At 46.5% G+C, this 57,671-nt stretch carries 60 protein-coding genes and 1 riboswitch (1 of these 61 only partly in view); of the genes, 53 read left to right on the top strand and 7 right to left on the bottom strand.

Annotation, left to right across the window (positions count from 1 at the left end):
• From spoIVB to AC4PM4_RS20670, 3 genes are all read left to right on the top strand, one after another.
• Positions 1-215 carry the 3' end of a SpoIVB peptidase gene (spoIVB, locus tag AC4PM4_RS20680; protein ID WP_063565710.1) on the top strand. Its footprint begins 1,117 nt before the window's first position, so 215 of the gene's 1,332 nt are visible here — the last part of the coding sequence; its start codon lies off the left edge, out of view; its stop codon occupies positions 213-215.
• Between the two features lie 192 nt (positions 216-407).
• Positions 408-1,223: a sporulation transcription factor Spo0A gene (gene spo0A, locus AC4PM4_RS20675; RefSeq protein WP_063565711.1), complete on the top strand. Its 816-nt coding sequence runs from the start codon at positions 408-410 to the stop codon at positions 1,221-1,223.
• A gap of 214 nt (positions 1,224-1,437) precedes the next feature.
• Positions 1,438-1,938 (top strand): hypothetical protein, encoded by a 501-nt coding sequence (locus AC4PM4_RS20670; RefSeq protein WP_079694109.1) that lies wholly within the window; start codon positions 1,438-1,440, stop codon positions 1,936-1,938.
• 36 nt (positions 1,939-1,974) lie between these two features.
• Here the strand turns inward: AC4PM4_RS20670 and AC4PM4_RS20665 are convergent, their stop codons facing one another.
• Positions 1,975-2,781 carry a FlxA-like family protein gene (locus AC4PM4_RS20665; RefSeq protein ID WP_491614464.1) on the bottom strand — a complete coding sequence of 269 codons (807 nt, stop codon included), beginning with the start codon at positions 2,779-2,781 and terminating at the stop codon, positions 1,975-1,977.
• Between the two features lie 195 nt (positions 2,782-2,976).
• Between AC4PM4_RS20665 and AC4PM4_RS20660 the strand changes: the two genes are divergently transcribed.
• The 6 genes from AC4PM4_RS20660 to AC4PM4_RS20635 all read left to right on the top strand — a co-directional run bounded on the left by AC4PM4_RS20660 (position 2,977) and on the right by AC4PM4_RS20635 (position 10,148).
• Entirely contained in the window at positions 2,977-4,935 is a 1,959-nt protein-coding gene (locus tag AC4PM4_RS20660) for an ABC transporter substrate-binding protein (protein WP_491614463.1), read from the top strand.
• A gap of 54 nt (positions 4,936-4,989) precedes the next feature.
• Positions 4,990-5,118: a hypothetical protein gene (locus AC4PM4_RS20655; RefSeq protein ID WP_256336354.1), complete on the top strand. Its 129-nt coding sequence runs from the start codon at positions 4,990-4,992 to the stop codon at positions 5,116-5,118.
• 3 nt (positions 5,119-5,121) lie between these two features.
• Positions 5,122-7,101 (top strand): helix-turn-helix domain-containing protein, encoded by a 1,980-nt coding sequence (locus tag AC4PM4_RS20650; protein WP_491614462.1) that lies wholly within the window; start codon positions 5,122-5,124, stop codon positions 7,099-7,101.
• Positions 7,102-7,258: 157 nt separating this feature from the next.
• On the top strand, positions 7,259-8,296 hold the full coding sequence (locus tag AC4PM4_RS20645; protein ID WP_079694105.1) for an NAD(P)/FAD-dependent oxidoreductase: 1,038 nt from the start codon (positions 7,259-7,261) through the stop codon (positions 8,294-8,296).
• 192 nt (positions 8,297-8,488) lie between these two features.
• Positions 8,489-9,133, top strand: a complete 645-nt coding sequence (locus AC4PM4_RS20640; protein WP_400345894.1) for a hypothetical protein — start codon at positions 8,489-8,491, stop codon at positions 9,131-9,133.
• A gap of 538 nt (positions 9,134-9,671) precedes the next feature.
• Positions 9,672-10,148, top strand: coding sequence for a hypothetical protein (locus AC4PM4_RS20635; protein ID WP_024630975.1), 477 nt, complete (start codon positions 9,672-9,674; stop codon positions 10,146-10,148).
• 223 nt (positions 10,149-10,371) lie between these two features.
• On the opposite strand, the gene AC4PM4_RS20630 is transcribed toward AC4PM4_RS20635, so the two are convergent.
• Positions 10,372-10,965 (bottom strand): thymidine kinase, encoded by a 594-nt coding sequence (locus AC4PM4_RS20630; RefSeq protein WP_024630974.1) that lies wholly within the window; start codon positions 10,963-10,965, stop codon positions 10,372-10,374.
• Positions 10,966-11,148: 183 nt separating this feature from the next.
• On the opposite strand from AC4PM4_RS20630, the gene AC4PM4_RS20625 reads away from it, so the two are divergent.
• Positions 11,149-11,361, top strand: a complete 213-nt coding sequence (locus AC4PM4_RS20625) for a hypothetical protein (RefSeq protein WP_063565718.1) — start codon at positions 11,149-11,151, stop codon at positions 11,359-11,361.
• A gap of 8 nt (positions 11,362-11,369) precedes the next feature.
• Here AC4PM4_RS20625 and AC4PM4_RS20620 read toward each other — a convergent pair whose 3' ends face one another.
• Both AC4PM4_RS20620 and AC4PM4_RS20615 read right to left on the bottom strand, forming a co-directional pair.
• Positions 11,370-11,717 (bottom strand): potassium channel family protein, encoded by a 348-nt coding sequence (locus AC4PM4_RS20620; protein ID WP_400345893.1) that lies wholly within the window; start codon positions 11,715-11,717, stop codon positions 11,370-11,372.
• A gap of 186 nt (positions 11,718-11,903) precedes the next feature.
• Positions 11,904-12,227, bottom strand: coding sequence for a DUF2627 domain-containing protein (locus tag AC4PM4_RS20615; RefSeq protein WP_063565720.1), 324 nt, complete (start codon positions 12,225-12,227; stop codon positions 11,904-11,906).
• Positions 12,228-12,471: 244 nt separating this feature from the next.
• On the opposite strand from AC4PM4_RS20615, the gene lpdA reads away from it, so the two are divergent.
• The 5 genes from lpdA (at position 12,472) to lipB (ending at position 18,430) form a co-directional block, all read left to right on the top strand.
• Positions 12,472-13,896, top strand: coding sequence for a dihydrolipoyl dehydrogenase (gene lpdA, locus AC4PM4_RS20610; protein ID WP_063565721.1), 1,425 nt, complete (start codon positions 12,472-12,474; stop codon positions 13,894-13,896).
• Between the two features lie 139 nt (positions 13,897-14,035).
• On the top strand, positions 14,036-15,064 hold the full coding sequence (locus AC4PM4_RS20605; RefSeq protein WP_063565722.1) for a thiamine pyrophosphate-dependent dehydrogenase E1 component subunit alpha: 1,029 nt from the start codon (positions 14,036-14,038) through the stop codon (positions 15,062-15,064).
• Positions 15,065-15,066: 2 nt separating this feature from the next.
• Positions 15,067-16,053 carry an alpha-ketoacid dehydrogenase subunit beta gene (locus AC4PM4_RS20600; RefSeq protein ID WP_024630968.1) on the top strand — a complete coding sequence of 329 codons (987 nt, stop codon included), beginning with the start codon at positions 15,067-15,069 and terminating at the stop codon, positions 16,051-16,053.
• Between the two features lie 48 nt (positions 16,054-16,101).
• Positions 16,102-17,556, top strand: coding sequence for a dihydrolipoamide acetyltransferase family protein (locus AC4PM4_RS20595; RefSeq protein ID WP_491614461.1), 1,455 nt, complete (start codon positions 16,102-16,104; stop codon positions 17,554-17,556).
• A 166-nt stretch (positions 17,557-17,722) separates the two neighbouring features.
• Positions 17,723-18,430 carry a lipoyl(octanoyl) transferase LipB gene (gene lipB, locus AC4PM4_RS20590; protein WP_491614460.1) on the top strand — a complete coding sequence of 236 codons (708 nt, stop codon included), beginning with the start codon at positions 17,723-17,725 and terminating at the stop codon, positions 18,428-18,430.
• Between the two features lie 27 nt (positions 18,431-18,457).
• Here the strand turns inward: lipB and prli42 are convergent, their stop codons facing one another.
• The gene (prli42, locus tag AC4PM4_RS20585; RefSeq protein WP_090810668.1) at positions 18,458-18,559 is read right to left on the bottom strand and encodes a stressosome-associated protein Prli42; all 102 of its coding nucleotides are present in this window, start codon (positions 18,557-18,559) and stop codon (positions 18,458-18,460) included.
• Positions 18,560-18,642: 83 nt separating this feature from the next.
• On the opposite strand from prli42, the gene AC4PM4_RS20580 reads away from it, so the two are divergent.
• The gene (locus AC4PM4_RS20580; RefSeq protein ID WP_491614459.1) at positions 18,643-19,776 is read left to right on the top strand and encodes a tripeptidase T; all 1,134 of its coding nucleotides are present in this window, start codon (positions 18,643-18,645) and stop codon (positions 19,774-19,776) included.
• 126 nt (positions 19,777-19,902) lie between these two features.
• Here the strand turns inward: AC4PM4_RS20580 and AC4PM4_RS20575 are convergent, their stop codons facing one another.
• Positions 19,903-20,037, bottom strand: a complete 135-nt coding sequence (locus AC4PM4_RS20575; RefSeq protein ID WP_090810664.1) for a Z-ring formation inhibitor MciZ — start codon at positions 20,035-20,037, stop codon at positions 19,903-19,905.
• Between the two features lie 121 nt (positions 20,038-20,158).
• Between AC4PM4_RS20575 and AC4PM4_RS20570 the strand changes: the two genes are divergently transcribed.
• From AC4PM4_RS20570 to sigF, 11 genes are all read left to right on the top strand, one after another.
• Complete coding sequence (locus AC4PM4_RS20570; protein ID WP_491614458.1) at positions 20,159-20,734, top strand: NUDIX domain-containing protein; 576 nt, start codon at positions 20,159-20,161, stop codon at positions 20,732-20,734.
• Positions 20,734-21,954, top strand: coding sequence for an endonuclease Q family protein (locus tag AC4PM4_RS20565; protein ID WP_491614457.1), 1,221 nt, complete (start codon positions 20,734-20,736; stop codon positions 21,952-21,954). Before AC4PM4_RS20570 ends, AC4PM4_RS20565 begins: the two co-directional genes overlap by 1 nt.
• 187 nt (positions 21,955-22,141) lie before the next feature.
• Complete coding sequence (spoIIM, locus tag AC4PM4_RS20560) at positions 22,142-22,771, top strand: stage II sporulation protein M (protein ID WP_063565728.1); 630 nt, start codon at positions 22,142-22,144, stop codon at positions 22,769-22,771.
• 108 nt (positions 22,772-22,879) lie between these two features.
• A complete protein-coding gene (gene fur, locus AC4PM4_RS20555; RefSeq protein WP_063565729.1) occupies positions 22,880-23,347 on the top strand; it encodes a ferric iron uptake transcriptional regulator in 468 nt (155 codons plus the stop codon).
• 157 nt (positions 23,348-23,504) lie between these two features.
• Positions 23,505-23,747 (top strand): DUF4227 family protein, encoded by a 243-nt coding sequence (locus AC4PM4_RS20550; RefSeq protein ID WP_024630960.1) that lies wholly within the window; start codon positions 23,505-23,507, stop codon positions 23,745-23,747.
• A 73-nt stretch (positions 23,748-23,820) separates the two neighbouring features.
• The gene (locus AC4PM4_RS20545) at positions 23,821-24,711 is read left to right on the top strand and encodes a tyrosine recombinase (RefSeq protein ID WP_064636791.1); all 891 of its coding nucleotides are present in this window, start codon (positions 23,821-23,823) and stop codon (positions 24,709-24,711) included.
• A 180-nt stretch (positions 24,712-24,891) separates the two neighbouring features.
• Positions 24,892-25,716: a purine-nucleoside phosphorylase gene (locus AC4PM4_RS20540; RefSeq protein WP_063565732.1), complete on the top strand. Its 825-nt coding sequence runs from the start codon at positions 24,892-24,894 to the stop codon at positions 25,714-25,716.
• A 302-nt stretch (positions 25,717-26,018) separates the two neighbouring features.
• On the top strand, positions 26,019-27,140 hold the full coding sequence (locus tag AC4PM4_RS20535) for a D-alanyl-D-alanine carboxypeptidase family protein (protein WP_231952730.1): 1,122 nt from the start codon (positions 26,019-26,021) through the stop codon (positions 27,138-27,140).
• Positions 27,141-27,283: 143 nt separating this feature from the next.
• Positions 27,284-27,637, top strand: a complete 354-nt coding sequence (spoIIAA, locus tag AC4PM4_RS20530; protein WP_036663380.1) for an anti-sigma F factor antagonist — start codon at positions 27,284-27,286, stop codon at positions 27,635-27,637.
• Positions 27,634-28,089, top strand: coding sequence for an anti-sigma F factor (gene spoIIAB / locus AC4PM4_RS20525; protein WP_053784445.1), 456 nt, complete (start codon positions 27,634-27,636; stop codon positions 28,087-28,089). Before spoIIAA ends, spoIIAB begins: the two co-directional genes overlap by 4 nt.
• Positions 28,090-28,103: 14 nt before the next feature.
• Positions 28,104-28,859, top strand: coding sequence for an RNA polymerase sporulation sigma factor SigF (sigF, locus tag AC4PM4_RS20520; protein WP_024630954.1), 756 nt, complete (start codon positions 28,104-28,106; stop codon positions 28,857-28,859).
• Positions 28,860-28,947: 88 nt separating this feature from the next.
• Here sigF and AC4PM4_RS20515 read toward each other — a convergent pair whose 3' ends face one another.
• The gene (locus AC4PM4_RS20515; RefSeq protein WP_491614456.1) at positions 28,948-29,880 is read right to left on the bottom strand and encodes a DMT family transporter; all 933 of its coding nucleotides are present in this window, start codon (positions 29,878-29,880) and stop codon (positions 28,948-28,950) included.
• Between the two features lie 109 nt (positions 29,881-29,989).
• Here AC4PM4_RS20515 and AC4PM4_RS20510 point away from each other — a divergent pair, with 109 nt between their 5' ends.
• The 26 genes from AC4PM4_RS20510 to AC4PM4_RS20385 all read left to right on the top strand — a co-directional run.
• Positions 29,990-30,901 carry an AraC family transcriptional regulator gene (locus AC4PM4_RS20510; RefSeq protein WP_491614455.1) on the top strand — a complete coding sequence of 304 codons (912 nt, stop codon included), beginning with the start codon at positions 29,990-29,992 and terminating at the stop codon, positions 30,899-30,901.
• Positions 30,898-31,119 carry a hypothetical protein gene (locus AC4PM4_RS20505; RefSeq protein WP_491614454.1) on the top strand — a complete coding sequence of 74 codons (222 nt, stop codon included), beginning with the start codon at positions 30,898-30,900 and terminating at the stop codon, positions 31,117-31,119. Before AC4PM4_RS20510 ends, AC4PM4_RS20505 begins: the two co-directional genes overlap by 4 nt.
• A gap of 543 nt (positions 31,120-31,662) precedes the next feature.
• The gene (locus AC4PM4_RS20500; RefSeq protein WP_090810656.1) at positions 31,663-32,319 is read left to right on the top strand and encodes a stage V sporulation protein AA; all 657 of its coding nucleotides are present in this window, start codon (positions 31,663-31,665) and stop codon (positions 32,317-32,319) included.
• Positions 32,306-32,728: a stage V sporulation protein AB gene (locus tag AC4PM4_RS20495; RefSeq protein WP_063565738.1), complete on the top strand. Its 423-nt coding sequence runs from the start codon at positions 32,306-32,308 to the stop codon at positions 32,726-32,728. The genes AC4PM4_RS20500 and AC4PM4_RS20495 overlap by 14 nt, the downstream gene beginning before the upstream one ends.
• Before the next feature lie 86 nt (positions 32,729-32,814).
• The gene (locus AC4PM4_RS20490) at positions 32,815-34,422 is read left to right on the top strand and encodes a spore germination protein (RefSeq protein WP_063565767.1); all 1,608 of its coding nucleotides are present in this window, start codon (positions 32,815-32,817) and stop codon (positions 34,420-34,422) included.
• A 104-nt stretch (positions 34,423-34,526) separates the two neighbouring features.
• Positions 34,527-35,858, top strand: coding sequence for a diaminopimelate decarboxylase (gene lysA / locus AC4PM4_RS20485; protein ID WP_491614453.1), 1,332 nt, complete (start codon positions 34,527-34,529; stop codon positions 35,856-35,858).
• Positions 35,859-36,080: 222 nt separating this feature from the next.
• Positions 36,081-36,512 carry a peptidylprolyl isomerase gene (locus AC4PM4_RS20480; RefSeq protein ID WP_024630947.1) on the top strand — a complete coding sequence of 144 codons (432 nt, stop codon included), beginning with the start codon at positions 36,081-36,083 and terminating at the stop codon, positions 36,510-36,512.
• Positions 36,513-36,658: 146 nt separating this feature from the next.
• A riboswitch (FMN riboswitch) is annotated at positions 36,659-36,822 on the top strand.
• A 359-nt stretch (positions 36,823-37,181) separates the two neighbouring features.
• Positions 37,182-38,285 carry a bifunctional diaminohydroxyphosphoribosylaminopyrimidine deaminase/5-amino-6-(5-phosphoribosylamino)uracil reductase RibD gene (gene ribD / locus AC4PM4_RS20475; protein ID WP_491614452.1) on the top strand — a complete coding sequence of 368 codons (1,104 nt, stop codon included), beginning with the start codon at positions 37,182-37,184 and terminating at the stop codon, positions 38,283-38,285.
• A gap of 40 nt (positions 38,286-38,325) precedes the next feature.
• The gene (gene ribE, locus AC4PM4_RS20470) at positions 38,326-38,994 is read left to right on the top strand and encodes a riboflavin synthase (RefSeq protein WP_064636805.1); all 669 of its coding nucleotides are present in this window, start codon (positions 38,326-38,328) and stop codon (positions 38,992-38,994) included.
• Between the two features lie 57 nt (positions 38,995-39,051).
• Entirely contained in the window at positions 39,052-40,290 is a 1,239-nt protein-coding gene (locus tag AC4PM4_RS20465; RefSeq protein ID WP_072735283.1) for a bifunctional 3,4-dihydroxy-2-butanone-4-phosphate synthase/GTP cyclohydrolase II, read from the top strand.
• An 86-nt stretch (positions 40,291-40,376) separates the two neighbouring features.
• On the top strand, positions 40,377-40,844 hold the full coding sequence (gene ribH, locus AC4PM4_RS20460; protein WP_063565743.1) for a 6,7-dimethyl-8-ribityllumazine synthase: 468 nt from the start codon (positions 40,377-40,379) through the stop codon (positions 40,842-40,844).
• Positions 40,845-40,946: 102 nt separating this feature from the next.
• A complete protein-coding gene (locus AC4PM4_RS20455) occupies positions 40,947-41,747 on the top strand; it encodes a segregation and condensation protein A (RefSeq protein ID WP_063565744.1) in 801 nt (266 codons plus the stop codon).
• A complete protein-coding gene (gene scpB, locus AC4PM4_RS20450; RefSeq protein WP_064636808.1) occupies positions 41,716-42,378 on the top strand; it encodes an SMC-Scp complex subunit ScpB in 663 nt (220 codons plus the stop codon). Before AC4PM4_RS20455 ends, scpB begins: the two co-directional genes overlap by 32 nt.
• Positions 42,379-42,568: 190 nt before the next feature.
• Complete coding sequence (locus AC4PM4_RS20445) at positions 42,569-43,300, top strand: DUF2953 domain-containing protein (RefSeq protein WP_063565746.1); 732 nt, start codon at positions 42,569-42,571, stop codon at positions 43,298-43,300.
• A gap of 283 nt (positions 43,301-43,583) precedes the next feature.
• The gene (ytfJ, locus tag AC4PM4_RS20440; protein ID WP_063565747.1) at positions 43,584-44,078 is read left to right on the top strand and encodes a GerW family sporulation protein; all 495 of its coding nucleotides are present in this window, start codon (positions 43,584-43,586) and stop codon (positions 44,076-44,078) included.
• A 143-nt stretch (positions 44,079-44,221) separates the two neighbouring features.
• Positions 44,222-45,397 carry a serine hydrolase gene (locus AC4PM4_RS20435; protein ID WP_491614451.1) on the top strand — a complete coding sequence of 392 codons (1,176 nt, stop codon included), beginning with the start codon at positions 44,222-44,224 and terminating at the stop codon, positions 45,395-45,397.
• An 18-nt stretch (positions 45,398-45,415) separates the two neighbouring features.
• A complete protein-coding gene (locus tag AC4PM4_RS20430; RefSeq protein ID WP_063568316.1) occupies positions 45,416-46,042 on the top strand; it encodes a nucleoside recognition domain-containing protein in 627 nt (208 codons plus the stop codon).
• A 6-nt stretch (positions 46,043-46,048) separates the two neighbouring features.
• Positions 46,049-46,582 (top strand): spore maturation protein, encoded by a 534-nt coding sequence (locus AC4PM4_RS20425; RefSeq protein WP_063568317.1) that lies wholly within the window; start codon positions 46,049-46,051, stop codon positions 46,580-46,582.
• A 64-nt stretch (positions 46,583-46,646) separates the two neighbouring features.
• Entirely contained in the window at positions 46,647-47,465 is an 819-nt protein-coding gene (locus tag AC4PM4_RS20420; RefSeq protein ID WP_063568318.1) for a S1 family peptidase, read from the top strand.
• A 222-nt stretch (positions 47,466-47,687) separates the two neighbouring features.
• Positions 47,688-48,437, top strand: coding sequence for a pseudouridine synthase (locus AC4PM4_RS20415; RefSeq protein WP_063568319.1), 750 nt, complete (start codon positions 47,688-47,690; stop codon positions 48,435-48,437).
• A 253-nt stretch (positions 48,438-48,690) separates the two neighbouring features.
• Positions 48,691-49,218, top strand: coding sequence for a redoxin domain-containing protein (locus AC4PM4_RS20410; protein WP_063568320.1), 528 nt, complete (start codon positions 48,691-48,693; stop codon positions 49,216-49,218).
• A gap of 14 nt (positions 49,219-49,232) precedes the next feature.
• Positions 49,233-50,906, top strand: coding sequence for a cytochrome c biogenesis protein ResB (resB, locus tag AC4PM4_RS20405; protein ID WP_491614449.1), 1,674 nt, complete (start codon positions 49,233-49,235; stop codon positions 50,904-50,906).
• Positions 50,903-52,165 (top strand): cytochrome c biogenesis protein CcsA, encoded by a 1,263-nt coding sequence (gene ccsA / locus AC4PM4_RS20400; protein WP_491614448.1) that lies wholly within the window; start codon positions 50,903-50,905, stop codon positions 52,163-52,165. The genes resB and ccsA overlap by 4 nt, the downstream gene beginning before the upstream one ends.
• A gap of 143 nt (positions 52,166-52,308) precedes the next feature.
• Positions 52,309-53,025 (top strand): response regulator transcription factor, encoded by a 717-nt coding sequence (locus tag AC4PM4_RS20395; RefSeq protein ID WP_017687664.1) that lies wholly within the window; start codon positions 52,309-52,311, stop codon positions 53,023-53,025.
• A gap of 55 nt (positions 53,026-53,080) precedes the next feature.
• Positions 53,081-54,478 carry an ATP-binding protein gene (locus tag AC4PM4_RS20390; RefSeq protein WP_256336347.1) on the top strand — a complete coding sequence of 466 codons (1,398 nt, stop codon included), beginning with the start codon at positions 53,081-53,083 and terminating at the stop codon, positions 54,476-54,478.
• A 195-nt stretch (positions 54,479-54,673) separates the two neighbouring features.
• A partial coding sequence (locus AC4PM4_RS20385; RefSeq protein ID WP_491614447.1) for a collagen-like repeat preface domain-containing protein occupies positions 54,674-57,671 on the top strand: 2,998 nt, incomplete at its 3' end.

Genomic DNA, 57,671 nt, shown 5'->3' with positions numbered 1-57,671 from the left:
GAATCACAGATCCGAAGCTGCTAGATAAGACCGGAGGCATTGTACAAGGCATGAGTGGTAGCCCCATTGTGCAAAACGGAAAACTGATTGGTGCCGTGACCCATGTGTTTGTTAATGATCCGAAATCAGGTTATGGCTGCTTCATTGAGTGGATGTTACAAGATGCAGGAGTCATGATGAAAAAGGATAATGCAAAAAACCTTAAGGCGGGTTAACCTCCTTAAGGTTTTTTTGTCGAATGGAAACATATAATATCGGATAATGAAATAAATTATTTATTATATAGCAATGAGAAAAAAAAATAAAGAAAAATAATTTTCGACAGAAGGAATTTCCTCCTCTGTGTCGAAAATTTAACCTGTAAGGAAATGTACGAAACGATGTTTAAATTAAAGGAGGATACCGTTTTGCAAAAAATTGAGGTATTGCTGGCCGATGATAATCGTGAATTTACGAATTTGCTTGCCGAATATATATCCGAACAGGAAGATATGGAAGTAACCGGAATTGCTTACAATGGAGAAGAAGTGCTGCAGTTGCTGGAGCAGACTCGCGATGTACCGGATGTACTTATTCTGGATATTATTATGCCTCACCTGGATGGACTGGGTGTACTGGAGCGTCTGCGTAACCTGAATCTGTCTCCACAGCCCAAAGTCATTATGCTTACGGCTTTCGGACAAGAGAATATCACGCAGCGTGCCGTGCAACTCGGAGCTTCTTATTACATCCTGAAACCATTTGACATGGAAGTACTCGCGAATCGTGTACGTCAACTGGTTGGCACGCAAACCACGATCTCCACAGGCGGTGGTGGCGGTTCATCGATGTTTATGAACAAGTCCAACGTGGTGCCGATGGGTAAACACAAAAATTTGGATGCAAGCATTACGTCCATCATACATGAAATCGGCGTTCCTGCGCATATTAAAGGATATCAGTATTTACGCGAAGCCATCACTATGGTGTATAACAATATCGAAATTTTGGGTGCTATCACGAAAACCTTGTACCCAGCGATTGCCGAAAAGTTCAAAACAACGCCGTCTCGCGTCGAACGAGCCATTCGTCATGCTATCGAAGTGGCTTGGACACGTGGTAACATCGACAGCATCAGCCACCTGTTTGGTTATACCATCAATATCAGCAAGTCGAAACCGACGAACTCCGAGTTCATCGCGATGGTCGCTGACAAGCTTAGAATTGAGAATAAGGTGTCCTGAAAGGATCAGGAATGATATATAATAATTCTTGATTACTTATGTATGAGCAGATTGAAATTTATGATTTAACATAAATAATGAAACCTAAAAAACCGTTACAATCGGGCTTAAATAGCCTTTTTGTAACGGTTTTTTATACATGTAGGAGGCGTTTACCCCTCTACTCTTGTTATAATGAAATAAATTTTAATGCTTTAAAAGAAGTGCAAAGGAGATGAATCTACTGAATAAAACTGAAATTTCACAACTAATCTTTTCTAAGTATCTCGAAGCAGGTAATTTGATGAGTTATTTTGGTCAAGAAATAGTTCATATTGATAATTTAAAAAAATATTCAGATGAGCAATGGTTAAGTAAGAGTGAAGAAGTACTAACTTTTGATTTTGATGGCTGGTCAGCCAATGTCACTTTTACTAAAAACGGTTCTTATCATAGTGACAGCTTAGATTTCTTCTTTTCTACAAATGATGCTAATAAGTATACTATTGGACTTTATGAAGATCTGCAGCGCTTCATTCTTAGCAGTGGAATAAATGTGAACCAGTTTGTTTCCGACAATGAGCTCGTATTTTTGTTCAAGAACGCAGCCAGTGCTCATTATTTGTTGCAGAATGATCGTTATGTGCTTCGAAAGCTGTCGGGAGCTTTTTTAGATTATGCTCAGACATATGCCTACTATAAAAAAATATATGGTGAATCAACATCCATTTTTTAATATGGTCTGAAACTACATATCACCTCTGTCACCTCTTCAAACCCGAATGTCGAGCGATGTAAAGGAAGGGGCAGGGGATTCATTTGATTGAGTCTCTTGAATTTTTCCTGGGTCTTTATCATTCTGCGTACCATTGGAATTCTTCGATTTGCTTTCAGCCTTATTTCCCTCAACGACTTCCTGATTTTCCTTTTCCACAGAGGATGAAGGTGTAGGAGACGAAACGGATTCTTTTGGTTCAGGCTGACGTATCTCTTTCATCAAATCTCCAATCTTCTGACCTACTTTGCTCATTTGGGAGCTGATGTCCTGCACGATTTCTCTTTTTTTCTGGAATACCGTACGTTCAGCATTTTCAAGCATCATCGATTTGCCAGCATCATTGCCAGCATTAATCTCCAGAACCAGTCGGTCAAACTTGGTTTCACCTTCAATGGTTTGTATGGAGCTGTTCATGCGATCTCGCAAACCGACCAGTTTACCTAACTGATCGTAAGTCTGACTGTGCTTAATTAGATGGTCCATGGATGGGAGGTGAGCTTCGTCATTGCGCTGAGGCTGTTGTTCTTTGGTCTTCTCAGGCTGTTTTAATTTGTTCTTTTCCTCCATTTCCTCTGCTTTGATCTGGGCGATCTGCGTGTCGATTTGCGTAATGGAACTCGTTAATGATTTGATTCGTGCTGCTTTGGTTTTAGTGTCCAGTTCATCATTGGATTTTACAGCTTGTACTTCTTCATTAAGCCTAACCTTCTGCTGCATAAGTCCCTGAATTTCCTTATCTCTGCTGGAGACTTGGCTCCCGGGGGTGAAGCTGCTTTTGGAGGCAGGTGAAATTGAATTCATGGTCTTTTCCCCTTCTTCGTTATATCGTAGATCTACTTACATATATCGGATGTTACGAGAAGTAAATGAAGATACGCTGGCTAATAAGTTCACTTTCATTTGTGTGTTGCTTACTTGCTAATAATGATTGATAATGGTTATCAATGAGTGAAGGACTGTTTAGTCAATCTTTTTAGACGGAGTTGGGTTAATGAAATGTGGAATAATTATTACATACTCTGGAACTATGCTGCAGTAAGTATTGCGGATATACGTTATATGGAGTTAGGGCCAACCGAGGAGCTAACATATAAATTTCCTGCGAGCACGTTTGTATTCACCATCCAGGGTAAAGCCTATGTGACCATAAACGACCAGAAGCATGAAGTGAGTCGTTTTTATGTTCTTCATGGTGGAAAAGGGAGCGTGCTGCATATTGAAGCTGGACAATCTGGATTAAACCTGTTTTACCTTATGTACAAATCAAGCTTGCCAAGTGGAGGAAGAACCGATTTGGGAAATATGATGGAGCACATGAATCCATTTCAGCTAACCTATGGTTTTGCCCCCAATTCACCTGTTGTGCTGTATGAGCAAGTAAAACAGATACACACTTTATGGAATCAAAAGAACCCCATACATCATTTTCAGGCAAAAAGTCTTTTTTATCCTTTTGTAGAGCAAGTATCAGCACAAATTCCTCATGCTGCAACTCGCTATTCCATTACGAATCAAGTCAGCGACGTTATCGAAATTGTGGAATCCTCTTATGCTGAGCCCCTAACGTTGCATGTTTTGGCGGAGAAGGTCGGCAGCAGTCCCAGAAGTCTGTCCCGCAAGTTCAAACAGGCCACGGGTTATAGTCCAATCGACTATTTGATTCAGTTCCGTTTGTTCAAGGCCAAGGAGATGTTGCTGCATACCGACGCTACATTAGATGAGATTGCAGCAGGCATCGGTTATCCGGACGGATATTATCTGGGACGTATGTTCAAAAAACATACAGGTGTTTCTCCGCTTCAGTTCAAGGAGAAAACATCTGTACCCCTAAAATGGCCTGATCTGACATCGGCCCTGGCGCGAAATGACATTTCCAGTGGAAGAGCTGGAAGGTATGTTTATAACGATGATGATAATCATTATCAATATAAACACGGAGGGTCATTGTACATGAATAGACAGACAAGAACGGGAATGCTGCTTAGTATTTTATTAAGTCTCACTTTACTGCTGAGTGCCTGCTCGACAGGGGCAACTAGTAATTCTGGGGGAGAAACAGCCGGAAGCAAAGGGACTTCGAGTGTTACCAGCACAGTAACGGCTGATAGCCAATCGAACAATTCCGAGCCTCGGATCATCTCGACGGTTAAGGGAGATATCACGGTCCCGGCTGAACCCAAGCGAATTGTGGTGGATTTATATTTAGGAAGCCTGATTGCTTTGGGAATCAAGCCAGTCGGTACACCGGAAATGAACTTGAAAAACCCCTATTTTATCAAATCACTTGAGGGAGTAGAGAATATTGGTGAATACGAAACCATTTCTCTTGAAAAGGTGTTGGAACTTCAACCAGATCTGATTGTCACAGGTGATCCTGATTTGTTTGATTCTTTTAGCAAAATTGCGCCTACGCTTGTTGTTCCTTATGGAGAGTTGAAAAATACCCATGAAGAGATCGCTTATTTCGGTAAAGCGTTGAACAAAGAAAAAGAGGCTGAGTCATGGTTGGCCGATTACGACGGACGAATTGCGGATGCCAAGAAGCGTGTAAGTGAAGCAATCGATGCAGATGCAGAAGTATCCGTTATGCAATTTTACGATAAAGGACCGTTAGCCTTTGGTGATAATTTTGGGCGTGGAGGTCAAGCTGTGTACAGTGCTCTCGGATTGAATCCTCCGGCAGACAAAAAAGAGATATTAATGAAAGATCAGCTTGTTGAAGTCTCGTCCGAATCCATACCCGAATTTGCTGGTGATTACATTATTCTTACGGCAGACAACCTGACTGTAGAGGAATTGAAATCCAAGCCAGTATGGAGTTCGCTTGATGCCGTTAAGAATGATCGTGTGTTTATCTGGAGTCCGGATCGTTCATGGTACTTTGACCCTATTGCAACGTTGGATCAGACCGAGGAATTGGCAGCTTGGTTCACGAAGACAGCTGTTCAAAAGTAAATCTTTCGGATCATTGATTGGTGAAATTGAATCCTGGTCAAAATTCAGTTGATAATGAAAATTATTATCATCTATAATGAAGGAATAATAGTGAACCACTATAACGCTTCGGTTAAGGATGGTTTGCAGAATAATGACCTGTACAAGGTCTTTGTTCCTGGTGAGACTGGGATTGGAGAGTAATCGATGCAATTAAACGAACAGATGCAAAGCTGGAATCACGCGGCTGTTAAAATTCTGGATATACGCCGGATCGTCATGGAGGCAGGGGAGATACAGGAGTCCTATTTGCTTCCGGCAAACGCTTTTATATACAGCATTCGGGGTGCAGCTCAACTTAAATTGGATGGGAAAACACACGAAGCACAGCGATTCTGTATTCTGCATGGTGGTAAAGGATCATCACTGGATATTCGGGTGAGCGAAAAGTTTGAATATTACTTGCTGTTCTACAGGGCATTCCTTGCGTTCCCAACTCATCGTAAAACATGGCGGTTGTCACAACCTCCTCAGATTGCTCCGTTCTCTTTGCAATATGGATTTACGCCGAGCAATCCTCTTGCTATATTGCGCTATTTTGGAGAACTGGAGAAAGCGTGGGATCAGGCGAGCAGACTGGACTTGCTACAAGTAAAAAGTTTGTTCTACCAATTTATTCATGAGCTGTTGTTTCAATTGGCAGAGCAGGAAGTCAGAACAGTGCTTCCAGATCCTATTGAGCAAACACTTCGCTACATCCAGGAGCATTATAGGGAACAGGTGACTCTGGATTTTCTGGCTGAACAATTCAACTACAGCTCCCGTCATTTATCTATGCAATTTAAAAGGAAGACAGGACACAGTCCGATTGATTATCTCATTCAAACGAGACTGACCAAGGCCCGGAATCTGCTTGTGCAATCCGATGCCACCCTTCGCGAAATCGCGGCAGAAGTGGGATACACGGATGTGTATTATTTCAGCCGTATTTTCAAAAAACATGTGGGCCTGTCCCCCACACTCTATCAGCGTAAAATAAGGAACCAGACCCTGGCAGAGGATCGTCCATTACAATTCTCCGAATCGTCCATTGGCTGGAGATGGAAGCGAGGATATATTGATTATGAGAATCATTATCAATATATAGACGGAGGGTCTACATCAATGAAAAGAAGAAAAACAAGCTCCAGCATGATTTTGGTTGCACTTTTAAGCATCACAATGCTTTTATCGGCATGCTCCGCTGGCTCTACAACAACAACAGTTACGGGGGAAGGCACGAATACGAACTCATCTACGAGCACAGCCGCATCTTCATCATCAGATTCAGGTAGTCAAACGAACAATGAAAATGGAACACGCACGGTCTCCACGGTTAAAGGTGATGTTGTTGTCCCGGCAAATCCTAAACGGGTGGTTGTACTTTATCTTCAAGGAGATGTTGTAGCGCTTGGAATTAAGCCTATTGCGACGTCTGACGTATTTGATGGGGCTGCATATAAGAATGAGCTTGAAGGGGTAAATTCACTAGGCACCTGGTTCGAACCAAACCCTGAGGCTGTCATTGATCTGGACCCGGATTTGATCATTGTTCCTTCAGAAGAGACTTACACGCTATTAAAAGATATTGCACCAACTGTGTATGTCCCATATGAGAAATTGACAACGGAAGAAAGACTTCATAGTATCGCTAGCATTTTCGGCAAAGAACAGGAAGCAGACGTTTTAATCGACAATCTTAACAGTAAAGTTGAAGAGAGCAAGAAAAAACTTGCTGATGCAGGCATACTGGACAAAACGGCCTCCATCGTCGAGGGTGGGCTGAAAGAGATGGTCATTGTAGAAAGTAAGCAATACGGCCGAGGATCTCAGGCTATATACGAGTACTTGGAAATGAAAGCACCTGAAGCGGTCCAGAAAAAAATTGACGTCGTTTCCGACGCGGCAGGTTCGACCTTGTCCATGGAAGTTCTTCCTGAGTATATGGGAGACTACGTGTTTCGTTCGGTATATGAAGGGGCAGATAACCTTAACGATAATCCAATTTGGAATAGCATACCCGCTATCAAAGAAGGCCGTTTAATCGAGATTGATTTTGATTTCTTCTATTACTCGGATATCTATTCCATCAACAAGCAAATCGATTTCGTTGTCGAGCATCTACTCGCAGCTCCCAAAGTTAAGTAATCAACAAATAAATAACCGACGGTAGTTTTGTATAAGAAATGTTTGAATTTTAGCCATTGTAATTTGATAAGTTTCCCATTAGACTAGGAAAAGAGTGATAATGAGAATCGATATCAAATAGTCGAGCGCTTTGGATCGAACTGATGGAGGTAACTACATGGATCAGCATTTGGAATTATATGATGTAACAATTATCGGCGGGGGACCTGCCGGCATGTATTCTGCATTTTACAGCGGGATGCGTGATATGAAGACCAAGTTGATTGAGGCGCGGGATAAACTGGGTGGTCGCATGCTCTTTTATCCAGAAAAAATGATCTGGGACGTTGGCGGCGTCACCCCGATTCTGTGTGAAAATTTGATTAAACAGCTGGAAGAACAGGCTAGAACATTTGAGCCAACGATTGTGTTTGAACAGCAAATTGAAGGATTTGAGCGTCAGCCTGATGGCACGATTCTGCTGACATCGAATACAGGAGAACAACACTGGACACGTACCGTCATATTGGCGATCGGGTATGGTATATATAAAATGGCCAAGCTGGAGCTTGAAGGTGCTGACCGTTATGAGGTTACGAACCTTCACTACACAGTACAGGAGCTGGAACCTTTCCGTGGTAAACGGGTACTGATCTCTGGTGGGGGTGACTCCGCGGTGGATTGGGCCAATGAGCTTGAAGCACTGGCAGAGCAAGTGACGGTTGTGCATCGTCGTGACCGCTTTGGCGGATTGGAGCGCAATGTACTGCGGATGAGAGAATCATCAGTGGATATTCGTACACCATACGCCGTTGATACCCTACATAGTCAAAGTGGGGAGATCATCGAACAAGTGACGATATCCCATGTTGAGACAGGTGAGAGTGAAGTCCTTGATGTGGATGCGATTATCGTCAACCACGGCATGAAGAGTGATTTTGGCCCGCTCCGGGATTGGGGACTTGATCTTGGTGAATGGCATGTCAAAACAACAGAGAAGCTGCAAACGAATATTCCAGGGGTCTTCGCTGCAGGAGACTTTGTAGATTACGGAAGTAAACTGTATCTGATTGCCGGTACATTTACGGATGCGGCCCTCGCGGTAAACAGTGCAAAACTGTATATGGACCCTGAAGCAGAGAAAGTTGCTTATGTATCTTCCCATAACAGCCGTTTTAAGGAGAAAAATAAAGAACTTGGTGTTGTGGAAGAATAGAATCAAACGAAGTAGTTCTGGTTAATGCCAGAACTGCTTTTTTTAGTTTTCATTTCGGTATGAACCTCCTCGAATTGCACAACATAGAACAGGCACCGGAATTGAACATGCATCATCAACTGTCTATAATGAGCCTTAGAAGTGAGGAAAAACAGCAAGAAACGTCAAACAGATTAGAGTGGAGTGCAGAATATGAAAAAAGAAATTCAACGTATATCCACATTTATTCATCGGTGGTTCAAAGGCCCTGAGAAAAAACGCATCAAATGGTCGGAAGTCTATCTCGCTGTTGCTGGGAAAATGCATCGACTACTGGTGGAAGGCCGGCGCGCACGTTCAGCGTCCAGAAGGCTGCATCAGGATTTGCCTATTACCGCTTTGGGCCAAATGAAGCTGGAGCCAGGAGATATTTTATATACGCCAAGTTCGGAATCGACTTATTACGCCGGGCATATGGGGATTATTGGACTCGACGGTAAAGTGTATCACGTACACCCTTATGGGCCCGTGTTTGCCGATTCCTTGGATTGGTACATCACTCGCTTTTATGAGGGGGATCGTTTCATTGTATTTCGTTCCCGTCTGAATCAGGCTGGTGTGAAGGCAGCGCAGTGGGTACAGGATCATTACAAGCAGGTAAAATTCTATCGATTGCAGACGAATCTGCGCAGCATTGAACGGAACTATTGTTCCAAATTTATATATCAGGCGTACCAATTTACAACTGGACTTGATCTGTGGAGTCGCAAGTTTGTGAAGCTGAATCAGGGATACATCTATCCGTTTCGAATTGAGCGCTCACCTGCGCTTGAGGTTCTTGGAACGTTTTATAAATAAGGCAAGTTAACCGACGGAAGTTCCTTTCTCATACAAGAGGATGGGGCAGGTTCTGTCGGTTTTTTTTGTATGCGTAGAGATCAAAAACAGGAAAAAGGCTCAAAACGTCGAATAGATTATGAGATAGGCATGCACAACTTGGAATCGTATACATAACCAATGCAGGATCAATTTTTGCCCAAGCATAAGCAATTCACCCCTTAGAAGGCAAACAAGGAAGAGAGAGAAAGAGATGAAATGGCTGAACTTTGTGCGCAGGTTCAAATCAAACTCAAACGTAGTAAACCTATCCGATTACACTCCCAGGAAGGAAAGGAGGCAATATTGTTCCATCTGTAGTAAAAAAGTGAAGTCCATCGTGTATTATGCGACTTCCCAGGGAAATGTTGCAGGTGTATGCAGTTCTTGTAAATCGGTGGCGGAACATCGAGGAATGTTACCCATTTAATAAGGAAGAGATACGCTCAGGAAATAACATTGCTTTGATTTATGAGCGTTTTTGTAGTACATTAGCAAATGTATTCGAAGGAGGATTCTAATGTACTCAGGTAGACAAGACGATACTTTATACATCATGACCTACACCTTAAACAGCGGTATCAAGGGTACGGTTCCACTGTCAAATAAGCAGATTATTGAGTGGCTGGATTGCTACAGAAATGAGAAGCGCTTCGTGACCGAAATCGGCAAGGAGTTTTTTGGATTGAATGCAGGATTGGTAGCAGATTTTAAAGTTCAGAATCATTTATCGGATTATCAGCAGACAATTATGCCTACACAGCAGCAGGATAACATGGAACGTTTGTCCAGCGCATATAAATCAACCGAGTTATTAATGAAGATTGATTGTAAATGTGGCACGGCATATGTTACGGAGTCTCCATATAAGCGCACCAAATGGTATTGCACCAAGTGCAAAGAGATTGTATTTTTGGATGCCAAAAAAGGAATGGTAGAAACGTCGCGTGGCGACGCTTACTACATGACCAACAAATATTTTGTTTCCCGGGACTAGCGGGAGATGACGAATGGGAAGCATCGCTGTGAGGCGGTGCTTTTTTGTGTGCAAAGAAAGAGCAAATGACCGAGTTAAGCAGAGGTATATTAAGGGTATGCTGGTAAAAAGGAGTTATAATAAAAAAAGCCCTCGGGGGCTTTTTTTGAAATCTCAGGAAACCTGTAGCAGTAGATACCGCCGATCAGAACCTATAGATTAATCATGGAAAAGCTGATTCAGCTCAGCATTCAACTTTGTGAGGAGGAATGAAGCAGCAGCGACAGCGCGGCTCGTAAGCTTCTGAATCGCCAATCATGACGACAGGACCAAGCGTTACAGGCTCTCCATTAACGATACGCTGGGTGAAAGCCGCATCCGGGCTTCCGCATACGGCACAGAATGCCGACAGTTTCTCAATATCATCCGCCATAGCGAGCAAACCGCCTACATATCCAAATTCCTTGCCACGGTAATCCATATTCAGTCCATCCACAATGACGTGTTTGCCACAGTAGGCTAGCTCGGAGACCAGTTCCATGATGGCACTGCTGAAGAATTGTACTTCATCAAATGCAACAACATCAGCATCTTTGGTCTGCGTAAGGATCATCTCTACGGATTCCGGGGTCAATTGCCGGGGAATGGAATGGGCAGGCAGACGATAGCCGATACGGCTAACGATCTCGTCTTGAGCAAACCGATCATCTTCGGCAGGTTTGTAAGCAACGACCTTTTTACGGCCAAATTGAATTAATTTCTGACAACGGCGAATGAGTTCACCGGATTTTTCACTAAACATAGGTCCTGTAATTACGGTAATTCGTCCTGTTTGCACAGTTCTGCTACTCCTCTCACATACGGGATTCAACAAAAAAAGCGACCATTACAGAGTACCACAAAATCTTTAGTAAGAGCCAGAACTAATCTGAGCAGCTTTGTGTTACTATATGGATTGTTAAGCTGTTGGTTACGGCAGTGTAATGCATAAGCCAGGAGCGATTGAAAAGAGGTGTTAACGATGAGTGAAGCATTATCCGAATTACAAGAGCGATATGAACATTTGAAAGGACAGTCAGTCCTTGACGAAGCTGCGCAGGCGTTGTTTGCAGACTTGTTCGCTGAAGCGGAGCGGCTGCAAGCCAGTAATCTGACGTTGCGCAGAACGATTCTGAAGTCCTCTTCCAAAGAGTCGCGTATGTCTACCAAGCTGCGTGATGCATTATACGAATAACCCGGAGTCTACTCCGGGTTCTCTTCTGTCTGCAATTTGCGGGGAAATAGAATACCTGCTGTAATTCTGGCAATCATGGCGAAGGTGAGGCCGATACCTGCGAACATATAGATGACTGTAAAAGCCTTGCCGAAACCGGTCGATGGTACAAAATCCGGATGTCCCACCGTCGTTAGAGTTACTGCGCAGAAATAGAGGGCATCAATCCAGTGCAGACCTTCAACGCGAGTATAGAATAACGTGCCCGAGAGAAGTGTCGCCGCAGTTAATACAAACAAAGCTAGGAACTTCTGGTCCTTGAAGGCATGAAAAATGCCTTTAAGCAATCTTTTTAGCGTAACGATAAACGAGACCATGTTGAACCATCCTGTCTATGGAAGAGTGGGCATTGTGCATATTCAAGATGCTAGCTCTGAATTTATGCAAAATACGTGTTTGAATAAATAAGCATTATACCTGATCGAGTACCGTATATAAAGGCAGATGTAAAGTTCGGATGTTGAAATGTTGCGGAGCCAGAAAAAATGACAAAAAGCCCGGACTCAGGAAGTCGTACCGGGCGTCTCTGCTTTGTCGGCTGAGGGTGCGCTTTTTGAACGAAAACGGGGTCCTACATAATTACGCTTGCGGTCACGGAACAGAATCCAACCTCCCAGAAAACTCATGCCTGCGGCGAACAGGACAAGTCCTCCACCAAAGGAGAGCCATTGAAATCCTGGTGAGATCTGCTCGTTCCCATGCTCGGCATAATACAGGAAAAGGGCGTCCTTCATCATTAGAAAACCCTTCATTGCCATTAACCCGGGAATGACCAGAACAATAATCGCCACAAATCGTGCAAAGACCAGTCTAGTATTCATCACCATTAAACTCCTTCTGCCTGAGGTTGACGTAAAATAAAGGTTGCGCTTACAGGTCATACCTGATTCCATCATAGCTTGGTTTTCAGAAGCTGTCCATGCGTTTCAGGGTCAAATTTTGAGTTGACTGCTCAAGGGGAGTACAATGGAATATAGATAACGTCTATGAAAAAGAGAATCATTCGAATCATCATCTTACAAATATATTGAAATTGTATTGAAATTATATGGATAGAGGAGAACATTTAAGATGCCAATTACATGTGATGTTGCCATTCTTGGAGGAGGAACGGGAGGGTACGTTGCTGCCATCCGTGCCGCACAGTTAGGAAAACAGGTTGTTATTATCGAGAAGGATAAGCTGGGGGGCACTTGTCTGCATCGTGGCTGTATTCCGAGCAAGGCATTGCTGCGAAGTGCGGAAGTGTACGCAGAGATACAAGAGAGCGAAATGTATGGGATTGAAACAGCTGGAGCAACACTTGTATTTCCGAAGGTTCAGGCGCGCAAGGATGCAATTGTGGAGCAGCTTCATCAAGGTGTGCAGTATTTAATGAAAAAAAATAAAATTCAGGTCGTACACGCCAAAGGGCGCGTGATCGGACCTTCCATTTTCTCCCCTCAGAGCGGTGCAGTGGCTGTCGAGTTTGAAGATGGCGAGATGGATACAGTTGTGCCAACCAACCTCATTATTGCTACCGGATCTCGCCCACGGGTGCTGCCAGGTCTTGAGCCAGATGGCCGGTACATCATGAGCAGTGATGAGGCTTTGCGAATGGACGAATTACCAGCATCCCTGATCATTGTTGGTGGTGGGGTGATTGGCCTCGAATGGGCCTCGATGCTGAATGATTTTGGCGTTGAAATTACAGTTGTTGAAGCCGCTGCTCATGTATTGCCAGCAGAGGATGAAGATGTAGCCAAGGAAATGCAGAGATTGCTTGGGAAACGTGGTGTTCGCTTCCTAACAGGCGCTAGCGTTCTGACAGAGACATATAGCATACAGGAAGACGGTATTCAGATTGATGTCAAGCTGGGGGATGAGAAGCAAGAGACTCTGAAAGCGGACAAGATGCTGGTGTCGGTTGGTCGTCAGGCCAATGTCGAAAATATCGGACTCGAAAATACGGATATCAAACTCGAACGCGGATTTATTGCTGTGAATCAACATCTGCAAACGGGTGAGGGACATATTTATGCAATCGGCGATGTCATCGGCGGATTGCAGCTGGCGCATGCAGCGAGTCATGAAGGCATTTTGGCAGTGAATCATCTGGCGGGTGAAACGGTACATGCCGTCGAATCACATCGAATCCCGCGCTGTGTCTATACTCGTCCGGAAGCAGCGAGTATCGGATTTACGGAGCGCGAGGCCAAAGAGCGTGGTTATGAAGTGAAGACAGGCAAGTTTCCGTTCCAGGCGATTGGAAAATCTTTGGTTCATGGAAGTCGGGATGGATTCGTGAAGGTAATCGCGGATGCCAAGACGAATGATATATTGGGAGTACATATGATCGGTACCCATGTGACGGAACTGATCGCAGAGGCCTCTTTGGCTCAGATGCTGGATGCGACACCTTGGGAAGTGGGACAGACGATCCATCCTCACCCAACATTATCGGAAATCATGGGTGAAGCCATGTTGGCAGTAGACGGAAAATCGATTGGAATGTAAGCCGGACAGGCTTATGAGAAAGGTCCTTTCCTTTTTTGGGCAAATGGGATTATAATAAGGTTAAGTCAAGTCTTAGTACCAGGTTATAAGATCGGGTAGTAAGACGGGCAAAGGCTCTGATTAAAAGGAGGTACCTCATATGAGTTCAAAAGGTACTGCAGACGCGGTCCATCGGCATGAACAGCTGGGACTTAGCGATGGTGAAGTATTGGATATGTACAAATACATGCTGCTCGCACGCAAGTTTGACGAGCGTTGCTTGCTCTTACAGCGGGCCGGCAAAATTAACTTTCACGTATCCGGTGTAGGACAGGAAGCTGCGCAAGTAGGCGCTGCATTCGGTCTGGACCGGGATCACGATTATTATTTACCGTATTACCGCGATTATGGTTTTGTACTGGCAGTTGGCATGACTCCACGTGAGCTGATGCTGTCTGCTTTTGCGAAGGCGGAAGATCCGAATAGTGGCGGACGGCAAATGCCGGGTCACTTCGGTCACAAAAAGCTGCGCATTGTAACGGGCTCCAGTCCGGTTACCACACAGGTTCCGCACGCTGTAGGGTTTGCACTGGCTGCCAAAATGAAGAAGCAAGAATTCGTTTCTTTTGTAACTTTTGGTGAAGGGTCAAGCAACCAGGGAGATTTCCACGAAGGTGCCAATTTCGCAGGTGTTCATAAACTTCCTGTGATCATTATGTGTGAGAACAATCAGTATGCCATCTCGGTGCCAATTCACAAGCAGCTGAGTGGTAAAATATCGGATCGTGCACTTGGGTACGGGTTCCCTGGACTACGTGTAGATGGAAACGATGCGCTGGAAGTATACGGTGCAGTCAAAGAAGCTCGTCGCCGCGCAATCGCTGGTGAAGGACCAACACTTATTGAAGCAATGATGTATCGTTTATCTCCACACTCCACTTCGGACAATGATCTGGCATACCGGACCAAGGAAGAGGTTGAAGAGAACTGGAAGAAGGACGGCGTGCTTCGCATGAAGAACTATCTGATCGATTGCGGCATCTGGGATGAAGCCCGGGATGCGGATCTGGCTTCCCAGCTTGCGCTGGAAATGAAAGAAGCGACTGAATACGCAGACAACGCGCCATATCCGAAACCTGAGGACACTCTGACGCACGTTTATGCGGACAGCGAAGAAGGGGGACGGTAAGTATGGCGGTTATGGAATATATTGATGCAATCCGTCTCGCGATGAAAGAAGAGATGGAGCGGGATGAAAATGTCTTTATCCTTGGTGAAGATGTCGGGGTTAAAGGCGGTGTGTTCACTACAACCAAAGGGTTGCAGGATCAGTTCGGCGAAATGCGTGTCATGGACACACCTTTGTCCGAATCAGCGATTGCAGGTGTAGCTATTGGCGCTGCGATGTACGGTATGAAACCTATTGCCGAGATGCAATATTCGGATTTTATGTTGCCTGCAACAAATCAGATTATTAGTGAAGCGGCCAAAATTCGCTATCGCTCCAACAATGACTGGAGTTGCCCGATTGTTATTCGTGCGCCGATTGGCGGCGGTATTTTTGGTGGGCTGTATCACTCCCAATGTCCGGAATCGATCTTTTTTGGCACACCAGGGCTGAAAATTATAGCTCCTTACTCGGCATACGATGCGAAGGGACTGCTCAAAGCAGCCATTCGCGACCCGGACCCGGTTCTCTTTTTTGAAAATAAAAAATGCTACAAGCTGATCAAGGAAGATGTGCCGGAAGATGATTACATCGTTCCAATTGGTAAAGCCAACGTGCTTCGCGAAGGAGCAGATATTACAGTTATCGGGTATAGCCAGCCACTTCATTTTGTCATGCAGGCTGCCGAAGAGCTGGAGCGTGAGGAAGGCATTACTGCCCATGTACTGGATCTGCGCACATTGCAGCCACTTGATCGCGAAGCCATCATTGCATCCGCTCGTCTGACAGGCAAAGTGCTGATTGTGCATGAAGATAATAAAACCGGTGGTGTAGGAGCCGAAGTGGCGGCTATCATCAGTGAAGAATGCCTGTTCGAACTGGATGCGCCGATTCAGCGTCTCTGCGGACCGGATGTACCGGCAATGCCGATTAGCCCAACATTGGAGAAATTCTATATGCTGAGCAAGGATAAAGCCAAGGAAGCGATGCGTACGCTCGCCGAGTATTAATTCGTGTAGTGAGATAGTTTAAAAGCAAAGTTTGGAGTGATATAACCAATGAGTATGAAATGGATCGAGGTCATTATGCCGCAGCTGGCGGAATCGCTGGTCTCGGCTACCATTGCCAAATGGTTGAAAAAACCGGGTGACCGGATTGAACAATACGAACCGATCTGTGAAGTGATTACGGATAAAGTCAACGCAGAGATTCCATCAACCGTTGATGGAATTATGGGTGATCTGTTGGTCGAAGAAGGTACGACCATTGCGGTTGGCGAAGCCATCTGCCGCATGCAGGTAGCTTCTTCTGATGAAGAAGCAGCAGAGCAAGTAACGCATGCTTCGCAGCAACAGAATGGTGATCATGTTCATGCACAACAAAGTGCGAACTACGTACCTGCTGCTGGTGCAGCGAGTACAACAGGGCACGATCCCAATCAGCCGATGCGTAACCGCTATTCTCCTGCGGTTCAATCCCTTGCAGCTGAACATGGTCTCAACTTGCAGAGCATTCAGGGCACAGGAGCAGGTGGTCGGATTACACGTAAGGATGTACTGGCAGTGATTGCACAGGGTGGAAACGCGGGCGCAGCGTCTGCACAGTCTTCTACTGTAGCAGGACAGCAGGTCTCTTCGGGAGTACCTTCAGGTTCTCCTTTCAGCGGATTGAATCGGGGGAATGCAGACTTGGGCGCATCTGCGGGAGAAACCGTTCCAGCAGCCGACGCAGGCGTTCCTGTAAGACATTCCGGCATACATCTGACCGAAAGTCCGAAAATTCCCCAAATCGAAGTAGAGGGTGGCGGACAGGGAAGATCCGAATACTTTATCGACGTTACTCCAGTTCGTAATGCCATTGCTCGTAATATGCGTCAAAGCGTATCGGAAATCCCTCACGCGTGGACGATGATTGAAGTGGACGTGACGAATCTGGTGATGCTGCGCAACAAACTCAAGGATGAGTTCAAGCGCAAAGAAGGCATCAACCTGACGTACTTGTCCTTCATGATGAAGGGGGTCGTTAATGCGATTAAAGACTACCCGATCATGAACTCGGTATGGGCTGTTGACAAAATTATTGTCAAACGGGATATCAACCTGTCGATGGCAGTGGGTACAGAAGACTCTGTACTGACACCGGTAATTAAACATGCGGATCAGCGCAACATCGCTGGCCTGGCTCGTGAAATTGATGAGCTAGCACGTAAAACACGTGAAGGCACTCTAAAGCTGGACCATATGCAGGGCGGTACGTTCACGGTTAACAATACGGGGTCATTTGGTTCGATTCTGTCGCAACCTATTATTAACTACCCACAGGCGGCGATTCTTACATTTGAGTCGATCGTTAAGAAACCTGTGGTCATCAATGACATGATTGCTGTCCGTTCCATGGCGAACCTCTGTCTTTCCCTGGATCATCGTATTCTGGATGGGGTCATCAGCGGACGTTTCCTGCAACGTGTAAAAGAGAATCTTGAAGGATACACCATGGAATCGAAAGTGTATTAAGAGAGAGCAAGTGCATCATTTCAATGAGTTACTAATGATGCCAAGCGCTGAATAGATGGATAATGGGAAAGTGTATGTGCCAATGGCCGTGCACTTTTCCCGTTTTCTTCAATAGAATGCTCATCATTATACAATGAACATTGAAACAGAAGGGTGTGGGGGAATCATGAGCAAGCCGCTGGATGCTATGTACATACCGATGCTTGATTATGAAGAGGCTTGGAACCGCCAGAAAGCGATTGTGCAGCAACTGGATGAGGGAGAAGGCGCGGAGCAGATGCTGTTGCTCCAGCATCCGCCGACGTATACGATCGGTTCACAGAATCACCCGGAGCACCTGCTTCTCAGTGAAGACGAACTGCGGGAGCAAGGCATCTCCTTGTTTCAAATTGACCGCGGCGGTGATATTACTTATCATGGCCCTGGCCAGTTGGTAGGTTACCCGTTACTTGTTCTTGGACGGGATGAAGCCTTGGATTTACATGGCTATTTACGTCGCCTAGAGCAGATGATTATTGATTATCTGGCTGATCAGGGTATTGAAGCGGGACGCAAAGAGGCTTACACAGGTGTATGGATCGGAGATTTGAAAATTGCCGCCATCGGCGTAAAGTTCAATCGTTGTAAACACCGGCGCGGCTTCGTGACGAGTCACGGATTTGCTTTTAATATCACCTCCGGCATTCAGCACGCAGGCTTTCAGGGGATTGTTCCTTGCGGGATTGAGCAGTATGGTGTGACCTCGTTGGAGGATATTACAGGGAAGACCTACAATGTGGAGAACGTTGCGCAGGATATCGTTCCATACTTTAACCGGATTTTCCCGTATGAGATTACCTGGATTACAGAAAAAGAAGCCCTTCCCCGTCTGTAAATCAGACAGTCAAAAGGCTTCGGGTTTCTATCCAAACAATAAAGGTTCGAGCGCAATGAAAAGGGTGGACCCAATCATGGCGAGCAGCATGAGATAGATAATGATGCGGAACCATTTCTTTTTTTGCATGATGAGAGAACTCCTTTCAACAAATGAATAAACAGACCATAGTAATTGTATTGTACCGTATCGACGAAAGGTAGGAAAGTCCTATGATAAAACAGCAGCGTGTTATTGATCAATTTATGGAATTGGTGCAGATTGATAGTGAAACAACTCATGAACAGAATATCTCAAAAGTGTTAAAAGAAGAGTTTACTCAGCTGGGCCTCAGCGTGTATGAGGACGACACCACGGAGAAAACCGGACATGGCGCTGGTAATCTCGTGATTACCTGGGAAGCAGATGGTGCGGAAGAAGCAGCGCCAATCTTTTTCACATGTCATATGGATACCGTAACGCCTGGACAAGGAATTAAACCTGAGCTGGGTGAAGACGGTTGGATTCGCAGTGATGGCACGACAATTCTAGGTGCAGATGACAAGGCGGGGATCGCCGCTTTGTTTGAAGCGATTCGAGCTATTCAAGAGAACAATATACCTCATGGGAAAATTCAATTCGTGATTACCGTAGGTGAAGAGTCGGGTCTGGTTGGAGCACGTGCCATGAATCCGAACGATATTGAAGCCGAGTTCGGTTATGCCCTGGATTCCAACGGAGCTGTGGGTACAATCTGTGTGGCTGCTCCGGCCAGAGCGGAAATTCAGATGAAGATCTATGGGAAATCCGCACATGCGGGCGTGAATCCGGAAGACGGCATCAGTGCCATCCAAGTGGCGGCCAAAGCCATTGCAGCGATGAAGCTGGGACGAATTGATGATGAGACTACGGCGAACATCGGCAAATTCCAGGGCGGTTCAGCACTGAACGTCGTCTGCGATTTTGTGCAGATTGAGGCTGAGGCCCGCAGTATTGTGCAGGAGAAGGTAGAACTTCAAGTGGCCCAGATGCGTGAAGCACTGGAAACGACATGCCGCAAATATGGTGCAACCGCTGAGTTCCGCAGTGAGATCCTGTATCCTGCTTTTGGCTTCCATGATGAACACGAGGTTGTTCAGCTTGCACAGCGTGCCATTCGGAGCCTGGGGCTGGAGACTAGCACGTTTGCATCTGGTGGCGGCAGTGATGCCAATATCTTCAATGGGTTCAACATACCCACGGTCAACCTGGCTGTAGGCTATGAGGACATCCATACGACGAAAGAACGCATCCGTGCCGAGGATATTGTGAAACTATCTGAAGTGGTTGTGGCTATTATTCAGGAAACGGCTGCAAATAAAAAGTAATCCAAAGAGACTGAGGGTGAAACTCCCCGTGCTTCAACTGAAAAGTCCGAATCCGGTACAAACCGAGTTCGGACTTTTTGGCAAAACCATGTTATATTTCATGGGTATTGCAGACCAAGAACAGTATCATTTACGTCCAGCGAGCATATCGATTAATTTGGCATCTGGACCCCACTCACGCACCCATTGTTTGAGTATGAGCTGGACTTGTCTGGCTTGTCCGACCACGTGTACGGATTGCGGTGTTAAATAACTGTTCATTGGTTGTCCCCCTGATTTGCTATATTTGTTTGAAATCGCTATAAGCTCACCATATGCCAAAAAACAGAGGTTTATACGTATAAAGAGAACCAAAATTCGAAGAAGTGGAGTTGAAGAACAGATGAACCCAACCAATCATAAGCATTCTGCCAATCCAAAACTTGACGAAGAGACGATATCGACAAAGCCCATCTTCGAGGGCAAAGTCATTTCTCTTCAGGTCGACACGGTCAAGCTGCCTAACGGTCAGACTGCTACACGTGAGATCATCCGTCACCCTGGAGCAGTAGCTGTCCTCGCTCTGAATGGCGAACGTATGCTGGTCGTTGATCAGTATCGTCAGGCCATGGGACGTACGGAAGTCGAGATTCCAGCAGGCAAACTGGACCCGGGAGAAGAACCTGAAGTGGCAGCAGCGCGTGAATTGCGCGAAGAGACTGGTTATGTAGCTAAATCATTGCGGCATCTGCGTTCGTTTTATACTTCGCCAGGATTCGCGGATGAGATCATCCATCTGTACATCGCCGAGGAACTCGAAGCAGGAGACATGGCTTTGGACGAAGATGAATTTCTTGAAGTGTCCGAGATTACAATTGAAGAGGCTTATCAGTTGATGGATCAGAATCGCATCAGTGATGCCAAAACGATGATGGCTGTGTATGCATGGGATCTTTACAGAACAACAGGACGGTTTTAATGATGAATGAGCAACAGGCAGCGTCTGCAGGGAGGGAGCCTTGTTATGCAGACCTCCATATTCACATTGGACGAACTTCGCGCGGTGAAGCTGTTAAAATCAGTGGCAGCCGTGATCTGACATTCGAGAACATTGCTAGAGAAGCCTCGGATCGCAAAGGAATCCATCTACTCGGCGTCATTGATTGCCACTCTCCGGTTGTACAGATAGACATCGAACAGCTGCTTGAGAACGGCACGATGTCCGAGCTTGAGGGAGGGGGTATTGCGTATCAGGACACAACCATCCTGCTGGGGACGGAATTGGAGCTGCGTGAGCCAGGAATGCGAGAGTTTCATATGCTGGCCTACTTCCGTGATCTGAAAACCATGAAGTCCTTCACGGACTGGATGAAACGTTATATGAAAAATGTAAACCTGAGTTCACAGCGGGTATATGTACCCTCGCTTGAGATGCAGGCCGAGATAAAGGCGCGTGGAGGGCTCATTGTGCCAGCGCATGCGTTTACCCCGCATAAAGGCATATATGGCAGCACAGCCTCTCGTATGGCTGATGTGCTGGATACTAGCCTGATCGATGCGGTTGAGCTTGGGCTAAGCTCCGATTCATCCATGGCCAGTTATATTCGGGAATTGGATCATGTTCCCTTTCTGACCAACTCGGATGCTCATTCTCTGGGCAAGATTGGACGAGAGTACAACGAGTTGCAACTCGCGAAGCCTTCCTTTGACGAATTCAGCATGGCACTTAAAGGACAGGAAGGCAGAAGCATTATAGCCAACTACGGTTTGGATCCGAGACTTGGCAAATACCACCGTACCTATTGTGCATCCTGTGGGAGCATTATGGACGAGCATGCGATGTCGGCAGAACGCTGTCCACACTGTGGCAGTGTGAAGCTTGTGCAGGGTGTACTGGATCGTATACTGGCAATCGCTGACCGAGAGAGTCCGCATGTTCCAGCAAACCGACCTGCTTATCACTATCAGGTACCGTTGGAATTCATCCCGGGTTTGGGGAAAGCCAAACTGCGCCAGCTGCTGGACCGCTTTGGTACGGAAATGAACGTATTACATCGTACAAGCGAGGATGAACTTTCAGAGGTTGTTGGACCGGTTCTAGCAGGTCTTATCGTTGCAGCGCGGGATGGTCAACTCGAATTGTCATCTGGTGGTGGGGGCACTTACGGAAAGGTGTCCAGCAAGGAAAGATCAGAGTAGATCAGTTTGCGGTATGCGAATAAAGTGATTTAGTATCATTTGGTGCGGGAATGGCATTTTGTCATGGAGAAGAAATCTGATTCTGGACAAGAAGTCATACGTGTGCATTCCGGTTCATAAGAATGACTATGAGGATTTCACTCGACATCCTTGCAGCATGATAACCGGAAAGGGGACTCGTACCTGTATGCGTTCTGCCTACTTCACATTCAAAGGCCAAACCTCTTTATATGTATTCGTGGCTGTCTTGTTTCTGGTGGGTGTCATTTTTGGCGCCCTGATGGTTAATGCCCTATCCCTTGAACAGCGCCAGGATCTGGAGGGATACCTCGGTAACTTCTTCATGACGGTACAGCACAGCGGACAGGTGACTGAGACCGGAACCTATTGGGACATTGCTATGCTTCATCTAAAGTGGGTTGGCCTGATCTTCATTCTGGGTTTATCGGTCATCGGCTTGCCGGGCATATTGGTTCTGGATTTTCTGAAAGGGGTGCTCATTGGTTTTACAGTGGGTTACCTTGTCGGACAGTATTCATGGAAAGGGCTGTTATTTGCCCTGGTTTCCGTTGCGCCTCATAATTTATTCGTGATTCCGGTACTGCTCATTTGCAGTGTGTCAGCCATGACCTTTTCCTTATATATTATTCGGAACCGTGTTCTGATGCAGCGGACGCCAGGCCGTCAGAGGCCTTTTGCTTCATATATGGTGTTAACTCTCGTTATGGCAGCACTGCTGTTAGGGGTTGCGTCATTTGAAACATGGGTTACACCTGCGATGATGCGCTGGGTCACACCGATGCTACTACCCGCTTAGCTTTGCGCGTGATAGTGTAAAATGTTGACTTTAATTATGTACTCCCCCTATAATGAAAGAAGTGGGTTAAGTTGCAGTGTGCAGTGATTTCCTAGGGGGAGGGAGAAAATGGAAGCACGGATCGATAAAATTAAGCAGCAACTACAGTCCCAAGGATATAAATTAACGCCCCAGCGGGAAGCCACCTTAAGAGTACTTCTTGAGAATGAAGAAGATCATCTGAGCGCAGAAGACGTATTCATGCTCGTGAAAGAAAAGGCTCCCGAAATCGGTCTCGCAACCGTGTACCGTACCCTCGAACTGCTGAGTGAGCTGCATGTTGTAGAGAAAATCAACTTCGGCGACGGTGTAGCGCGTTATGATCTACGCGGAGATACATCCAAGCATCACCATCATCACTTAATCTGTGTTCAATGCGGAAGTATGGATGAAATACGTGAAGACTGGCTTGGACCGCTTGAAGAGCGACTGGAGCGGGAATTTAACTTTTCGGTAGTAGATCACCGACTGGATTTCCATGGGATTTGTTACCGTTGCAAAGCTAAAAATGACCAGAAGCCCAAAGATGAAGAATAACATAGCATATCTTCAAGCTCTCACCGGCGGTTTTGACGGGAGAGCTTTTTTGGTCCAGCGTGTGATGTGAGGTTTACCCTGAATGTCATATTCCTGTGTTCGTTAACATACCCTGATTCTAGACGAGTCGGATTCGAACCAGAAAGGGGTACAACCCATGATTATATCGCTGCGGAGAGGGCTCCGTTTTATTCGATTTATCGTATTTTTTGCTGCATTAGTTTATCTGTTCTATCATGTCCTGGATTTGTTCAACGGATGGATCTCACCTGTGGACCAATATCAGATGCCAACAGGAAATGCGGTTAAAGTATTTCAGGAAACGGTTTGGCCAAGTAACGGGGAAGGACGTCCTACAATGGCAGAGCGTCTCCGTTTATTCTATTGGTACGGAGAGTAGCTGGACAGCCAGGGATGCAAATACGGAAGCAGGTTGCCCGTGTGGCAGTCCTGTCAGATGAGGAGCGTTGTGCATGAAGCAGACGATACACGCCTATGCCTTATACTTGGAAGAGGATAAAGGGATGTCGAGCAGCACGCTGGAATCGTATCTTCGGGACGTGGACAAGTTCATCGAATTTGCGGATAAAGAATACGGTATCCGGGAAGCGGAGCAGGTGCGCCGGACGCATGTTATCCTGTTTGTAGGTCAGCAGAAACAGGCAGGACGTGCGAATGCAACCATTGCCCGCAGCGTTGTATCCCTGCGCTCCTATTTTCATTTTTTGATGCGGCGTGGTGACATATTACAGGACCCTACGTTTGATGTGGAGGCTCCAAAAGCAGACAAGACACCACCGCAGGTGTTAACCATCCAAGAGATCGAATTGCTGCTCGCGTCCCCCGATACCCGTTCACCGCAAGGAGTGCGTGACCGGGCCATGCTGGAGTTATTATATGCGACAGGCATTCGTGTATCCGAACTGATTGCACTGGATGTGCGGGACGTACAGCCAGGCATGCGCTTTATCCGCTGTGGAGGTGCCGGTAAAGAACGAATTTTGCCAATCGGTGCGCCTGCAGCAGAGTGGGCAAGTGTTTATGTGAACGAGTACCGTAACCTGCTAATCAAAAATGAGACGGACGAGCAGGCTCTCTTTGTCAACGTATCCGGTAGACGATTAACCCGGCAAGGCTTCTGGAAGCTGCTCAAAAAAGCAGCGATGGATGCAGGAATCTCGGGTGAAATCACACCACATACGCTGCGTCATTCCTTTGCTGCTCACCTGATTGCCAGTGGGGCAGATACCCGTGCGGTACAGGACATGCTCGGACATGTGGAGCAGCCTGGGCAACAGTATGGGCATCATGGTCGCAAAACGATGAAAGAGATATATGAATCTCATCATCCGCGGGCAAAATAGTTTGTACTTGGATACAAATTTGCAAAAAAAATGCGGAACAATAGTCCGATTTAGGATAAAATAAATTGAACACATTTAAACGCCGTTATACATAAGCGAATGCATCATTTCAGCGTTTAGTTTCCATTGATGTCATTTGCGGATACAGACGGATCGTTTCAACTCAAGGGGGAACATCTTATGACAGCATTAAACCAACAGATGATTTTGGAAGCGGCATCTTACATCCAAAGCAAAAGTTCCATTAAACCGGAAGTCGGTTTGATTTTAGGTTCAGGACTTGGCATTTTGGCAGAATTGATTGAAGATGGCGTAAGCATCGCCTATCAGGATATTCCGCATTTTCCGGTGTCCACAGTAGAGGGACATGAGGGCGAATTGCTGGTGGGAACCATCAAAGGCCGTCCGGTCGTTATGATGAAAGGTCGTTTCCACATGTACGAAGGATATGGTCCGGAACTGACTGCCTTCCCGGTACGTGTTATGAAAGAACTGGGCGTAACTTCGCTGCTCGTAACGAACGCTGCAGGTGGCGTGAATACCTCTTATGAGGCGGGTGACCTGATGCTGATCTCGGATCATCTGAATCTCACAGGCAAGAATCCATTAATCGGACCGAATGACTCCGCACTGGGTGTGCGCTTCCCGGATCTGTCCGAAGCGTACAGCCGCCGTCTGCGTGCGCTGGCGAAGGATACAGCCGCGTCACAAGGTTTTGATGTACGTGAAGGTGTATACGCAGGTATGCTTGGTCCAAACTATGAGACACCAGCTGAGATCGTGATGCTGCGTACGCTGGGTGCGGATGCTGTCGGCATGTCTACCGTTTCTGAAGTCATCGTGGCACGCCACGCCGGCATAGAAGTACTCGGTATCTCCTGTATCAGCAACATGGCTGCCGGCATTCTGGACCAGCCGTTGTCGCATGATGAGGTTATGGAGACGACAGAACGTGTTCGTGAATCGTTCCTGGCCCTTGTGCTGGCTGTTATTCCACAAATGTAACTGATCAATAAGAAGACGATCTACCCTAATGTGATTCATTGGGGCAGATTGTCTTTTTTTTATTTCCTTAACGGGCAGCTTTCTCATCCAATGAGTGTCAGGCTCGTTTTTTGTGTTTCACACGGATTACATAAAAAGTTCGGGAAATCATTCTTTACATGGAATAATTTACTTCAATCGGGCCGACAATGATTAGCAGTACATGCATGGAACATGCAGTAAGCAAGTCATTTGAGGAGGTAACCCTAGTGAAGAAACGAATAATGGCATCGTTCATGACCCTTTGTATCCTGCTGCCCCTGATGGCATCAACCGCGCTGGCTGAAGAAACTCCCAAAGCAGCGGGGGGAACCGATTTGGCCCCGTCGGCACGCTCTGCCATTTTGATGGATGCTGATACGGGCACGGTCATTTTTGAAAAAAACAGTCATGATCAGCTGCCACCGGCGAGCATTACGAAGATTATGACCATGCTGCTCACCATTGAAGCGGTCGACTCTGGCAAGCTGAAGCTGACGGATAAAGTGAGAACGAGTGAATATGCCGCATCCATGGGTGGATCACAGATTTTTCTGGAACCTGGGGAAGAGATGACGGTCGACGATATGTTAAAAGGTATTGCTATGGCTTCCGGTAATGATGCCTCTGTAGCGATGGCTGAGAAAATTGCCGGTTCGGAGGAAGCCTTTGTACAACTGATGAATGAGCGGGCGAAGGAACTCGGAATGAAGGATACTCATTTTTCCAACTGTAACGGCCTGCCGGTCGATAACCATTATTCTTCGGCCCATGACATTGCGGTCATGAGCCGTGAACTGCTGAAGCATCCGGGGATTACGAAATATACCGGTGCATACCAGGACTACCTTCGTAAAGATAGCGAGAAGCCATTCTGGCTGGTGAATACGAACAAGTTGGTTCGTTTCTACTCCGGTGCCGATGGGTTGAAAACAGGATACACTTCCGAAGCCAAGTTTTGTCTCTCGGCTACAGCGATGAAGGATGGGCTTCGTACGGTCGCGGTAGTACTCGGAGAACCCAATACCAAAACACGGAACAGTGAAGTTTCCTCGATGTTTGACTATGCTTTTGGGCAATACACGATGAAAGCCCTGTACAAGTCAGGGGACCTGCTGGGTAGTCTGAAAATTGAAAAAGGTGAAGTTGCCGAATTGCCGCTGAATGCAACACAAAATTATAGTGTGTTGATGCGCAAAGGTGCGAAATCGGATGAGATCCGTCATGAATTGCTGATGGCAAAAGAAGTGAAAGCTCCGGTCAAAGCAGGTCAGAGTGTAGGTAAACTAGTCGTCTACCAGGGCAATGAAGTCATCAAGGAGTTCGACATTCAGGCTCCGCAGGGTGTGGACAAGGCTGGCTGGTGGAAGCTGTTCAAACGCACAACCTCCAAACTGTTCGATTAAACGGCGATTTATGCAGGATGCGTGCATCCTTTGAACGTATTTTGTAGTTAATTAGGGGTTTTCTTCTAGTTTTGTCGGGGGGCAGGAAAAGCCTTCGGGAACGTAGAAATCCTTGTTCAAGACAGGGAGGAGAGTGAGCAAACGTGAACTTGCATGTGGAAATGGAACATCACCGCGGGATTCTGATTGTGCGATTATCCGGGGAGCTGGATCACCATACAGCTGACATGGTACGGATGCAGATGGATGAAGCTATCCAGCGCAGACAATGCGAGCATTTGGTACTTAGCCTGAAAGATCTGCAATTCATGGATAGTTCGGGTCTGGGTGTCATTTTGGGTAGATACAAGCTCATTAAGAATAAAGGCGGGAAGATGGTTGTCTGTGATGTCAATCCGCCAGTGTATCGTTTGCTGGAAATGTCAGGTTTGTTCAAGATTATGCCGATTTACGAAAATGAGGGAACTGCTCTCTCGGGTCTGGAGGTCGTCTCATGAATGAAGGAACGGGGACAAATTTCATGAATCTGCAATTCGCGGCCAAGTCGGAGAACGAATCGTTCGCACGGGTGACGGTTGCTGCCTTCATCTCCCAGCTTGATCCTACGATGGACGAGCTTAGCGATCTGAAGACGGTCATTTCGGAAGCCGTAACGAACAGCATCATCCACGGATACAACAACAATGCGGAAGGTGTCGTGTCCATTCAAGCCGAGATTCGGGATGACATGATTACCATCATTGTGGAAGACCGTGGTGAAGGCATCGAAGATCTTGAACTTGCCAAACAGCCGCTGTATACGTCCAAACCCGAACTTGAGCGCTCGGGCATGGGCTTCACCATTATGGAAAACTTCATGGATGAATTCGAAGTCAGCAGTGAGCCCGGCAGAGGCACCTCCATCAAGATGAAGAAAAGGATTGAATCCAAGAAAGCATTGTATAATTAGGGGTTGGTAGTCTTATGGATGCTGAAGTGAAACAGTCTTCACAGACCTATTTGGACGATGCCGAGGTCAAACGGCTGATTGCGCTCAGTCAGTCGGGTGACCATGTCGCACGGGATACGCTGGTGAACTGCAACATCAGACTCGTCTGGTCCGTCGTACAACGTTTTATGAACAGGGGATATGAGCCGGAAGATCTGTTCCAGATTGGTTGTATCGGGCTGCTCAAATCGGTGGATAAATTCGATCTCAGTTATGATGTGAAATTCTCCACCTATGCTGTCCCAATGATTATCGGAGAAATTCAGCGCTTCCTGCGGGATGACGGCACGCTTAAGGTCAGTCGTTCGCTCAAGGAAATGGCGAATAAAGTCCGCAAAAAAAGGGATGAACTCTCCAAACACCTCGACCGTCTTCCAACGATTAAGGAAGTAGCCGCGGAGTTGGGGGTAACCCCAGAGGAAGTTGTATTTGCTCAGGAAGCCAACAAACCGCCGACCTCCATACATGAGACGGTGTTTGAGAATGACGGCGATCCGATTACACTAATGGACCAGATTGCCGATGAGTCTCAGGAACGGTGGTTTGACAAACTTGCGCTAAACGAAGCGATTGGCGGTCTCAGCGAAAGGGAACGGCTGATTGTATACCTCCGGTATTACCGGGATCAGACCCAGTCCGAGGTCGCTAGCAGGCTGGGTATATCCCAGGTGCAGGTGTCACGACTGGAGAAAAAAATACTTCAATCCATCCGCGACCAGATCGCACAGTGATTTTGGATTGCTGACAACAATATGGGTGTTAAACCACCAATATACGACAACTAACAACCTTCTATCGCGCATTAATATGCGAAGAAGGTTATTTGTCGTTGACCTGAATGGGTTTGGGGCGATTCGACTGCAACAATAATATCAATCCAATGATACATGCGGTCCCCAGCCATTGAAATATCCCGAAGGGTTCATGCAACCAGATAACAGTGGTGCCAACGGCAGCAAGCGGCTCCGCGCTTCCTATAAGACTTGTTTCTTTGGCTGACAGGCTTTTTAAACTTTCGATATAGAACCAGAATGCAATCATTGTCCCTAAAATAATGGTAAAGGCCAAATATCCGTAGGTTTCCAAACGCAAGCTAGCAAAGTCCATTTTCCACGGTGGGTGGATGAGACTCAGCGCAGCGCCTCCGATAATCATTGCCCAGCCTACCACAACAAGTGAATCAAACTTTTCAATCAGTTTCACGGCGTAGAGGGTATAGAAGGCAGCGGCAACTCCGGATAACAACCCCCACAATACTGCGGGTAAAGGCACAGACAATTGGGAGAGAGAACCATTGGTCAGCAGGAGAAAACACCCGCTCAGAGCCAGAATCGCTGATGCAACATCCTTTCTGGTTAGAGCAGCCTGTTTTCGCCAGATCATATAGACCATGATCATGACTGGTGACAGATATTGAAGTAGTGTCGCCACAGCGGAGTTGCCATGTTGAATAGACGCCATGTACGTATATTGAACAGCGAGCATCCCGAATAATCCGAAAATGATTAGCTGCAAGGCTGTTTTTTTCTGCTTCCACATATCGAAAATTTGCGAGCGCCTTGTTGTAAAGGACCGAACCGTCAGAAGCAGTATACCCGCAATCAGCAGTCGAACCGTTACAAACCAGTTGACTTCAATTCCGTATTGTTGAAACAGTTTTTGTGAAACTGTTCCGCCAATGCCCCAGCATATCGCACCTGTAAGAACGAAGAATAGGCCTGATTTTCTAGATCTTTGAATAGATATTTTCATGAATAGCACCCTCACCTTAAATATAAGAATAGTGCTATATTAAAACGAAATAGGCTATAATAATATCAATATCGCACAGATAAATATCATTATATTGAGATGAGAGAATATGCTTAAGATAGAATTTGAAATTGATAAAAACGGGAGGGAACTGACGGAGCATCGTACAGTTATATTGCCTGTGGCGTGTTATGAAACCACAATTGTACGCAATGTTCACGGGCATATTCCTTTGCATTGGCATGATGAATTGCAGTTTGTCTTGGTTGTCCAGGGCGAAGCTCTTTTTTATGTGAATGATCAAAAGGTCATTGTGCCGCAAGGCGACGGGCTGTTTATCAACAGTGGTTGCATGCACATGGCAGAGGAACGGTGTAAGAAGGATAATTGTATTTATCTTTGTCTAAATGTCTCTCCGCATTTTGTTGTGCCATCCGAGTTATATTTGAAGTATGTTCATCCTTATATCTCAGCAACCAATTTACCTTATCTTCATATCAAAAGGGAAATTTCATGGGGAGCTCAAGTCCTCGACGCCATCCGGTATGTTAAAAAGGATTTGGATGAGCAGCCTCCATTTTACGAAATGAATGTGGCTTCAAGCCTTTTGACGATATGGAAACATCTGATTACAAGTGGATACGCGCTGGAATATGATCCATCCGAAATCATCAGAAGCAGGCGAATGAAGGATATGGTCGAATGGATTCACCTGCACTTCGCCGAACCAATCCAATTGGAGGACATTGCAAGGTCCGGTCAGTTAAGCCGCTCGGAAACATGCCGTTATTTCAAACAAATGTTGAAGACAACACCCGTGCAGTATGTTATCGATTATCGCATCCAAAAGAGTGTGGAGCTGTTGCAACTCCAAGAACGCAGCATTACCGAGATTGCTTATGAAGTTGGTTTTAATAGCACGAGCTATTTTATCAATCAGTTTCGTAAAACCATGCAAATCACCCCGTTAAAGTTCAGAAGAGAAGTGGAGTTGAGAATTAAGGAGGGTATTGAACATTGAACAAAAAAATGAAAGTATTGTTATCCGCGCTGCTGATAATCACGGCTTTTGTTTTTGTTTATATGCGTTATTTCCATCCGTTCCCCAAAGATACTGAAGTAATCCAAATCACTCCTTCTTCAGATATAACCTCTTCACAGGAAGTCCTGACAACGATGCGTAAGGCTTTCCCAAAGATACCTGATCAGACAATCCATAAGGTTTTCTCTTCTCAATAAGTCGCTATATTAGCGGCTTTTTTTTGTTTTTGTGCATTAGTCATAAAAGAAATGTAATAGAGAAAAGGCTGTAATTAAGCCAGCTATTAAATCTCCTACTACCGCCTCCCTGCACATTTATTGCAACCCTTTGGAAAAAAGGGACCCGTGCAGCGGAGGGATGGAATCGGACAAAGGAGCGAAGCGTGAGGGCTCGTCTAAGGATACACACAAGCAACGTAGGCGGCAGATTGACCTGAAGAAGCGAAGCGTTCGCCTAAAAGCTTTCTGAAAGAAAGCTACTTCGAAAGCATACACTGTCTCCAAATTTCTAACATTTAGAAATAAATCAAAAGAATTTGGAGACAACAGCGATCGGAAGGTTGGTCTGCAGCTGGAGTGCCTGCGTGTAGTTCCCTTACTAACCTGAGAGCAACAGCGACCGATGGCCGATCCATCCCGAAGCGCCCGCAGGGTCCACACAACCTTTTTCCAACCAAAATGTAATAAATTTGCACATTCTTCAAATACTAACCTAAATTACGCAGTAAAGGAGTGTTCCGGATGTCCCTGACACCCACTCCAACGGTCTATGTTCGTTTGCGCAGCCGTATTCGCATCCAAAGAGGTCGAAGTGTCAAGCTTGGAGATGTAGCTCACTTGCTCACCTCTCCCGAAGAACAGGAAGGAAGGCTGCTTGAGCTTGAATTGCTGCGCCCCGGACCGGAGGACGGCAATCTGATCCTCATTGATATATTGCAGATCATCCCCGAGATCCGTCGAACCTTGCCAGATGTCACCGTTGAATTAATCGGATCGGGTCATACGCTTGTTGAGGTGGTTGTAGGAAGTGGCAAGCCTTCCAAATCTCTGTTCATCCTGGTGTGGCTGCTGCTTTTCTTTGGATCAGCATTGACCATTATGAATTTTCATGCGGACGTAAACATGCAGGAAGTCCAAATTCGAATTGTAGAGATGATTACGGGCCGCCGGGATGAGCATCCGTATCTGTTTCAGGTGGCGTATTCTCTCGGGATCGGGTTTGGTATGGCTGTGTTCTTCAATCATTTATTCAAGAAAAAGTGGAATGAAGAACCTACCCCTTTGGAAGTGGAAATGTTCCTATATCAGCAAAATGTAGACAAGTATGTAGTGATTGAAGAAACCGAACGTATGCATGAAGAGGAACGCAGGGAGATGAATGCGGATGAGCGTTCTTAACGGAGCAATCAGCATTGTGCTGGGCATTGCGGGGGGAATCGCTGTAGGAAGCGGTGTGATTGCGCTTATTCTCGTGCTTGATATGATCCCAAGACTAGCTCAACTTACGCGAACCTATGACAAAACCCATTGGTATGAAGGGGCCTTGATCGGAGGTTCGCTGCTCGGTACTGTTGCGGATTTTTGGCACTGGAAGGTACACGGAGCGCTGTTGCTGAGCCCGATCATCGGACTGTTTTGTGGTGTGTTCATCGGTCTGCTTGCTGCGGCACTGACTGAGGTGCTGAATGTACTGCCAGTGCTGGCAAAACGACTGGGCATGAAATCGTATTTGTTTGGATTGTTGCTTGCTATGATTTTGGGGAAGATGACAGGCTCCCTGTTTGACTTTTTTGTTTACCAGCGTTAAAACGTTAGGCCTAAGGAGGATGGGAAATGGACGTAAGATTGGACAACGACGGGCATGAATCCAGCGAAGCAACATCCGAAGAGAAGATGCATAAATCTCCTTATGAGATTCAGGAGGAAGAAGAAAAGAAGGCTTACGAAAAGAAGAAGCAAAATGAAATGTCTGACAGTATCGAGGAATCGGTAGAATATTGGCAGGAAAACGACGATATATCCCCTCGCATGAGTGATAACAAATATACGCTTCAGCAAGTGTTGGGACTTGGAGAGTCCTTTGATGTGAATATGAGGGAAATGGTCTTGGGTGGCAAACATGTTGGATTGTTGCTACTGACTGGGTTTGCAAAGGATGAGATTCTGCTTGAAGTGCTAAAAAGGCTAACCTATCTTACACCGGAGCAAGTGTCCGGACATGCGCTGAAGTCGTATTTCGAATGTTACATTCCTCATATTCAAGTTGAGCGAGTGGAGAAAATGAGCGCCGTCATCAACAAGGTCCTCACTGGCATGAGTGCCATGTTTGTCGAAGGGGATCGTTCCGTTATTATTATGGATACCCGCAGCTATCCGGTACGTTCCCCAGAGGAACCTTCGCTGGAGAGAGTGGTGCGGGGTTCAAGAGACGGATTCACGGAGACACTTCTGACCAACGTGGCGTTAGTGCGCCGAAGAATACGGGACCCAGGATTAAAATTTGAAATTATGCAGGTTGGACGCAGATCGCAAACGGATGTCTGTGTTGTATATATTGACGATATCGTGGACAAGGTTCAGGTGGATTCCGTTCGTGAAAAAATCAAACGAGTAAATATCGACGGCATCCCTGCTGCCGATAAACAGCTTGAAGAAGCGATTATTAACAAGGGTTGGCACCCGTATCCGTTGGTTCGTTATTCGGAACGACCGGATGTGACAGCATCTCATTTGATGGACGGAAGGGTGGTTGTTTTTGTAGATACTTCACCCAGTGTGATGATTCTGCCCACGACCTTTTTTGACCTGTGTGAGCATGCGGAAGAGAACAGACAGACCGCCTTTATGGGAACCTATCTGCGCTGGGTACGATTTGGGGGTATTCTGATTTCGCTTTTCCTGTTGCCGCTATGGCTGTTGATGGTTATTGACCCTGCCATTAAGCCAGCAGGAATGGAGTTCATCGGTCCTCATGAAAATGCCCAGCTCCCGCTGATTCTGCAGTTCCTGCTTATTGAATTCGGAGTGGATTTATTACGGATGGCAGCAGTCCATACCCCGACGCCACTCGCTTCGGCCATGGGTTTGATTGCGGCAATTTTAGTCGGGGATATCGCCGTAAAAACAGGATATTTTGTCAATGAAGTGGTACTTTACATGGCGATTGCCGCGATTGGTATGTTTGCAACACCCAGTTATGAGCTTGGTTTGGCTAATCGATTGGTCAGATTGTTTTTGCTCGTTGCTGTGGCGATATTCAAGGTTCCCGGATTCGTTGTCGGGACGACGTTCATTATCGTGGCGCTCACTTTGCATCGCTCCTACAACTCTTCTTATCTCTGGCCGTTCATACCGTTTAATGCAAAGGCTTTGGGTAACTTTTTGTTCCGTTTGCCGCTGTTGGAAAATAAAAAACGTCCTTCGATCAACAAAACGCGTGACAATACCAAAATGGACAGTGATCCAGACGGGGAACTGCAAAAAAGTAAAAAACACAAATGATCTGCCGAAAAATCCATTCTTCTCATTTTCTAATTTGATATACTGGTGTAAAATCATTGGAATAACAGCTGTTCCAGTATATAAAAAAGTGAGGAATGCAGATTATGTATTTACATGGTACAAGTAAAATAAATGCACAGGGACATCTGGAAATTGGTGGAGTCGATACAACCGACTTGAAAGAACAATTTGGAACTCCCCTGTATGTTGTGGACGAGCAATTGGTTCGTGAGCGCTGCAGAGAGTATATGGAAGCGTTCCGTGCTTCAGGCCTGGGTTTCCAGGTTGCTTATGCAAGTAAAGCATTCTGCGTAATGGCGATGTGTGCCCTTGCTGCGGAAGAAGGACTTTCCTTGGATGTTGTATCCGACGGTGAATTGTTCACGGCACTTCAAGCCGGTTTCCCGGCAGAACGCATTCATTTCCACGGTAACAACAAAACGCTGGAAGAGATCGAAATGGCGCTTGATGCAGAGATTGGCTGCTTCGTTGTGGATAACTTCAATGAACTGCACTTGCTGCAAGCTGTAGCCGCAGACAAAAATCGCAAAGTTAACATTTTGCTTCGTGTGACGCCTGGTGTTGAAGCGCATACGCATGAATATATCTCGACAGGACAAACGGATTCCAAATTTGGATTCGATATCGGGAACGGAACGGCATTTGAAGCCATTGACTTGGCTTCCAAGCAGTCAAATCTGGTATTGCTCGGTGTGCATTCACACATCGGATCCCAAATTTTCGAAGTTGAAGGCTTCCAAATGGCAGTTCAACGCGTTGCTGAGTTTGCAGCAGATGTGTATGAGCGTCTTAACGTGGCATTCAAAGTGGTTAATCTGGGCGGTGGCTTCGGTATCCGCTATATCGATGGAGATACACCGCTTGAAGTTTCACAATACGTGAAAGCCATCACGGATGCGGTGAAAAATCATTTTGCTCAAATCGGCTATGCCGTGCCTGAGATCTGGGTTGAACCAGGCCGCAGCATCGTAGGGGAAGCGGGAACTACGCTCTACACTGTTGGAACAAGCAAAGATATTCCAGGAGTTCGTAAATACGTAGCTGTTGATGGTGGAATGACAGATAATCCACGTCCAGCGCTGTATGAGTCCAAATATGAGGCTGTATTGGCAAACCGTGCAAATGAGGCTGCTCAGGAAACGGTATCTGTTGCTGGTAAATGCTGTGAGAGCGGCGATATGCTGATCTGGGATCTGGACCTGCCTAAAGTGCAAAGCGGCGATCTACTCGCAGTAGCTTGCACAGGCGCATACAACTACTCGATGGCAAGCAATTACAACCGGATTCGTCGTCCGGCAGTTGTGTTTGTCAAAGACGGTCAAGGGGATGTAGTGGTACGCCGTGAGACGTATCAGGACATCATCCAGAATGATCTCGTACCTGAGCGTATTGCAAAACAGCCAGTTACCCGTTAATTAAAGAACAAATAGCTGAGCACTATATGAAGAAGACAATAAAGGACACTCCTTTTTTGTCTTCTTTTGCATGTTTAGGGCTGGATTTTGAAAAAAACTTGCTTATTATTTTGCGATCAATCCATTTTCAGTGTACACTAAGAAAAGTGCTATAAAGCTTGGCCCAGGGTCATGCGTTCTGGCACCATTAACGATGGTCAATACGAAAGGAGTCATTTACATATGGCGAAACAAGCGAAAATCAAAATGGCAAACGGCGGAGAAGTTGTAATCGATTTGTTCGATCAAGAAGCTCCAAACACAGTAGCAAACTTTGAGAAACTGGCTAACTCCGGTTTCTACAACGGTCTTGTATTCCACCGTGTTATTCCGGGCTTTGTAGCTCAAGGCGGATGCCCTAACGGTTCCGGTGCAGGCGGCCCAGGTTACACAATTAACTGTGAAATCAACCCGAACAAACATGAGCGTGGAACTTTGGCTATGGCTCATGCAGGCCGTAACACAGGCGGAAGCCAGTTCTACATCTGCTACCAACCGCAACCACATTTGGATGGACAACATACTGTATTTGGTAAAGTAACCAAAGGTATGGAATTCGTGGACGCTTTCGAAGGTCGGGACAAAATGGAAACAGTTGAAGTAGTAGAAGCTTAATCAATAAACGTATGTAAACCGTTTCGCAATTAGCGAAGCGGTTTTTGTTTACACTTAAGCTTATTAAAAGTTAGTATGTGACAAAAAGGAACAAAAAACAATTGATTTTTTGACGTTAAAGTGCTAACATCCAATTAATAACGCAACGAATCCTTCAGGGCAGGGTGTAATTCCCTACCGGCGGTGATGCAGTATGTGAGGATATCTATCCAGCATTGATGCAAAGTCCGTGACCCGTCTGCCTGTGGCAGATGGCTGATCTGGTGTAATTCCAGAACCGACAGTATAGTCTGGATGGGAGAAGGAGAGGGTGCAGTCCTTAGGGGCCGCATTCCGCAGGAGTGTTGCTGTACAGTTTTTGGCTAATTCATTTCCTGTGCAGGGAGAAATCCGGTTACTTCCGGAAATCTTCATACATATGCCACATCATAGAAGCTCTTTACCTGTAATTGAAGTTCATTAAGGTATGTGTCTGCTTTCACTTGCCTGAAATGAAGTTTTGGGCGATGTGTTGTTGGCAATGTATCAATAGTACTGCTGGTGACACATGTCTCTCATCATCCCCATCGAACGGTTTGTTCGACGGGGATTTTTTATTGGATATGGAACATGCCTCTCTGTTGGAAGGGAGGTCTATAACTTAAGATTTTAACCGTGGGGTGAACGGACTTGGAAATGATTAATGATGAATTTTATATGGCGCTAGCACTGGATATGGCAGAACGGGCACAAGGACAGACCGGAATCAATCCGGTAGTCGGTTGTGTCGTGGTAAAAGAAGGACGTATCGTGGGCCTCGGAAGTCATCTCAAACGGGGAACGGGTCATGCAGAGGTTCATGCACTGAACATGGCGGGTAGTGATGCTGAAGGCAGTACAGTGTACGTTACGCTTGAACCCTGTAGCCATTATGGCAAGACTCCACCATGCAGTGAACGTCTCATTCATGAGAAAGTGAAACGTGTCGTTGTATGCTGCGAAGATCCGAATCCGCAAGTCTCCGGCAGAGGTATCAGCATGCTGCGTCAACAAGGGGTCGAAGTTGAAGTTGGAGTGCTGCGTGAGCGCGGAAGACGGATGAACGAGAAATTCATCAAATACATTACAACAGGTCTCCCCTTTGTAACTTTGAAGACGGCCTCTACACTGGATGGCAAAATTGCTACGCGTAGCGGTGACAGCAAATGGATCTCTAACGAGTCTGCTCGCGAGATTGTACACGCGCTTCGCCATCGCCATCAAGGAATTATGGTTGGTGTGGAAACGGTCATTGCAGACAATCCCGAACTGACGACTCGCTTGCAAGTGGAAGGGATCAGCCCGGTACGAATCGTGGTCGATTCCAAGCTACGCCTGCCTGTAGGCGCCAAAATGGTCAAGGATGGCCTTGCACCTACCTGGGTACTTACAACAGATGAGGCGAGCCCTGAAGCGGCTGAGCGGCTGGAAGCCTATGGGGTGGAGATTATACGTTGTGGTCCAGGACCACGTGTTGATCTGCTGAGTGCACTCAGCAAGCTCGGTGAGCGTGAGATTGGTTCGATTCTGCTTGAAGGCGGGGGCACACTGAATGGGTCCATGCTGGAAGCACGGTTGGTAGATCGACTGCTCATGTTCATTGCTCCGAAAATTGTCGGAGGATACGAAACACCAGGCAGTTTCCGCTTTGAGGGTGTAGAGCGCATGAGTCAGGCGATTCAATTACATCAGCTGGAAATTGAGCAAGTTGGAGATAATATCAGCATTGGCGGAATTCCGGTTTGGCCTGAATAAATGAATTAACGATAACGAAATAAATAAAGGAGGCGGTAGCATGTTTACCGGTTTGGTGGAAGAAGTCGGTCAGATCCGGCGGATAGGTCGGAAAGGCGAAGCGATGGTCCTGAATATCGGAGCTTCCGCCATCATGAACGACTTGAAGATTGGCGATAGTGTAGCTGTAAACGGGGTATGCTTAACTGCGACAACCCTGGAGGGTGGCGGATTTACTGCCGATGTGATGCCCGAGACATATCGACATACCAACCTTAGTCAATTGCAATCCGGTAGCAAAGTTAATCTGGAGCGAGCCATGCTGTCAGGTGGACGTTTTGGTGGGCATATCGTTCAGGGCCATGTCGATGGCACTGGGGTCATTGGCAGCATTACACGTGACCAGAATGCAATTGTTTTCGAGATCAAACCTGATGATACGCAGCTGTTCAAATATCTGATACCCAAAGGGTCTGTAACCCTGGACGGAATTAGTCTGACCGTTGTGCATACTTCACAGACCGCATTCACTGTATCCATTATTCCACATACCATTGGTGAGACTGTATTAAATGTGAAAAAGACGGGAGATACCATCAATATTGAGTGTGATATTTTGGGCAAATATGTGGATCATCTGCTGCACTATGGTAAGGGACATCAGGAGACCGGTGCGGGCAAGCCGCGAAGTATCAGTGAGGATTTCCTCGCTAATCACGGCTTTGCTTAACAAATCGTAATTGATTAACTACAAATATAAATTGAAATGGAAACTGGAGGGGGACCTATGTTAGAGAAATCCATTCTGAATTCTATTGAGGAAGCCATCTACGATCTCATGCAGGGTAAACCGGTTATTGTGGTGGATGATGAGGATCGGGAGAATGAAGGCGACTTTATCGCTTTGGCGGAAAAGGCTACACCTGAAGTGATCAATTTCATGATTACCGAAGGCAGAGGTCTGGTGTGTGTTCCCATTACGCAGCAACGTGCCGATGAACTCAACCTAAAGCCTATGGTTCAGCAAAATACGGACTTTCATGGGACGGCTTTCACCGTCTCTGTAGATCATAAAGATACCACAACGGGCATCTCGGCTCATGAACGCTCCATTACAGTCAAGGGTCTAATTGATCCCGAAGCGAAAAGCGGAGATTTCCGCAAGCCGGGCCATATGTTCCCACTCATCGCCAAAGACGGCGGTGTGCTAAGACGCGCGGGACATACGGAAGCAGCTGTAGACCTCGCCATTATGTGCGGTTCTTATCCGGCAGGTGTAATCTGTGAAGTGATCAAGGAAGATGGCACGATGGCCAGACTTCCAGATCTGCAGGAGATTGCCCGCAAGCATGATCTGAAGCTGATCAGCATTCAGGATATGATTCGGTACCGGAATGAGAAGGAACAGTTGGTTAAACGCGAAGTAGCTGTACGTATGCCAACAGACTTTGGTGAATTCCAGGCGGTGGCATACACAAATGCAGTGGACAACAAGGAGCATGTCGCTTTGGTTAAAGGCGAAATTGACGGATCGAAGCCTGTATTGGTCCGCGTACACTCCGAATGTCTCACAGGGGATGTATTCCATTCTCATCGATGCGACTGTGGTCCACAATTCGATGCAGCATTGAAACAGATCCATGACGAAGGCAACGGCGTCCTGCTCTATATGAGACAGGAAGGACGAGGCATTGGACTGATCAACAAGCTCAAAGCCTACAAACTGCAAGAGGAAGGTCTGGACACCGTGGATGCCAATCTGAAGCTTGGGTTTGCTGCCGATCTTCGAGATTACGGCATTGGTGCCCAAATTCTCAAAGATCTAGGGGTTCGTCAAATTCGGTTGTTAACCAACAATCCACGCAAAATTAAAGGGCTTGAAGGGTACGGACTTGAAGTGGTGGAACGTGTAGCCATTCAGATGGAAGAGAACGAGGACAATACGGTCTACTTGCACACGAAGCAGGCGAAGCTCGGCCATATGCTAAAGTTCGACGATATCGAGCAGAATGAAGAAAAAAACTGAGTAGCTTTTCTGAGGTTAAACAGGGTGAACTAGTTTCCAAAGATCAGCTGCGTACATTATACAATACAATTAGGGAGATGACTTGAATGCCACACTTTTTTGAAGGACATTTGGTATCAGAAGGATTAAAATATGGAGTGGTTGTAGGACGTTTTAACGAGTTCATTACAAGCAAATTGCTCAGTGGAGCACTGGATGCGTTCAAACGTCATGGTGTACAAGATGATGAAGTGGATGTAGCGTGGGTTCCAGGAGCGTTTGAAATCCCGTTGATTGCCCAAAAAATGGCTGAAAGTGGAAAATATGATGCTGTCATTACGCTGGGGACGGTTATCCGTGGTTCAACAACACATTATGATTATGTGTGCAATGAGATGGCTAAGGGTGTAGCCGCAATTAACCTGAAAACAGGCGTACCTACAATCTTCGGCTTGGTTACAACAGAGAATATTGAACAGGCCATTGAGCGTGCTGGAACAAAGGCAGGAAACAAAGGCTGGGATTCAGCTACTGCCGCTATTGAAATGGCGAACTTGACGAAACAGCTAAAATAGTGCTTATTTAATATAGTGCCCTGCTCAGCGCAGACGAAAACGGGAGACCGGATTCGGCGGCTTAGCGGGGGTTTTTATTTTTCTGGCGGGAGGATTCGTCTAGTGACGGTAGTTACATACAAACTGGAGACTTTTGAAGGGCCTTTGGATCTGCTGCTTCATCTGATCGATAAGGCAGAGATTCATATCCAGGATATTCCCATCAGCGATATTACCGATCAATATATGGCGTATCTGCATTCGATGCAGGAGCTGGAGCTGGATATTACGAGTGAATTTCTGGTAATGGCGGCAACACTTCTGTCGATCAAGAGCAAGTTATTACTGCCCAAACCACCGGTAATCGAGGACTTTGAGGATTATGCATATATGGAAGATGAAGATTATGATCCACGTGCAGAACTGATTGCGCGTCTGATTGAATATCGCAAATACAAGGGAATTGCGCGTCACTTGCACGAAAGGGAGTGGGAACGCAGCCTTATTTTCTCCAAAGAGCCCGAGGATTTGCGGCCGTATATGCCTGTAGAAGCACAATCGAATCCGGTCGAGGGTTTGCATACCTCGGATCTGATTGCGGCTTTCCAGAAGGCGCTGCGCAAGGCGGAGAAGCGGACAACCGTAACTCGGATCCATCGGGATGAAATCTCGGTTAAGGATCGTATTCGCGATGTCATCGGTGCGTTGGAAAGTATGGGACCGGGAGGCAGGCTGTTATTCTCCAAGTTGCTGGATAACCAAATTTATCGGCACGAGATTGTCGTAACTTTTCTGGCAGTGCTGGAACTGATGAAGATGAAGCAGATCGTCTGTTATCAGGAGCGGATGTTTGAGGATATCGTTATGGAGTGGAGAGGGGAAACAAAGAATCATGGATTTTCCGAAATTGAAATCGATTATTGAAGGCCTGCTGTTTTTGTCCGGAGAAGAAGGTCTGAGCATCAAACAAATCGCCGAAATCGTGGATCAGCGAACCGAACTGGTGTCGGATGCGATTGAAGAAATGATCGCTGAATTTGCCAAGCAGGGACGAGGCGTACAAATTCTTAAAATTGCAGGGGTAGTCCAACTGGGTACCTTGCCGGAACATGCGGCCTATTTTGAGAAATTGGCTTATTCACCTGCACGTACCTCTTTATCCCAGGCGGCGTTGGAGACGCTCGCTATTGTGGCGTACCGTCAGCCTATCACACGGGTAGAGATTGAGGAGATACGTGGGGTGAAATCCGAACGTGCCATTCATACACTTGTGAACAAGGATCTCATTCAGGAAGTGGGACGGGCTGAGGCCATTGGACGCCCAATTCTATATGGCACAACCAAGTCTTTCCTGGATTACTTTGGTTTGGCTTCGCTCAAAGATCTGCCGGAGCCAGGGTTGTTTGAAGATTCCGAGAACCTGGAGGAAGAAACACAGCTGCTTTTTGAAAAATTGGATGTGCAGCATGTGGACCTGGACCTGGATAGTGCAAATCTCGAAGATGATGCAAATGCAAACGATATTAATAACGAAGATGATCCTTCGCACTCATAACTTTGCAGTCTGGATCGATCCAAAACCGGTTGCCCTTTCGGGGTGCCGGTTTTTTTGGCGTGGTATGTGGAATGGAGTGTAAGGTAGTCGTTCAAAGATTAAATGGAATTTTTAGGTCAGACGTGAATTTTTTCCTATATAGAGTGTCATACTAGACGAGAAAAGAATTGAGGGCTTGGAGGTAAGGTCTGTGTGGATTTGGCTTGGAGGAATCGGCTTGTTGATCGCACTGCTTCTTGTCGCAGTCCTCATCTCGTATGTTCATGTGCATTTTACATTCAGGAAACACAATCATGATGATTATGCCAAGATTACGGTTCGTCTGTTATATGGCATTGTGCGTATTAACTATGAAATTCCTAGTATTGTCTTTCGTAATATGAAGGAAGGTTTTCTGGTGAAGACGGAGCAGCGAATGAATCATTCGAGGGGGGAAGCCCAGAGCAGCGAGCGTGTTAACAAACGTAAAGTCAAAAAATGGGCTAAGGATGTAAAAATCATGCTCAGGGCAACGGAAGCATTAAAGCTCTGGATCAAGCAAACACTCACTCGTGTACATATGACTCATTTGTCCTGGTCCACTCGCATTGGCGTCGGCGATGCAGCATATACGGCTGTTCTCATAGGTTGGGTGTGGAGTATCAAGTCGATCATCATTGGATACCTCTCTTATCAAATCCGTTTTGAACAAACGCCAAAGTTACAAGTTGTGCCGGTGTGGGAAGACGAGATGGAGTTCCAAACCGAGCTGGATTGGAAACTAAAGATCCGAATTTCAGCAGTCATGATCGCAGGACTTACGCTCTTAACCCGAGTGCTTCAAGTAGAGGGAGGATGGCGGATGTGGTTCAAACTCTTACAAGAACAACGGCGCAGACGCAAGCTGAAGCTGAAGAAACAACACAGTAAATCGCAAATTTAAGTGTATGTACTGTCCCTGTGTTATACGCCTTTCATTTAAAATGATTGCGGGGTGGCGGGGGTGGAACTATGCGTCTTGGCTGGGTCTACTCGGTAGTTAAGAAGAAACCGAGTATGAGAAAATTTTCTATAGTTTGCTTGCAACTGCCGGATTTTATTTTGCCCAGTCAGCGGTTTGTAGTATTGAGGTTTAGTTAAATGGCTGGCTTACATAAGTCCCTTCAAGTTTGGGGATGATATGATTAGATCAAACCTAGCTTAAATTGAAACTGGAGGGAATTTAAATGTCAGATCATCCAATTCAAGGCTTAATGGAAACCGCAATGGAAAATATCAAGGCCATGGTGGATGTCAATACAATCGTGGGCGATGCGGTCGAAACACCTGATGGTACCGTAATTTTGCCGATCAGTAAAGTGGGATTTGGATTCGCTGCGGGTGGCAGTGATTTTCATGTAAATGATGGAAACAGCAAAGGTGGAAGCGGCGGGAGCAGCGGAAGTAGTACCACTGAACATGCCAGCTCCGCATCGGTTGCCTCACCATTTGGAGGCGGAAGCGGGGGTGGCGTATCCATTCGTCCTATCGCGTTCCTGGTAGTTGGCAAACAGGGCGTGCACATCGTGCCGCTTGACAACTCAACACATCTGTTTGAGAAATTGATCGATTCCACACCGTATGTGATGGATAGAATCCAGGACATGTTCCGCAATCGTAATACAGCACAACCGGCAGAGTCCGGCATTCCTGTCACACCTGATCCTTCTACGTACAGCTAAATGATTCGGTTAAGATCCCTTCCGCAGCGCATGCGAAAGGGATTTTTGCTGTTTTCTAACACTGGGACATACTTCGGGTTGTCCAGACATAAGCTAGTACAAGATTCCAAGTGACCCGGAGGAATGAATCGATGCGAAAATTAATGAAATTTATGGCATGTATGCTTGTACCTTTGTTTCTGTTTCCCTCATTTGGGCTTGCTGAAGCCCAGGGAACCATCCCCGGCCCCTCAAACCATGCGCAAAGCGCTGCTCTCATTGATGTAACATCGGGCCGAATATTGTACAGCAAAGATGGGGATAAGGAACTGAGAATTGCCAGCTTGACCAAAATCATGACGGCAATTGTTGCGATTGAACACGGTAAACTGGATGACAAAGTAAAGGTAACTTCTTCGGCTTTTGCCAAAGAAGGGTCGTCCATCTATCTCAAGCTGGGTGAAGAAATGACACTTGAAAACATGCTATATGGGCTGATGCTGCGATCAGGCAACGATGCGGCCTCGGCGATTGCTGAACATGTCGGTGGATCTGAAGAAGGCTTTGTTCTGTTAATGAACAAAAAGGCAGAGCAAATTGGTCTGACCCATTCCCATTTTATGAATCCCCATGGACTTGACGCAGACGGTCATTACTCCACCGCCAATGATCTTGCACGCTTAACTGCGTATGCGCTCAAGAATCAGGTGTTCAAACGTATTGTAGCTACGGAGAACAAGTCGGCTCCAAATCCGAATGAGAGCTGGGAGTACTCCTGGCAAAACAAAAATAAAATGCTGCGGTTGTACGAGGGGGCCGATGGCGTAAAGACCGGATATACCAAAAAGGCGTTCCGTTGTCTGGTTAGCTCTGCTACACGCAATGGGCAACAGCTTGCTGCGGTAACCCTTAACGATGGCGACGATTGGAATGACCATGCACGTATGCTGGATTTCGGTTTTGAAAACTTCCCTTTGGTGGAAATTGCAAAAAAAGAACAGCCTGTACAAAACACGGATGTGGTCACAGGTCGCGGGTTCACCTATCCTCTAGCGAAGAGTGAGACGTCCTCATTGACGAAAAAGCTGATTTTACTCGATAACCGGGCACAGGAGAGTACAGAGGGAGATGCAAAAACGACAGATCCTACTTTTGGACTGGCCGGCCGAATTGATATGCAGCTTGACGGGAAACTTGTGGGTTCAATTCCTGTGTATCGCAAAGGAAGTTATATTCCGCCAGAGCCGAAGACAGAGGATGCAACTCTGGGAGGGATCGGTGAAATTTCTACCTGGGCTTCCGCATGGCGCGCGGTATTAAGCCATTTGTTATCTCCATAATGAGGGGAGGGTTATCCTTTGATCAATTTAATCTGGCTTCTCATGATCGTAACCGGATTTGCTTTTGCAGCAGCACAAGGCAAAATTGAAGTTGTTACGCAGGCGGCTTTTGATGGAGCAGCAACCGGAGTAACGGTATGTTTTGGGCTGATCAGTGTGCTCGTGTTTTGGATGGGTATGATGAAAATGGCTGAGGATGCAGGGCTACTGGGACGAATCGCGAAGCTGCTAGGTCCGGTTGTTGGCTTTTTGTTCCCGGATGTTCCGCGGAATCATCCAGCCATGGGCTATATTTTATCCAACATGAGTGCCAATCTGCTAGGCCTAGGCAATGCGGCAACCCCAATGGGGATCAAAGCCATGCAGCAACTGCAAGAGCTGAATCCGGATAAACAAACGGCTTCCCCTGCCATGTGTACTTTGCTGGCTCTGAATACAGCGAGTATCACCATTATTCCGACAACCCTGATAGCCATTCGACTTAATTATCATTCCGCGAATGCCACGGAAATTGTAGGTACCACGCTAATGGCAACCATTATTGCGACATTTGCAGCCATTGTAGCCGATCGCTGGTACCGAAATAGGGCACTTCACAGGCCGCCGCGTGTACATAAAAGTGACAATCCCGGTATGAAAGGATGAGCAACGTTGTTAACCTTCATCAACTGGATTTCCGTCTGGGCCATTCCGGTTATCATCGCGTTTGTTCCATTATATGCGTTTACCAAAAAGGTCCCGGTCTACGAATCTTTTGTTGATGGGGCCAAAGATGGCTTCTCTACGGCGATCAGCATTATTCCCCATCTGGTAGGCATGATGGTTGCGATCAGTGTATTCCGTGCTTCCGGTGCATTGGATTATGTAATCAGCCTATTCGCACCACTTGTGTCCTGGATGGGGGTTCCGGGAGAAGTATTGCCGCTCGGTATTTTGCGTCCTTTGACCGGGACAGGCTCGCTTGCCTTTACGACTGACCTGATCAAAACCTATGGACCTGACTCTATGATTGGTCGCATGGCTTCCACGATTCAAGGCAGTACGGATACAACCCTATATGTATTGACTGTTTATTTTGGAGCGGTAGGTATACGCAATGGTCGCTATGCGCTCAAAGTTGGGTTGTTTTCCGATCTGGTTGGATTCATTGCTGCCTTGGTTATTTGTTTAATTGTATTTGGTTAAAAATATGCCCTCTCCTTCCGATATACGAATTATGCTAGAATGATAGCGGAGGAGAGTGAGAACCATGCAAAAGAGTTGGAAACGAATGCTCCGCTTTGGGATGTCAGGTATGCTTACCATTGCGTTGCTTGCAGGACAGACGGGACTGGCTGCGGCTCAAGCCGTTAATACGATTCATTTTACGGGTTACTTCGATAAACAACTACGTGCTCAGTTGGCCGTTACAGCGGATTCTTTTCCAGTTGTGAACGTACGTCTGGTCAAACAGGATGAACCCGATTCAGTATATTATGATGTAGGTACATCCATACTGATCTCCAAGGATGAGGTGCTAACCAACTATCATGTCGTTCAGGATTATGCTGAACTGTCTGATGGGGATGAAGGCACACTTACTGTAGCAAGCCCAGGTCATCTGGACAAGCCGGTTAAAGCCAAAATCATCAAAACAGATCCGGTGACAGATATGGCATTGCTGAAGCTGGACAAAGAAATCGACGCACAACCGGTGACGTTTGCAAATGCGAAAGATAATCAAATCGTCTATACCATCGGATTTCCTAAAAATTCCGCCGGGGAACTTGTGCTGTTGGACGAAGATTTCCCTTCAACTTACAATACAATCGCCAAGAGCCGAGTATTTAATTCACAAGATTCAGATGTTCCAGGCAAGAAGGGCATTGGCAGTATCGTAAAATCAGTGGCACAAGGCAATTCAGGTGGCCCTGTTCTGGACCAGAACAATCGGGTTATTGGCATGATGACCTTTGTATACGGCGGACGTACTTATTATATTACTTCCAAAACATTGCAATCCTTCATTAAAGAAAGTGCAACCCCTGCGAAAAAACAGGTCGTTGTTGCTGGTAAAGTAGCCAATTAAACTTATTCATGTTGTAGTGGTTACATATGGTTGAAATTGAACGGCTCACCTTAACGCTCCTGTCGCATACCGGCAGTGAGAGGGTGAGCTTTTTTTGGCCTAAATACATAGCTAAATGCAGCTTAAAAGGTGTTTACAACCCCTGCGTTAACAAAATCGATGGATTATCCTTGTGATTTCCGGCCTTGATGGGTATCATTAGTGTGAGGTGACATGACAAACATGGAAAGATTACAAAAAATTATCGCACAGGCAGGCATTGCATCCCGCCGCAAGAGCGAGGAACTGATCCTGTCCGGCAAAGTAGAAGTTAACGGGGAGGTCGTAACCGAACTGGGTACGAAAGCGAACCCCGAAGAGGATATGATTACAGTTAATGGTAAACCGATCCGCAGTGAAAAGAAAGTGTACATGATGTTGAATAAACCGAAGGGTGTTATCACAAGTGCTTCAGACCCGGAAGGTCGGAAAATTGTATCCGACTATCTTAAAGGTGTCAAGGAACGGGTATACCCAGTGGGTCGTCTGGATTATGACACAGAAGGATTGCTCATTCTAACCAACGATGGCGAGTTTGCGCATTTGTTGACGCATCCGAAGCATCACGTACCCAAAACGTATCATGCAACCGTTAAAGGTGTTCCACATGGTTCGGCTCTGGAGAAATTAAAGACAGGCATTATGCTGGACGACGGTATGACAGCTCCGGCAGAGATTGAGTACAAAGATGTGGATACCGCAGCAAATGAATCTGTTATCTCTATTACGATTTACGAAGGGCGTAACCGTCAGGTTAGACGTATGTTCGAAGCGATTAACCATCCGGTAACACGTCTGAAACGGATTTCGTTTGGAGGTATTTTGCTTCAAAACCTGAAACGGGGACTCACACGCAATCTAACCAAAGAAGAAGTCAACAACCTGATTACGCTCGCAAAATCAGAACCCGCCAAAAAAATGAAAAAAAGGTAATGTGAGGACACATAATTTTCATAAAAGCGCCGCAGTTTTGTGACGAAATTCGCTATAATTGTTCATAGGATGTTCACAGTTGTCCAAGACCGTTATATGCGAATGCTAGTCACTCAAGCTTTTTGCATAAATCCCCGGAGCGACTTTCAATCAGCAAGATTTAGATCGAAATGGTGTTATTCGTCTAATTCTTGTACCCGGGAGCGTTTAAATTCAAATTATGCAAAAAGCTGACTTAAAAGGGGAGCAGCACATGGGGAAATCAAGAAGAGCGGTGCAAATCGTCATTTTGTTATTGATCCTGGTGTTGGGCGGATATGCGATTACTACATCGGTATCCGGCTCGAATGGCAAGCCAAAAGAAGGAGACAAAGCTCCTTCTTTTGAACTGCTGGGCCTGGATGGACAAGTTCATACGTCTGAGGAATACAAAGGCAAAGCCATGGTAATCAACTTCTGGGGAACATGGTGTGAGCCTTGTGTCAAAGAGATGCCTGCGCTACAAGCGCAAGCGGACAAATGGAAGGACCAGGGTGTGCAATTTGTTGGTATCAATGTTGGGGAAGACCAGATGACCGTGGAAAATTTTGTTCGACAGGTGGGCGTTACGTTTCCGATTATGCTCGACCGTGACAAAAACTCGATCCGGGATTTTGGCATTTCGCCGATGCCAACGACATTTTTTGTCTCCGACACGGGCAAAATCTCCACCATTCATATCGGTCAACTTGATTTGGACACACTTGACGCTCAAATTTCACAACTGGCGAAACAGCCCTGACAGGAGGTCTAGTCGTGTTCCAAAATACGAAATGTGAGTGCGGACACCAGAATCCGGTGGGCACTGTGCTGTGTGAAGCCTGTGGCAAGCCGCTGCTGGAGGCCGAGGTCAAATCGGATGAAGTATTGGAAATGCGTTATGATGGCATGGCGCGTCGTTCGCAGCGTACCAATCCCAAAATCATTGACCGCATATGGAACTTTTTCTCATCGGTCAAAATTGCTGTTTACATGATTGTGTTTACACTTGTAGGTTCCATGCTGGGCACAATCTATCCACAAGAAAGTACATTTCTGAATATTGATCCATCCGTATATTACAAGGACACATACGGTCAGTTGGGTCATATCTATTATCTGCTGGGTCTGTCCCATACATACGAATCCTGGTGGTTTATTTTGTTACTGGTACTGATTGGCGCTTCATTGGTCATATGCAGTCTAGACCGGGTACTTCCACTATATAAAGCGCTGAATAAACAGAAAATACGCAAACACATGCAGTTTCTTACACGCCAGCGACTGGTGTATCAAGGTTCCATAGATGAGGCATCAGAAGACTGGATTAAGAAAGCGGTTACGCCGCTTAAAAAGAAAGGTTATCGCGTGCATACCGAGGGTACTGCATTGCTGGCCGAGAAACATCGATTCAGTCGCTGGGGGCCATATGTTATCCATATCGGATTGATTATCTTCCTGCTCGCAGTACTTGCTCGAGGACTTCCCGGGCTGAATCTGGATGAGCATGTTGCTTTTCCCCAAGGGGAAATCAAAAAAATACCGAATACCTCCATGTATTTGAAGAATGAACAGTTTAATGTTGAATTTTACAATGAAGATGAGGTTCCAGAACAGTTCCGTAATTTGAACAAAACCGTTCCAAAACTATTTGAAACCAAAGTGGTATTGTACGAATGTACGGCAGATTGCTCGGATCCTTCGAAAAAACCTCAATTGACCGAGGTGGACCGACATGATGTTCGAGTGAACCATCCACTGAATTACCACGGATTAAAAGCATATCAATTTGATTATGATCTGACACCAACGATTCGTTCGGTAACGCCTGATTTGGTCAATGCCCAGACGGGTGAGAAGTATGGAGCAATCCAAATTGCTATGGTGGATACGCAGCGAACGTTTGAAGCTGGACCCTATAGTCTGAGTGTTAAAGAAAAATATATGGATTTTGGGCTGGATGAAAATGGAGAACCCAAATCAAAATCCCCTTCACCGAATGCGCCTGCCTTTCTATTTAACATCAAGGGTCCCAATTTACCTGAAGCGGGCATGCAGTATTTGTATTTTGCGAAGCAGATAGATAAACAACGTTTTCAACAGGACGCAATTAACAAACAGTTGAATGGAGGAGAAATTCCTTTGCAGCTAGAGGTTGATAGCATGGATAAGGTGGACATCATTCAATCCGTGAGTTACCTCAATATCCGTATTGATAAGGCCATGCCTTTCGTATGGGTTGGGGCAGGCATCGTTATGTTGGGTCTGGTTATGGGCTTTTACTGGCATCACCGACGTATTTGGATTCGGATTGATGATGGACAACTCACCCTAGGTGGCCATACGAACAAAAACTGGTTTGGATTTAGGCGCGAGGTTGCAGCTGTGTTAAAACATATGAATGTGGAAGTGGATGAGAAGTCGTTGGATAACGGGGGGAACCAAACATGAGTTTATTGGATTTCAGCAGCGACGCATTTATCGTATCTTTTTTTCTATATTGTGCTGCATTTATGTTATATGGCGTTGCCGTCATGGGAAAGAAATGGAGTAATCGTGACCCGCAAGCTCATGTAGAACGATGGGGGAAACGAGCCTTTATTGCATCAACTGTTGCACTAGCTGCACATCTCATCTTCTTTGGTACACGCTGGGCTGGAGCAGGCCATATACCAGTAAGTAATATGTATGAGTTTATGAGTTTTCTTTCCATGATGATTATGGTGGCATTTATTGTAGTTTACGCCATCTATCGCAAATCGTTGCTGGGACTGTTTGCATTGCCACTAACCATCATTATTATGGCATATGCAGCCGTATTTCCTCAGGAAGTACAGCCGCTGATCCCTGCTTTACAATCGATATGGCTCAAGATCCACGTGACGTTGGCAGCTCTTGGCGAGGCATTCTTTGCCGTAGGCTTTGCGGCGGGATTCATGTACTTGTTACGCACAGTCGATTTCAGTGGCAAGGATAAGTCATCCAGACGCCAGCGCGGGTGGGTTGAGTTTACATTAATCACTATCGTCGTTGTCGTTGGGTTTATCGGGTCGGTATTTGCTTTCCGTGCATCCGGATATGAGGCGGTTTTTGTTCGGAAAATCGCTAGCATTGACACAGAGGTACAGGAAAATAGTACAATAGAGAAAGTGATTTATCGCATGCCTCCTATTTTTGCGCCTTATAATAGCGAAGTGGAGAGCATAAAACCGTTTCTTGGCATGAAGGAACCATTGCTTGAGACACCTTCCTGGATGAACGGAGTTAATGCTGGACGTAAACTGAATACGGTAGTCTGGTCTTTGATTGTAGGGTTGATCTTATATGGACTTATTCGTTTAATTGTAAGAAGACCGCTTGGACAAGCTCTGCAACCGATGCTGGATGGCATTGATGCCGATGATCTCGATGAGATTAGTTATCGGGCAATTGCTATCGGATTTCCTATATTTACATTGGGAGCATTAATTTTCGCTATGATCTGGGCCCAGATTGCCTGGAGCCGCTTCTGGGGATGGGACCCCAAAGAGGTGTGGGCTTTGATAACATGGTTATATTATAGTGTGTACCTGCATTTGCGTTTGTCCAGAGGCTGGCAGGGCCGCAAGTCTGCATGGCTTGCAGTACTTGGGTTTTTGGTCGTTATGTTTACGCTCGTTGGTGTGAATTTGATCATTGCCGGGTTGCATTCTTATGCAGGAGCAGACTAGGATAGGTAGTTTCGTAAAGTTCCCGAGAGAAATCCATGAAACACATACGTGAGCCCCTACGTCCAATGGGGCATTCAAATATTGTTCGCCAGATCGAACATAATAGAAGTGATGAGGAGTTATTGCAAAGGGGCTGGAGTGGAATGGCTGAACATGAGAACCGTATACTCGTCGTGGATGACGAGGAAAGAATCCGACGGCTTTTGAAAATGTATCTCGAAAAAGAAGGTTATGAAATCGATGAAGCAGAGGATGGGGAAACTGCGTTGCGAAAAGCAACTGCAGGTGACTATGGTCTGATTTTGCTTGATGTGATGTTGCCGGGCATGGACGGCGTTGAAGTATGTACCCGTTTGCGTCAGGTAAAATCAACTCCGGTTTTGATGCTTACTGCAAAAGGCGAAGAAATTAACCGCGTTCAGGGCTTTGAAGTTGGAGCAGATGACTATGTCGTTAAACCGTTCAGTCCACGTGAAGTGATTTACCGAGTCAAAGCGATTCTGCGTCGTTCTTCTGCGACAGCGTATCTGTCCAAGGAGAGTAATTCAAGCAACAATATCGTATTTCCTCATTTGGTCATCGAACATGATGCTCACCGCGTAACCGCGGGTGGGGAAGAGATCAGTCTAACACCGAAAGAATATGAACTGTTGCATTATCTCGCGACATCTCCAGATAAAGTTTTCTCCAGAGAAGAGCTGCTGAAGGATGTATGGAACTATGAATTCTTTGGTGATCTTCGTACTGTGGATACGCATGTGAAGCGTCTTCGCGAGAAGTTAAACAAGGTTTCGCCAGAATCAGCGGCGATGATTACGACGGTGTGGGGTGTGGGTTATAAACTGGAAGTACCGAAGTAGTTTTAGTTTCTGGAGATCGCTGGTCGGGAAGTTATGGATTACGATTATTTGCCTTGTGGGCTGTGTACTCATAGCATTGGGTCTTTTTTTGCTGCCGTATATTGATACGAATTTTGCGGAGTCTGAGTCGAGAGATATCAAACGTTTGTTCACGTATGTTTGTATTATCGGTTTCAGCTTGACGACCTTTTTTGCGCTGTTTCTTTTCACGAAAATTACGCAGCCGATGCAGCAGTTAATTCAGGCAGCCAATGCGATTCGGAAAGGAAATTACGGTACACGTCTCTCCCTTGTAACTAGTGATGAGATTGGGGAATTAGGTAATACATTTAACCATATGGCTGCACAGCTGGAAGATAACATTCGCAACCTTAACCATGAAAAAGAACATCTGGCGAGCGTGCTCCGAAGCATGACCGATGCTGTAGTGACATTCGATGGTGAGGGGAAAGTTATTTTAACAAACCCACCTGGAGAGAAAATCATGCAGGCTTGGTGTGATTTGGACTGGGCACAAATGGGCGAGGGACAGGATTCGGAGAATGCTGTGAGTTCTTCACGAGAGGTGCCGGAACCACTCGTTCCTTTGTTCAAAATGGTGATGGAACAAGGTGGCGATCAGAACTCTAACGTTCATGTGCAGCAGGGTGTCTGGTCTGTTCAGATGGCGCCTTTGTATGCAGATAGTGTCGTACGGGGGGCTGTTGCTGTGCTTCGTGACGTAACGGAGGAAGTACGACTTGAGAAGATGCGCCGTGATTTTGTCGCCAACGTATCTCATGAAATACGTACTCCGCTATCCATGATGCAAGGGTATAGTGAAGCTCTTTTGGATGGAATGGCGGCTTCTCCAGAAGAAAGTGAAGAATTAATTCAAGTGATTCATGATGAGTCTTTGCGTATGGGCAGGTTGGTTAAAGATCTGCTTGATCTTGCGCGAATGGAAGCGGGTCATACGGATATGGCTGTGAAGGAAGTGGATCTGGTTGAACTATTGGAGCGTGTATATAGAAAGTTCTCGGTACGTTCCAAAGAACAGGATATCCATCTTCGGTTTGAATGCAAACAGACTTCGATTGAACTTCACCAGGCTGACGAGGATCGGCTTGAACAGGTATTTACAAATTTGCTGGATAATGCGTTTCGGCATACTCCCTCAGGCAAAAATGTTGTCATATCGGCAGAGCTGTTAACCGATATCCGGACACCTGTAGCTAAAGTGACTGTAAAAGATGAAGGTGTAGGCATTCCGTCTTCCGATCTGCCATTCATCTTTGAACGATTCTACAAAGCAGATAAGGCTCGTGTTCGAGGTGAAAGTGTCGGTACAGGACTGGGGCTCGCAATTGTAAAAAATATTGTGGATGCCCATCACGGTACCATTATCGTTAATAGTGTACTTGGCGAAGGAACAGAGTTTATTTTACAATTTCCCGTGGATTCTTCGAAATAGCCCGATTTCATACAAAAAGTGCGAAAGCACCCTCATGCTGAGGGTGCTTTTTTGTTGAACAGTACCGTTTAATCTTGTTCAACGTGGAACAGTATGTTCACTTTTTTTGCATCAAAAAATGTGTCCAAGATAATTTTGCCTCTTATGATACATAAGCTTGAAAAGCGAAGAAGTTAAAGGAGGAGTGGATTAGGCATGTCTGATGAAAGAAAAAGGGTGAATATTAAAGCTTTCATAGAAGGAAGATCGTTTCGAGCGGGATCACCGTTTATTCCAATAACATCGAGTGAAGTGGAGCAGTTTGAGTCCATTTTGAAAGCATTGGCAGTGACTATTCCTGCAGCTGTTAGTCAGCCTACAGCGTCTAATATTCTCGCATTGCAAAACAGTTTACGGAGTTTGCTCACCTTTGTTAATACCTCTGGTTTTCGAGCTGGGGTGAAAGCTGAGTTACAATCCGTTCTGGAATTAACCATAGCAGGTTCTGAAGTTGTACCTGTAGCCGTTATCAATCTGGCTGGCAACTTGCAAAACTTGCTTGATGATTTATTAAGTGTAACGTTGCTTCTGGAAGTTCCGCCTGCGGAAAAAGATAAATTGGTCGGTTTGATTCGATCCATATCCGTATCATTGACTCGTGCTACCAGTTCATTTGGAACATCGGGAACTCCAGGTCCTCCAGGTCCCCCGGGAGTTCCAGGGGTTCCGGGTGTTCCCGGAGTGCCAGGTCCAGCCGGGCCAGGAGGCTCAGTAGGACCAGTAGGTCCGGTAGGTCCTCTAGGACCCCAAGGCGTACCAGGTCCGCAGGGGGCTCCTGGAGTTGGATTGAATGATATTTCCGTTTTTGATCCCGCTGAGGCACCTGGCTATGTGCAAGGTCAAGTTGTTTCGTATAACGGCAGTCTTTATGTTGTTAACGTGAATGGTCCTACCGGAGTACCGGGAAGTTCTCCAGACTACACGTTGTTTTTGTCAGGCGGAACGACTGGAGCAACAGGGGCAGGCTTAACAGGCTCTATTCCATTCGATCCGGCGCTCGCACCAGGTTATCCGGCAGGACAAATTGTAACGTTTGGCGGTAGTACCTATATTACTAATGTGGCATCGCCAACGGGAACACCGGGTAGTTCACCGGATTATACTTTGCTGGCATCGGCCGGAGCTACTGGGGCTACTGGGACAACAGGAGTGGGACTCGGTGGTTCTGTTCCGTTTGATCCCGCAGTAGCACCTACGTATCCAGCGGGTCAGGTCGTAACATTTGACGGCAGCACTTATATTACAAATGTGGCATCGCCAACGGGAACTCCCGGTACTTCACCGGACTATACACTCTTGGCAGGTGCAGGACCTACTGGGGTTACGGGAGCCACAGGAGTAGGTTTAAGTGGAATATTACCGTTTGATCCAGCGGTAGCACCAACCTATCCAGCGGGTCAAATAGTTACATTTGACGGTAGTACCTATATTACTAATGTAGCTTCACCAACTGGAACCCCAGGTACATCACCAGACTACACATTGCTTGCTGGCGCAGGAGCCACCGGTGCAACCGGAGCAACAGGCGTGGGCTTGAATGGAGCAGTTCCGTTTGACCCAGCAGTGGCACCAACATACCCGGCCGGTCAAGTTGTAACTTTTGAAGGCAGCACCTATATTACAAATGTGGCATCACCAACGGGAACGCCAGGTACATCCCCTGACTATACATTGATTGCAGGCGCAGGCCCTACAGGGCCAACGGGTGTAACGGGAGCAACTGGAGTAGGTTTGAGTGGGATTGTACCGTTCGATCCGGCGGTAGCACCAACGTATCCAGCGGGTCAAGTGGTGACGTTTGACGGCAGTACGTACATTGCTAATGTCGCGTCGCCAACGGGAACGCCGGGAACTTCACCAGACTACACCTTGCTTGCAGGTGCAGGTGCTACAGGTGCAACCGGAGCAACAGGAGTGGGCTTGAATGGAGCAGTTCCGTTTGACCCAGCAGTAGCACCAACGTATCCGGCGGGTCAAGTCGTGACATTTAACGGAAGTACTTACATTACAAATGTGGCATCGCCAACGGGAACGCCAGGTACATCCCCTGACTATACATTGATTGCAGGCGCAGGCCCTACAGGGCCAACGGGTGTAACGGGAGCAACTGGAGTAGGTTTGAGTGGGATTGTACCGTTCGATCCGGCGGTAGCACCAACGTATCCAGCGGGTCAAGTCGTTACGTTTGATGGCAGCACGTATATTGCAAATGTGGCATCACCAACAGGTACTCCAGGAACATCCCCGGATTACACGTTGTTGGCTGGTGCAGGAGCCACGGGTGCAACAGGGGCAACCGGAGTTGGTCTAACCGGCGCAACAGGAGATACCGGTACAACGGGAGCCACGGGTGCAGGTTTGACTGGCGTTGTTCCATTCGACCCAGCAGTAGCGCCAACGTATCCAGCGGGTCAAGTGGTGACGTTTGATGGCAGCACGTATATTGCAAATGTGGCATCACCAACAGGCACTCCAGGAACGTCCCCGGATTACACATTGTTGGCTGGCGCGGGAGCCACTGGTGCGACAGGGGCAACCGGAGTTGGTGTAACGGGCGCAGCGGGAGATACCGGTGCAACGGGAGCCACAGGCGCAGGCTTGACGGGCGTTGTTCCATTCGATCCAGCAGTAGCGCCAACGTATCCAGCCGGTCAGGTGGTGACGTTTGACGGCAGTACGTATATTGCAAATGTGGCATCGCCAACAGGAACACCAGGAACGTCCCCGGATTATACGTTGTTGGCTGGCGCGGGGGCCACGGGTGCGACAGGGGCAACCGGAGTTGGTGTAACTGGAAGTAACGGAGCCACCGGAGACACAGGAGTTACCGGCGTCACTGGAGATACAGGAGTTACCGGTGCCACGGGTGTCAGTATAACGGGAAGTACAGGAGCAACGGGGGATACGGGTATAACCGGAGCCACCGGCGTTACCGGCGATACAGGAGCAGCGGGTGTAACTGGAGCCACGGGTGTCAGTGTAACGGGAAGTAAAGGAGCCACGGGGGATACGGGTGTAACCGGAGCTACCGGCGTTACCGGCGATATAGGAGCAGCGGGTGTAACTGGAGCCACGGGTGTCAGTATAACGGGAAGTACGGGAGCAACGGGGGATACGGGTGTAACGGGTGTCACTGGGGTTACCGGCGATACAG

This window comes from Paenibacillus sp. MDV22-iso6 (assembly GCF_058408365.1).
This window is presented reverse-complemented; position numbering and strand designations above follow the sequence as displayed.

What these genes read in the sequence shown, in the direction of transcription:
- AC4PM4_RS20670 (WP_079694109.1), top strand. Translation starts at nt 1,438, where the DNA reads ATGAATCTACTGAATAAAACTGAAATTTCACAACTAATCTTTTCTAAG.
- AC4PM4_RS20665 (WP_491614464.1), bottom strand. Translation starts at nt 2,781, where the DNA reads ATGAATTCAATTTCACCTGCCTCCAAAAGCAGCTTCACCCCCGGGAGC.
- AC4PM4_RS20660 (WP_491614463.1), top strand. Translation starts at nt 2,977, where the DNA reads ATGTGGAATAATTATTACATACTCTGGAACTATGCTGCAGTAAGTATT.
- AC4PM4_RS20655 (WP_256336354.1), top strand. Translation starts at nt 4,990, where the DNA reads ATGAAAATTATTATCATCTATAATGAAGGAATAATAGTGAACCACTAT.
- AC4PM4_RS20650 (WP_491614462.1), top strand. Translation starts at nt 5,122, where the DNA reads ATGCAATTAAACGAACAGATGCAAAGCTGGAATCACGCGGCTGTTAAA.
- AC4PM4_RS20645 (WP_079694105.1), top strand. Translation starts at nt 7,259, where the DNA reads ATGGATCAGCATTTGGAATTATATGATGTAACAATTATCGGCGGGGGA.
- AC4PM4_RS20640 (WP_400345894.1), top strand. Translation starts at nt 8,489, where the DNA reads ATGAAAAAAGAAATTCAACGTATATCCACATTTATTCATCGGTGGTTC.
- AC4PM4_RS20635 (WP_024630975.1), top strand. Translation starts at nt 9,672, where the DNA reads ATGTACTCAGGTAGACAAGACGATACTTTATACATCATGACCTACACC.
- AC4PM4_RS20625 (WP_063565718.1), top strand. Translation starts at nt 11,149, where the DNA reads ATGAGTGAAGCATTATCCGAATTACAAGAGCGATATGAACATTTGAAA.
- AC4PM4_RS20620 (WP_400345893.1), bottom strand. Translation starts at nt 11,717, where the DNA reads ATGGTCTCGTTTATCGTTACGCTAAAAAGATTGCTTAAAGGCATTTTT.
- AC4PM4_RS20615 (WP_063565720.1), bottom strand. Translation starts at nt 12,227, where the DNA reads ATGGTGATGAATACTAGACTGGTCTTTGCACGATTTGTGGCGATTATT.
- lpdA (WP_063565721.1), top strand. Translation starts at nt 12,472, where the DNA reads ATGCCAATTACATGTGATGTTGCCATTCTTGGAGGAGGAACGGGAGGG.
- AC4PM4_RS20605 (WP_063565722.1), top strand. Translation starts at nt 14,036, where the DNA reads ATGAGTTCAAAAGGTACTGCAGACGCGGTCCATCGGCATGAACAGCTG.
- AC4PM4_RS20600 (WP_024630968.1), top strand. Translation starts at nt 15,067, where the DNA reads ATGGCGGTTATGGAATATATTGATGCAATCCGTCTCGCGATGAAAGAA.
- AC4PM4_RS20595 (WP_491614461.1), top strand. Translation starts at nt 16,102, where the DNA reads ATGAGTATGAAATGGATCGAGGTCATTATGCCGCAGCTGGCGGAATCG.
- lipB (WP_491614460.1), top strand. Translation starts at nt 17,723, where the DNA reads ATGAGCAAGCCGCTGGATGCTATGTACATACCGATGCTTGATTATGAA.
- prli42 (WP_090810668.1), bottom strand. Translation starts at nt 18,559, where the DNA reads ATGCAAAAAAAGAAATGGTTCCGCATCATTATCTATCTCATGCTGCTC.
- AC4PM4_RS20580 (WP_491614459.1), top strand. Translation starts at nt 18,643, where the DNA reads ATGATAAAACAGCAGCGTGTTATTGATCAATTTATGGAATTGGTGCAG.
- AC4PM4_RS20575 (WP_090810664.1), bottom strand. Translation starts at nt 20,037, where the DNA reads ATGAACAGTTATTTAACACCGCAATCCGTACACGTGGTCGGACAAGCC.
- AC4PM4_RS20570 (WP_491614458.1), top strand. Translation starts at nt 20,159, where the DNA reads ATGAACCCAACCAATCATAAGCATTCTGCCAATCCAAAACTTGACGAA.
- AC4PM4_RS20565 (WP_491614457.1), top strand. Translation starts at nt 20,734, where the DNA reads ATGATGAATGAGCAACAGGCAGCGTCTGCAGGGAGGGAGCCTTGTTAT.
- spoIIM (WP_063565728.1), top strand. Translation starts at nt 22,142, where the DNA reads ATGCGTTCTGCCTACTTCACATTCAAAGGCCAAACCTCTTTATATGTA.
- fur (WP_063565729.1), top strand. Translation starts at nt 22,880, where the DNA reads ATGGAAGCACGGATCGATAAAATTAAGCAGCAACTACAGTCCCAAGGA.
- AC4PM4_RS20550 (WP_024630960.1), top strand. Translation starts at nt 23,505, where the DNA reads ATGATTATATCGCTGCGGAGAGGGCTCCGTTTTATTCGATTTATCGTA.
- AC4PM4_RS20545 (WP_064636791.1), top strand. Translation starts at nt 23,821, where the DNA reads ATGAAGCAGACGATACACGCCTATGCCTTATACTTGGAAGAGGATAAA.
- AC4PM4_RS20540 (WP_063565732.1), top strand. Translation starts at nt 24,892, where the DNA reads ATGACAGCATTAAACCAACAGATGATTTTGGAAGCGGCATCTTACATC.
- AC4PM4_RS20535 (WP_231952730.1), top strand. Translation starts at nt 26,019, where the DNA reads ATGGCATCAACCGCGCTGGCTGAAGAAACTCCCAAAGCAGCGGGGGGA.
- spoIIAB (WP_053784445.1), top strand. Translation starts at nt 27,634, where the DNA reads ATGAATGAAGGAACGGGGACAAATTTCATGAATCTGCAATTCGCGGCC.
- sigF (WP_024630954.1), top strand. Translation starts at nt 28,104, where the DNA reads ATGGATGCTGAAGTGAAACAGTCTTCACAGACCTATTTGGACGATGCC.
- AC4PM4_RS20515 (WP_491614456.1), bottom strand. Translation starts at nt 29,880, where the DNA reads ATGAAAATATCTATTCAAAGATCTAGAAAATCAGGCCTATTCTTCGTT.
- AC4PM4_RS20510 (WP_491614455.1), top strand. Translation starts at nt 29,990, where the DNA reads ATGCTTAAGATAGAATTTGAAATTGATAAAAACGGGAGGGAACTGACG.
- AC4PM4_RS20500 (WP_090810656.1), top strand. Translation starts at nt 31,663, where the DNA reads ATGTCCCTGACACCCACTCCAACGGTCTATGTTCGTTTGCGCAGCCGT.
- AC4PM4_RS20495 (WP_063565738.1), top strand. Translation starts at nt 32,306, where the DNA reads ATGAGCGTTCTTAACGGAGCAATCAGCATTGTGCTGGGCATTGCGGGG.
- AC4PM4_RS20490 (WP_063565767.1), top strand. Translation starts at nt 32,815, where the DNA reads ATGCATAAATCTCCTTATGAGATTCAGGAGGAAGAAGAAAAGAAGGCT.
- lysA (WP_491614453.1), top strand. Translation starts at nt 34,527, where the DNA reads ATGTATTTACATGGTACAAGTAAAATAAATGCACAGGGACATCTGGAA.
- AC4PM4_RS20480 (WP_024630947.1), top strand. Translation starts at nt 36,081, where the DNA reads ATGGCGAAACAAGCGAAAATCAAAATGGCAAACGGCGGAGAAGTTGTA.
- ribE (WP_064636805.1), top strand. Translation starts at nt 38,326, where the DNA reads ATGTTTACCGGTTTGGTGGAAGAAGTCGGTCAGATCCGGCGGATAGGT.
- AC4PM4_RS20465 (WP_072735283.1), top strand. Translation starts at nt 39,052, where the DNA reads ATGTTAGAGAAATCCATTCTGAATTCTATTGAGGAAGCCATCTACGAT.
- ribH (WP_063565743.1), top strand. Translation starts at nt 40,377, where the DNA reads ATGCCACACTTTTTTGAAGGACATTTGGTATCAGAAGGATTAAAATAT.
- scpB (WP_064636808.1), top strand. Translation starts at nt 41,716, where the DNA reads ATGGATTTTCCGAAATTGAAATCGATTATTGAAGGCCTGCTGTTTTTG.
- ytfJ (WP_063565747.1), top strand. Translation starts at nt 43,584, where the DNA reads ATGTCAGATCATCCAATTCAAGGCTTAATGGAAACCGCAATGGAAAAT.
- AC4PM4_RS20435 (WP_491614451.1), top strand. Translation starts at nt 44,222, where the DNA reads ATGAAATTTATGGCATGTATGCTTGTACCTTTGTTTCTGTTTCCCTCA.
- AC4PM4_RS20420 (WP_063568318.1), top strand. Translation starts at nt 46,647, where the DNA reads ATGCAAAAGAGTTGGAAACGAATGCTCCGCTTTGGGATGTCAGGTATG.
- AC4PM4_RS20415 (WP_063568319.1), top strand. Translation starts at nt 47,688, where the DNA reads ATGGAAAGATTACAAAAAATTATCGCACAGGCAGGCATTGCATCCCGC.
- AC4PM4_RS20410 (WP_063568320.1), top strand. Translation starts at nt 48,691, where the DNA reads ATGGGGAAATCAAGAAGAGCGGTGCAAATCGTCATTTTGTTATTGATC.
- ccsA (WP_491614448.1), top strand. Translation starts at nt 50,903, where the DNA reads ATGAGTTTATTGGATTTCAGCAGCGACGCATTTATCGTATCTTTTTTT.
- AC4PM4_RS20395 (WP_017687664.1), top strand. Translation starts at nt 52,309, where the DNA reads ATGGCTGAACATGAGAACCGTATACTCGTCGTGGATGACGAGGAAAGA.